This window comes from Kitasatospora sp. NPDC059827, assembly GCF_042731675.1.
Taxonomy (GTDB): Bacteria; Actinomycetota; Actinomycetes; order Streptomycetales; family Streptomycetaceae; genus Kitasatospora.
Window position 1 is genome coordinate 1 of sequence record NZ_JBHWIV010000066.1, and the last position, 45,871, is coordinate 45,871.

The 45,871-nt window shown below is 74.5% G+C and carries 45 protein-coding genes; 19 read left to right on the top strand and 26 right to left on the bottom strand.

What is annotated here, in order from left to right; genetic code table 11:
• Positions 1 to 170 precede the first annotated feature (170 nt).
• Positions 171 to 545 (bottom strand): SHOCT domain-containing protein, encoded by a 375-nt coding sequence (locus ACFV8H_RS30760; protein WP_380406561.1) that lies wholly within the window; start codon positions 543 to 545, stop codon positions 171 to 173.
• A gap of 209 nt (positions 546 to 754) precedes the next feature.
• On the opposite strand from ACFV8H_RS30760, the gene ACFV8H_RS30765 reads away from it, so the two are divergent.
• Positions 755 to 1,126 carry a hypothetical protein gene (locus tag ACFV8H_RS30765; protein ID WP_380406563.1) on the top strand — a complete coding sequence of 124 codons (372 nt, stop codon included), beginning with the start codon at positions 755 to 757 and terminating at the stop codon, positions 1,124 to 1,126.
• Positions 1,127 to 1,231: 105 nt separating this feature from the next.
• Here ACFV8H_RS30765 and ACFV8H_RS30770 read toward each other — a convergent pair whose 3' ends face one another.
• Both ACFV8H_RS30770 and ACFV8H_RS30775 read right to left on the bottom strand, forming a co-directional pair.
• Positions 1,232 to 1,882, bottom strand: a complete 651-nt coding sequence (locus ACFV8H_RS30770; protein ID WP_380406565.1) for a beta-glucanase — start codon at positions 1,880 to 1,882, stop codon at positions 1,232 to 1,234.
• Positions 1,883 to 2,024: 142 nt separating this feature from the next.
• Positions 2,025 to 2,654 (bottom strand): CBS domain-containing protein, encoded by a 630-nt coding sequence (locus ACFV8H_RS30775; RefSeq protein WP_380406567.1) that lies wholly within the window; start codon positions 2,652 to 2,654, stop codon positions 2,025 to 2,027.
• Between the two features lie 363 nt (positions 2,655 to 3,017).
• Here ACFV8H_RS30775 and ACFV8H_RS30780 point away from each other — a divergent pair, with 363 nt between their 5' ends.
• Positions 3,018 to 4,958 (top strand): hypothetical protein, encoded by a 1,941-nt coding sequence (locus ACFV8H_RS30780; protein WP_380406569.1) that lies wholly within the window; start codon positions 3,018 to 3,020, stop codon positions 4,956 to 4,958.
• On the opposite strand, the gene ACFV8H_RS30785 is transcribed toward ACFV8H_RS30780, so the two are convergent.
• A complete protein-coding gene (locus ACFV8H_RS30785) occupies positions 4,942 to 6,153 on the bottom strand; it encodes an FAD-dependent monooxygenase (protein ID WP_380406571.1) in 1,212 nt (403 codons plus the stop codon). The two genes, ACFV8H_RS30780 and ACFV8H_RS30785, sit on opposite strands and share 17 nt — an antisense overlap.
• 112 nt (positions 6,154 to 6,265) lie before the next feature.
• Between ACFV8H_RS30785 and ACFV8H_RS30790 the strand changes: the two genes are divergently transcribed.
• The 3 genes from ACFV8H_RS30790 (at position 6,266) to ACFV8H_RS30800 (ending at position 8,292) form a co-directional block, all read left to right on the top strand.
• Positions 6,266 to 6,973 (top strand): TetR/AcrR family transcriptional regulator, encoded by a 708-nt coding sequence (locus ACFV8H_RS30790; protein ID WP_380406573.1) that lies wholly within the window; start codon positions 6,266 to 6,268, stop codon positions 6,971 to 6,973.
• A gap of 62 nt (positions 6,974 to 7,035) precedes the next feature.
• Positions 7,036 to 7,836, top strand: a complete 801-nt coding sequence (locus ACFV8H_RS30795; RefSeq protein ID WP_380406575.1) for a HEAT repeat domain-containing protein — start codon at positions 7,036 to 7,038, stop codon at positions 7,834 to 7,836.
• A 186-nt stretch (positions 7,837 to 8,022) separates the two neighbouring features.
• Positions 8,023 to 8,292, top strand: a complete 270-nt coding sequence (locus ACFV8H_RS30800; protein ID WP_380406577.1) for a GlsB/YeaQ/YmgE family stress response membrane protein — start codon at positions 8,023 to 8,025, stop codon at positions 8,290 to 8,292.
• A 32-nt stretch (positions 8,293 to 8,324) separates the two neighbouring features.
• Here ACFV8H_RS30800 and ACFV8H_RS30805 read toward each other — a convergent pair whose 3' ends face one another.
• On the bottom strand, positions 8,325 to 10,226 hold the full coding sequence (locus tag ACFV8H_RS30805) for an amino acid transporter (protein WP_380406579.1): 1,902 nt from the start codon (positions 10,224 to 10,226) through the stop codon (positions 8,325 to 8,327).
• A gap of 409 nt (positions 10,227 to 10,635) precedes the next feature.
• Here ACFV8H_RS30805 and ACFV8H_RS30810 point away from each other — a divergent pair, with 409 nt between their 5' ends.
• The 3 genes from ACFV8H_RS30810 to ACFV8H_RS30820 all read left to right on the top strand — a co-directional run bounded on the left by ACFV8H_RS30810 (position 10,636) and on the right by ACFV8H_RS30820 (position 14,449).
• The gene (locus ACFV8H_RS30810) at positions 10,636 to 12,201 is read left to right on the top strand and encodes a N,N-dimethylformamidase beta subunit family domain-containing protein (protein ID WP_380406581.1); all 1,566 of its coding nucleotides are present in this window, start codon (positions 10,636 to 10,638) and stop codon (positions 12,199 to 12,201) included.
• A 194-nt stretch (positions 12,202 to 12,395) separates the two neighbouring features.
• Positions 12,396 to 13,142, top strand: coding sequence for a polyprenol monophosphomannose synthase (locus ACFV8H_RS30815; RefSeq protein WP_380406583.1), 747 nt, complete (start codon positions 12,396 to 12,398; stop codon positions 13,140 to 13,142).
• A gap of 59 nt (positions 13,143 to 13,201) precedes the next feature.
• The gene (locus ACFV8H_RS30820; RefSeq protein ID WP_380406585.1) at positions 13,202 to 14,449 is read left to right on the top strand and encodes an aromatic acid exporter family protein; all 1,248 of its coding nucleotides are present in this window, start codon (positions 13,202 to 13,204) and stop codon (positions 14,447 to 14,449) included.
• Between the two features lie 33 nt (positions 14,450 to 14,482).
• Here the strand turns inward: ACFV8H_RS30820 and ACFV8H_RS30825 are convergent, their stop codons facing one another.
• The 6 genes from ACFV8H_RS30825 to ACFV8H_RS30850 form a co-directional block, all read right to left on the bottom strand.
• Positions 14,483 to 14,932, bottom strand: coding sequence for an SRPBCC domain-containing protein (locus ACFV8H_RS30825; RefSeq protein WP_375887002.1), 450 nt, complete (start codon positions 14,930 to 14,932; stop codon positions 14,483 to 14,485).
• A gap of 4 nt (positions 14,933 to 14,936) precedes the next feature.
• The gene (locus tag ACFV8H_RS30830; protein ID WP_380406587.1) at positions 14,937 to 15,410 is read right to left on the bottom strand and encodes a VOC family protein; all 474 of its coding nucleotides are present in this window, start codon (positions 15,408 to 15,410) and stop codon (positions 14,937 to 14,939) included.
• Between the two features lie 96 nt (positions 15,411 to 15,506).
• Positions 15,507 to 17,507 (bottom strand): phosphocholine-specific phospholipase C, encoded by a 2,001-nt coding sequence (locus ACFV8H_RS30835; protein ID WP_380406589.1) that lies wholly within the window; start codon positions 17,505 to 17,507, stop codon positions 15,507 to 15,509.
• 14 nt (positions 17,508 to 17,521) lie between these two features.
• Positions 17,522 to 18,955 (bottom strand): endonuclease/exonuclease/phosphatase family protein, encoded by a 1,434-nt coding sequence (locus ACFV8H_RS30840; protein ID WP_380406591.1) that lies wholly within the window; start codon positions 18,953 to 18,955, stop codon positions 17,522 to 17,524.
• Positions 18,956 to 19,257: 302 nt separating this feature from the next.
• The gene (locus tag ACFV8H_RS30845) at positions 19,258 to 19,524 is read right to left on the bottom strand and encodes a metal-sensitive transcriptional regulator (RefSeq protein WP_030553044.1); all 267 of its coding nucleotides are present in this window, start codon (positions 19,522 to 19,524) and stop codon (positions 19,258 to 19,260) included.
• Between the two features lie 140 nt (positions 19,525 to 19,664).
• The gene (locus tag ACFV8H_RS30850; protein ID WP_380406594.1) at positions 19,665 to 20,012 is read right to left on the bottom strand and encodes a PRC-barrel domain-containing protein; all 348 of its coding nucleotides are present in this window, start codon (positions 20,010 to 20,012) and stop codon (positions 19,665 to 19,667) included.
• A 244-nt stretch (positions 20,013 to 20,256) separates the two neighbouring features.
• Here ACFV8H_RS30850 and ACFV8H_RS30855 point away from each other — a divergent pair, with 244 nt between their 5' ends.
• Positions 20,257 to 21,087 carry an SAM-dependent methyltransferase gene (locus tag ACFV8H_RS30855; protein WP_380406596.1) on the top strand — a complete coding sequence of 277 codons (831 nt, stop codon included), beginning with the start codon at positions 20,257 to 20,259 and terminating at the stop codon, positions 21,085 to 21,087.
• A gap of 177 nt (positions 21,088 to 21,264) precedes the next feature.
• Complete coding sequence (locus ACFV8H_RS30860; RefSeq protein ID WP_380406598.1) at positions 21,265 to 22,014, top strand: DUF4097 family beta strand repeat-containing protein; 750 nt, start codon at positions 21,265 to 21,267, stop codon at positions 22,012 to 22,014.
• Between the two features lie 86 nt (positions 22,015 to 22,100).
• On the opposite strand, the gene ACFV8H_RS30865 is transcribed toward ACFV8H_RS30860, so the two are convergent.
• The 4 genes from ACFV8H_RS30865 to ACFV8H_RS30880 form a co-directional block, all read right to left on the bottom strand.
• The gene (locus tag ACFV8H_RS30865; RefSeq protein ID WP_380406600.1) at positions 22,101 to 22,754 is read right to left on the bottom strand and encodes a hypothetical protein; all 654 of its coding nucleotides are present in this window, start codon (positions 22,752 to 22,754) and stop codon (positions 22,101 to 22,103) included.
• Positions 22,755 to 22,865: 111 nt separating this feature from the next.
• Positions 22,866 to 23,540 (bottom strand): response regulator, encoded by a 675-nt coding sequence (locus ACFV8H_RS30870; protein ID WP_375886984.1) that lies wholly within the window; start codon positions 23,538 to 23,540, stop codon positions 22,866 to 22,868.
• Positions 23,537 to 25,000, bottom strand: coding sequence for a sensor histidine kinase (locus tag ACFV8H_RS30875; RefSeq protein WP_380406602.1), 1,464 nt, complete (start codon positions 24,998 to 25,000; stop codon positions 23,537 to 23,539). Before ACFV8H_RS30875 ends, ACFV8H_RS30870 begins: the two co-directional genes overlap by 4 nt.
• A 236-nt stretch (positions 25,001 to 25,236) precedes the next feature.
• Complete coding sequence (locus tag ACFV8H_RS30880; protein WP_380406604.1) at positions 25,237 to 27,453, bottom strand: MMPL family transporter; 2,217 nt, start codon at positions 27,451 to 27,453, stop codon at positions 25,237 to 25,239.
• A gap of 391 nt (positions 27,454 to 27,844) precedes the next feature.
• Between ACFV8H_RS30880 and ACFV8H_RS30885 the strand changes: the two genes are divergently transcribed.
• From ACFV8H_RS30885 to ACFV8H_RS30895, 3 genes are all read left to right on the top strand, one after another.
• A complete protein-coding gene (locus ACFV8H_RS30885) occupies positions 27,845 to 28,969 on the top strand; it encodes a DegT/DnrJ/EryC1/StrS family aminotransferase (RefSeq protein WP_380406606.1) in 1,125 nt (374 codons plus the stop codon).
• A 63-nt stretch (positions 28,970 to 29,032) separates the two neighbouring features.
• The gene (locus tag ACFV8H_RS30890; protein ID WP_380406608.1) at positions 29,033 to 29,977 is read left to right on the top strand and encodes an NAD-dependent epimerase/dehydratase family protein; all 945 of its coding nucleotides are present in this window, start codon (positions 29,033 to 29,035) and stop codon (positions 29,975 to 29,977) included.
• 13 nt (positions 29,978 to 29,990) lie between these two features.
• Positions 29,991 to 31,070 (top strand): hypothetical protein, encoded by a 1,080-nt coding sequence (locus ACFV8H_RS30895; protein ID WP_380406610.1) that lies wholly within the window; start codon positions 29,991 to 29,993, stop codon positions 31,068 to 31,070.
• Positions 31,071 to 31,077: 7 nt separating this feature from the next.
• Here the strand turns inward: ACFV8H_RS30895 and ACFV8H_RS30900 are convergent, their stop codons facing one another.
• The 6 genes from ACFV8H_RS30900 to ACFV8H_RS30925 form a co-directional block, all read right to left on the bottom strand.
• Entirely contained in the window at positions 31,078 to 31,641 is a 564-nt protein-coding gene (locus tag ACFV8H_RS30900) for a hypothetical protein (RefSeq protein ID WP_380406612.1), read from the bottom strand.
• Positions 31,642 to 31,771: 130 nt separating this feature from the next.
• On the bottom strand, positions 31,772 to 31,987 hold the full coding sequence (locus ACFV8H_RS30905) for a hypothetical protein (RefSeq protein WP_380406614.1): 216 nt from the start codon (positions 31,985 to 31,987) through the stop codon (positions 31,772 to 31,774).
• 64 nt (positions 31,988 to 32,051) lie between these two features.
• Entirely contained in the window at positions 32,052 to 32,822 is a 771-nt protein-coding gene (locus ACFV8H_RS30910) for a polysaccharide deacetylase family protein (RefSeq protein ID WP_380406616.1), read from the bottom strand.
• Positions 32,819 to 33,610, bottom strand: a complete 792-nt coding sequence (locus ACFV8H_RS30915; protein ID WP_380406617.1) for an SDR family NAD(P)-dependent oxidoreductase — start codon at positions 33,608 to 33,610, stop codon at positions 32,819 to 32,821. Before ACFV8H_RS30915 ends, ACFV8H_RS30910 begins: the two co-directional genes overlap by 4 nt.
• 94 nt (positions 33,611 to 33,704) lie before the next feature.
• The gene (locus ACFV8H_RS30920; RefSeq protein WP_380406619.1) at positions 33,705 to 34,592 is read right to left on the bottom strand and encodes a hypothetical protein; all 888 of its coding nucleotides are present in this window, start codon (positions 34,590 to 34,592) and stop codon (positions 33,705 to 33,707) included.
• A gap of 126 nt (positions 34,593 to 34,718) precedes the next feature.
• Positions 34,719 to 35,522 (bottom strand): SAM-dependent methyltransferase, encoded by an 804-nt coding sequence (locus tag ACFV8H_RS30925; protein ID WP_380406621.1) that lies wholly within the window; start codon positions 35,520 to 35,522, stop codon positions 34,719 to 34,721.
• Positions 35,523 to 35,745: 223 nt separating this feature from the next.
• Between ACFV8H_RS30925 and ACFV8H_RS30930 the strand changes: the two genes are divergently transcribed.
• Positions 35,746 to 36,378: an RNA polymerase sigma factor gene (locus tag ACFV8H_RS30930; RefSeq protein ID WP_380406623.1), complete on the top strand. Its 633-nt coding sequence runs from the start codon at positions 35,746 to 35,748 to the stop codon at positions 36,376 to 36,378.
• Between the two features lie 131 nt (positions 36,379 to 36,509).
• Positions 36,510 to 37,178 carry a hypothetical protein gene (locus ACFV8H_RS30935; protein ID WP_380406625.1) on the top strand — a complete coding sequence of 223 codons (669 nt, stop codon included), beginning with the start codon at positions 36,510 to 36,512 and terminating at the stop codon, positions 37,176 to 37,178.
• 29 nt (positions 37,179 to 37,207) lie between these two features.
• Here the strand turns inward: ACFV8H_RS30935 and ACFV8H_RS30940 are convergent, their stop codons facing one another.
• The 5 genes from ACFV8H_RS30940 to ACFV8H_RS30960 all read right to left on the bottom strand — a co-directional run bounded on the left by ACFV8H_RS30940 (position 37,208) and on the right by ACFV8H_RS30960 (position 42,093).
• Positions 37,208 to 39,166 (bottom strand): condensation domain-containing protein, encoded by a 1,959-nt coding sequence (locus tag ACFV8H_RS30940; RefSeq protein WP_380406627.1) that lies wholly within the window; start codon positions 39,164 to 39,166, stop codon positions 37,208 to 37,210.
• Between the two features lie 100 nt (positions 39,167 to 39,266).
• A complete protein-coding gene (locus tag ACFV8H_RS30945) occupies positions 39,267 to 39,944 on the bottom strand; it encodes a 4'-phosphopantetheinyl transferase family protein (protein ID WP_380406629.1) in 678 nt (225 codons plus the stop codon).
• On the bottom strand, positions 39,941 to 40,771 hold the full coding sequence (locus ACFV8H_RS30950) for a hypothetical protein (RefSeq protein WP_380406631.1): 831 nt from the start codon (positions 40,769 to 40,771) through the stop codon (positions 39,941 to 39,943). Before ACFV8H_RS30950 ends, ACFV8H_RS30945 begins: the two co-directional genes overlap by 4 nt.
• 4 nt (positions 40,772 to 40,775) lie before the next feature.
• Positions 40,776 to 41,066 (bottom strand): phosphopantetheine-binding protein, encoded by a 291-nt coding sequence (locus ACFV8H_RS30955; RefSeq protein WP_375886946.1) that lies wholly within the window; start codon positions 41,064 to 41,066, stop codon positions 40,776 to 40,778.
• 94 nt (positions 41,067 to 41,160) lie between these two features.
• The gene (locus tag ACFV8H_RS30960) at positions 41,161 to 42,093 is read right to left on the bottom strand and encodes a 3-oxoacyl-[acyl-carrier-protein] synthase III C-terminal domain-containing protein (RefSeq protein WP_375886944.1); all 933 of its coding nucleotides are present in this window, start codon (positions 42,091 to 42,093) and stop codon (positions 41,161 to 41,163) included.
• A 233-nt stretch (positions 42,094 to 42,326) separates the two neighbouring features.
• On the opposite strand from ACFV8H_RS30960, the gene ACFV8H_RS30965 reads away from it, so the two are divergent.
• The 4 genes from ACFV8H_RS30965 (at position 42,327) to ACFV8H_RS30980 (ending at position 45,743) form a co-directional block, all read left to right on the top strand.
• Positions 42,327 to 42,626, top strand: a complete 300-nt coding sequence (locus ACFV8H_RS30965) for a hypothetical protein (RefSeq protein ID WP_380406633.1) — start codon at positions 42,327 to 42,329, stop codon at positions 42,624 to 42,626.
• Complete coding sequence (locus tag ACFV8H_RS30970; protein WP_380406635.1) at positions 42,623 to 43,819, top strand: glycosyltransferase; 1,197 nt, start codon at positions 42,623 to 42,625, stop codon at positions 43,817 to 43,819. The genes ACFV8H_RS30965 and ACFV8H_RS30970 overlap by 4 nt, the downstream gene beginning before the upstream one ends.
• 150 nt (positions 43,820 to 43,969) lie before the next feature.
• The gene (locus ACFV8H_RS30975; RefSeq protein WP_380406637.1) at positions 43,970 to 44,941 is read left to right on the top strand and encodes an ATP-binding cassette domain-containing protein; all 972 of its coding nucleotides are present in this window, start codon (positions 43,970 to 43,972) and stop codon (positions 44,939 to 44,941) included.
• Between the two features lie 37 nt (positions 44,942 to 44,978).
• Entirely contained in the window at positions 44,979 to 45,743 is a 765-nt protein-coding gene (locus tag ACFV8H_RS30980) for an ABC transporter permease (RefSeq protein WP_380406639.1), read from the top strand.
• Positions 45,744 to 45,871 lie beyond the last annotated feature (128 nt).

Sequence of the window (45,871 nt, forward strand, 5' to 3'; positions counted from 1 at the left end):
CGGAACTGCAACGGGGCTGGCCCGGGGGGGGGCCAACCTACCCGCCGGGCGCCTGCCCACCCCCGCTCGGCGACGAGGCCCGCCGCACCTCACGTGCGGCGGGCCCCAGCCGCTCCCCCCGCCCCCTGCCCCCGGAAACCCCCGGTCCAGTGCCCCGATCTCGCACCCGGTCAGCTGCTGGGAGGCCCGACCGGGCCGTTCGTGCCGCCCGGCCCACCGGGGCCGCCCGGCGAACGCAGCGTCTCCAATCGGTGCCGGTACTCCTCCGCGTCGATCTCGCCCCGCGCGAACCGGTCCGCGAGCACCTGCTCCGGGGTCGGGCCGTGCCCCCAGCCATGCGGTCCACCGGGACCGGCACCCGTGACCCCCGTGCCGCCCGGTCCGTGCGGGACCGGCTGCCGCGAGCGCGAGACGTAGCGGAACAGGGCGACGGCCAGGAGCACCAGCACCGCCAGGACGAGCAGCGAGACGATCGCCATCAAGGCGATGCCCCAACCGCCCGGACCGTGGCCGGGCCCGTAGCCGTGCCAATGCCAGTGCCTCATCAGGTCCTCCTCCTCCGACCCTGCGGGCCCGCCGAGGTGATCGACGCCGTGACCACCGGGGCGTCGTACGGCCTGAGCTGCCGCGCTGCCCGGGATGACCAGCGCCTTACCACCATCGTGCGCCCGCGACGGGTCAAAGCGTCGTGAAGAAAGCCTGAGAAAACGTTCCTGCGGAACCGGCCCCGCGCACCGGGGTAGCGTTTCCGTCCATGAACCACCATCCGCCCGACGACCGCCGCTCCCCCGAGCAACTGGTCGCGGCCGGGGAGCTCCGCCGCACCACCGACGGGCATCCCCACCCGGCGCTCAACCACTCGCCGATCTCCTACGTCGCCACCGCGCTCTGGACCGAGCTCGCCGCCCTGGCGATCGCCCCCACCGCGGCCGAGGCCACCGCCGCCGCCCTGCTCCGCGCGCTCGCCGACCGAGCCGTGGACGCCGCCCTGGCCCCCGGCAACGAACGCGCCCCGCGTGACGACCTCTACGTCACCGACCCGGCGCACATCGGCACCCACCGCCGCGCAGTCTGGTTCCACCGCTTCGGACCGGGCGGCCCGATCACCGCCACCTTCGCACCGTAGCGGCGGTGCGGCGGTGCGGCGGACGGCACCGGCGCACCGGACAGCGCGAGCGCCCCCGACAGTTCGAGCACTCCCGACGGCGACGGCCCGGGCCCGCCGGGCCGCTCAGCGTTCCACCGTCAGGCTCTCGCAGGCCCAGCTCAGCCGGTCCGGCCCGTCGAACGGGGGCCGGGCGTGGTACGTCCCGTCCGCCACCGACATGTTGACGATCAGGTAGGCGTGCCAGCCGGACCCGACCCCGTGCAGGTCCGCGTAGACCAGTTCGTCCTCGACGTACCAGTCCACCGAGTGTGCGCCGAGCACCACCCGCAGGCCGATGCTCGCCCCCGGGCCGACCCCGACGCCGCCGCCGTGCCAGTAACGGAAGCCGCCCCGCACGTGGTTGGAGATCTCCAGCAGGTCCGGGTTGTCCGGGTGGTACTCGAAGAGGTCGACCTCGTTGCCGCCGTCCCGCCAGGTCCAGATCGCCGGCCAGGCGCCCAGCTGGACGGGCAGCGTCACCTGCGCCGACAGGACGTCCCCGGTGCGGACCTGGAAGCCCTCCGGACTGCCCTCGGTGGTCAGCAGGTTGCACGTCCACAGCCCGCCGGTGCGCCGCCGCACGGCGGTGAACTCCCCACCGGGGCAGTAGTCGTGACTCAGGTAGTCGAGCTTGTGGTCGCTCCGGTTGGTCGGCCCCATCCGGGGGTATGCGCTGCTGCGCCCGGCGACCCACTGCCCGGTCGAAGTGAAGTCCGCGTCGAACACGACCGCCACGGCCGCCTCCCCAGTACTCCGTCGCCCCGGCAGTCCGAACCGCCGGGCACACAGAGTGAGTTACCCGATACGCTCCGCAGTATGCGAAGCAAATCGCCGGGAGTCCGACCGGGGCACCACCCCGGGGCGGGTGCCCCGCCGATCAGCCGACCGACGCGGTGGCACCCCCGGCCCGGAGCCGGTCGGTCACCGAGACCACCCCGTCCACCGAGCGGCAGAGGTTCAGCACGATCGGCACCAGGTGCGCCTCGGGCACGCTGCCGCTGAGCACCACCCGCCCCTGGTCGACCTCCACCCCGATCTCCGCCGGGCTCACCCCGTCGATCCGCCCGAGCACCTCCTCGACGATCTCCCGCCGGATCACCCGGTCCTCGCGCAGGAACACCCGCAGCAGGTCGCCGCGGCTCACCATGCCGATGACCCGCCCCTCCTCGTCCAGCACCGGCAGCCGCTTGAGCCCGTGCCGGCTCATCTGCCGGGCCGCCGCGACCACGCTGGTGCCGGGCGTGGTGCAGACGGGCTGCGCCGTCATCAGCTCCGCCGCCGTGACCTCGCCGCCCGGCCCGGCCTTCGCCGACTCGGGCGCGGGGAGCAGGCTGCCCGGGTCCTCCTGCGCCGCCAGCGTGCGCAGCAGATCCGCCTCCGACACCACGCCCAGCGGCCGCCCGTCCGGGTCCACCACCGGCACCCCGGTGATGTCGTACTCGGTCAGCAGCGCGACGATCTCCCGGAAGCCGGTCTCGGGCGCGATCCGGACCACGGGGCTGGTCATCACAGATTCGACGGTGGCATGCCGCACGCCGGTTCACCTCGTCCAACGATGCTGGTCCGATCGGGCACGGATCGTCCCGGCCGGTACCGGCAGCATGGCCCCCGGCCGGGCGGAGCGCCAGGGGCCAAGGGGCCGAACGGGTGGGACCAAGGGCCCTGACCTGCGAACACACCTCCGACACGGGACACTGCCGGGCTGCCGCGGGGCACCGGAGCCCGCCGACGGGCCCGGTCCGAGGATCCGACGGGTCGGACGCCTCGGACGGCGCGCGGCGGCCCGCCGCACACCCCGAACGGCGCAACCATCACATGATCGACTCGTTGGACCGTCCACCACGACAGCGATCGGCACCGGGAGGGCCCGTTGGCAGCACGGACGGTGGGCGCGGAACCGGCACCCCGGGGCGTCCCGGCGCGCCCGGTGGCGGAGGCCGAGGCCGCGCTGGTGCACCACTACCGCAGGCTGGTCCGGCTCGCCTACCTGGCCCTGCCCGCCGACCGGGACCGGCACAGCCGGGTGCTCGCCGCGCACGCGGCCGTCCAGCGCGCCCTGCCGTTCCGCTGGACCCGCCGCACCGCCCCTGCCCCTGCCTCCACACCTCCCCCTCCCCCGATTCCCGCCTCCGCCGAGCCGGCCGGCAGCGCGCCGACGACCGCCGGCACCGACCCCGACCCGGTGTACGCAGCGCTGCGCCTACGGGTGCTGCGCACCGCCCTGCGCCCGCGCCCGGCCGCGCGGCTGCTGGCGCCCCGGGTCTGGGGCCTGCGGCTGTTCACCCCGCACGGCGGCGAGCGGGACGCGGCACTGGACCACGCGCTCGCCGCCCTGGACGCCCCGGCCCGGGCCGCCTTCGCCCTGCACGCGGTCGAGGGGCTGGACGGCCCGGAGGCGCTGGAGGTGCTGCGCTCCGCCGGGGTGGAGCGGCCCACCGAGGCGCTCGCGGCGGCCGCCGAAGTCCCAGCCGGGCCCGAGGACGAGCCGCTCGCCTTCGACCCGTGCGCCGTCCGGGTCCAGCCCACCGACCTGCTGCGCCGCCGCCGTACGCTCACCGCCGCGCTGGCGGTCGGGGTGCTCGGGCTGACCACGACGGCCGCGGTGCTGGGCGGCGGCTCCGCCCCGGCGAGCAGCGCCCCGCGGTCGGCCCAGCGGCCCCCGGGCGCCGTCACCGACCCGGCCCGGCTGGTCCGGGTCGCGCCGGACGCCTGGCAGCACACCGCGCGGATCGACTTCACCGCCTGGCCCGCCCGCGGCGACCGGCGCGCGGACGCGGCCCTGCTCGGCCGGGCCCTGGCCGCCTGGGCCCAGCCGGGCCCGCAGACCCGGGCCGAGCCGGGTACGGACACCGCCCCGCCCGACACTCCGCCGCAGCTGCTGTACGCCGGGACGGTCGACGGCACCGGCGTGGCCGTGCTGTACGACGGCCGCCGGATCGCCCGCTGGACCGACGGGCACGACGGCGGGCTCGACCTGGCACGGGCCGACGACTCCGACGTGACCACGGCGGGCGCGGTGGTGCTGAGCCGCCGGGGCACCGCCCTGCGCTACCTGCTGGCGCCCTGGGTGGACACCGCCGAGACCCGCCGGATCGACCAGCCCGACAGCGCCGCCCGCCCGCTGGACCACCCCGACGGGGTCACCCCGGCCGCGCCGGGCGGCGGGCTCGCGGACTGCCGGGGCGCCACCGTGCTCCAGCTGCGCTCCTCCTCGGTGATCGCCGAGAAGCACGCCTTCCTGCTGGCCGACCTCGGCGGCCTCGTCCCGGCCCACCTCACCTACACCCCGCCGCCGGACCGCACCCAGCCCGCCCGCTCGCCGCGCGAGTCCACCGGCCAGGACGCCCTGGTGGCCTGGGCGCGGGCCGGGTGCGCCGTGCCGGACGGCACACCGGGCGTCAAGCAGCTCAACCTGTGGGCCTTCGCGGTGCAGCCGCTGCCGCAGAACGCCGGCGCGGCCGCCTGGTACTGCCTGCGCGCCGACCGCTGGACGGGCGAGGGCAGCGCCGCCACCGCCGTGCTGCTGCCGGCCGCCCGGGGCCCGCAGCGCACCGGCGGCGGGCCGGGCCGCGGGTGCAGCCGGTTCGAGCAGGACACCGTCGCCTGGGCCTGGTGGCACTCCCCGCAGGGCGCGGACTACCTGCTCGCGGCGGGCAGCCGGCGGGTCACCCGGCTGACCGTCAAGGGCCCGGACTGGTCGGCCGACCGGCCGACCCCGGACCACACCCTCGCCGTCGAACGGCCCGCCCGGGGCACCGTCCAGGTCGAGGCACTGCTCGACAACGGCAACCGGATCACCCCGCCGCACTGAACCGCCCCGCCAACAGCGCCCCGTAGTCCGGCAGTTCGACGCTCGACACCTGCTTGCCCAACTCCAGCATCCGGTTCAGCACCCACCGCCGGTTGAGCAGCCCGTTGCGCAGCCGCAGCCCGGCCGCGGTGCGCGGCGCCAGGAACGGGCCGGTCCGGTCCCCACCCTTCTGGCAGCCCCGGGCGTAGTCGCGCAGCAGCCCCTCGTACCGGGCGAAGGCGGCCCGGTGGTCGCCGCGGGCCAGCGCCAGCTCGCCCGCCAGGACGTACGCGGCCACCACCGCCGTGCCGGTGCCCATCCCGCCGATGGTGGCCCCGCAGGCGGCGTCGCCGAGCAGAGCGATCCGGCCGGTGGACCAGGCGGGGACGTCGGCGCGGCTGATCGAGTCGAAGTACGGCTCGGGCGCCTCGTCCAGGCTCCGCAGCAGTTCCGGAACCTTCCAGCCGAGGCCGGCGAAGGCGGTGCGGACCAGTTCCTTTTGCTGTCGGGTGTCGTGGCGGTCGTAGCGCAGTTCGGGCGAGGCGAACAGGCAGAAGGCGCCCGCCCGGTCCGGGTCGCGCGGGTCGGCGCCGACGGACATCAGCCGGCCGGGGACGTTCAGGGCCGTCCCGCCCGCCGGCAGCGCGCCACCGGCGGGCAGCTGCCAGGTCGCCGCGTAGTAACCGAGGTGACGGACGAACCGCTGCTCGGGCCCGAAGGCGAGCCGCCGGACGGTGGAGTGCAGCCCGTCGGCACCGATCACCAGGTCGAACTCGCGCGGCGCGGCCCGCCGGAAGGCGACCCGCACCCCGGCCGCCGTCTGCTCCAGGGCCTCGACGGAGTCGCCGAAGACGTACTCGGCGCGGGCTCCGCTGTGCCGGTGCAGCACCTGGGCCAGTTCTCCGCGCGGTATCTCCAGCTCGCCGCCCGCGAAGTCGGCGGGCAGGTGCAGCAGTCGGCGCCCGTCCTGGTCGACGAAGGTGATCGGGCTGCCGCCGGTGTCCAGGGCGCGCAGTTCCTCCAGCACGCCCATGCGCTCCAGCACGCCGAGGTGGGTGTGCCCGCGGAAGTCGACATTCTGCCCGCCGCCGCGCAGCGCCGGGGCGAGTTCGACCACGGTGACGTCGAAACCGTACCGGCCCAACCAGTGGGCCAGGGCGGGGCCGGCGATGCTCGCGCCCGAGATCAGCACGCTGGTGCGCGCGGAAGCACTCACGGGAACCACTCCGTTCGAGGATCCGACAACTGTGTCCTTGGGACACAGTTCATTGCTGTGTACGGTAGACACAGTTGGCGCGGACGGGCAACCCCCGGGACGGGAGCAGGCGATGGGCGAGGCGGCGAACGACACGGTGCGGCTGCTCTGGGAACAGCCCGCACGGCCGACCCGCGGGCCGAAGCCGGCCCTCAGCCTGGAGCGGATCGCCACCGCGGGCGTCGAGGTCGCGGACGCCGAAGGACTGGGCGCCGTCTCCATGCAGAAGGTGGCCGGACTGTTGGACTTCACCAAGATGTCGCTCTACCGGTACGTCCCCGGCAAGGCCGAACTCGTCGCGCTGATGGTCGAGTCGGCCTTCGGCGAGCCGCCCGGGGTCGTCGGCGCACCGGACTGGCGCGAGCAACTCACCGCCTGGGCACGCCACTTGTCCGAGGCCATCGCCCGGCACCCGTGGCTGTTGGACGCCACCCTCGGCCCCCGCGTCCCCGGCCCGCGGGAACTCGCCTGGCTGGAAAGGGTGGTGGCCGCCCTCGACGGCCACGGGCTGACCGGCGCCGAGCGGATGGACGCCGCCGTCCTGCTCGCCGGACACGTGCGCACCATCGCCGAACAGGCCCGCGCGGTGGGACCGGACGGCTCCCCCGAGGCCGAACTCCTCGCCGCCCTCGGCACGGTGGTCCACCGGCACGCCGACCGCTACCCCGCCGTGGCCGCCGCGATGGCCGACCCGGACGGCCGCGACCAGGCCCTGGACTTCGGCCTGGCCCGCATCCTGGACGGTCTGGCCGCCCTGATCGACCGGCGCACCGGCCCGTAACCCACCACGTCGGCCGAAAACCCGTCGAACCCGGGCCGCGCAGGCGGCTAGCATCCGCTCCCATGGCGATGTTCGTGCACCTGACGGCCGCGGCGAACACGCCGCGCATCCGCCGCGCCGGGATCCGGGCCGACAGCCGGGGCCAGGGCGGGGTGCGCGGGGTGTACTGCTTCCCCGTGCTGCCCTCCTACACCCTGACCCACCAGTGGCTGCGCGAACTCGCCCGGTTCGGGCCGAAGGGTGCGCTGTCCGCGGTGCACGTCCGGCTGGACGACGCGCAGGAGGTGCTGGTCGGGCACTACCGCGACCGCGCCAAGGGCGCCCAGCAGTGGCTGACCGCCGCCGAGGCGGTCGCCCGGGTCGCCGCCCAGCCCGACCCGCGCGGCTGGGAGGTGGTGGTGCCGCGGGCGATCAGCACGCGCGAGGTGCACCGGATCCGCGCCGTGCCGCAGGTGGCCGGCTGGCGCTACGTCCCCGACGCCCACGGCACCCGCCCCTGCACCTGCTTCGGCTGCCGGATCCGCGGCGAGTACGGCGGCCGACGTCTGCGCGAACGCCACCCGCACCCGCTGGACGGGCCGCCACCGCCCGTCCCCGTCCTGCTCGCCCGGATCGAGGCCGCGGGCGACCCCGGCGATCCGGCCGCCCTGCGGGACGCCCTGCACTGGTTCGGCCTGCGCCGCCGCGGCCCGGTGGACCACCTCACCCGGCTGGCCGCCCACCCCGACCCGACCGTCCGCCGCGACCTGGTCTGGGCGGTCCAGGGCTGGTCGACGCCCGGCGTCGCCGAACTGCTGGACCTCCTCGCCGAGGACCCGCACCCGGACGTCCGCGAGGCCGTCGCGGACGTCCGGGAGCCCTGAGGCCCCTGGCCGCCTACCTGTCGGCCCGGGGCACCCGCCCGTGAGTCCGGGTCGGTCCGCGCCAGGAGCTGCGAGGTTCCCCGCCGACGTGCCCGTTCGGCGGAACCGGGTGATCATGGGACGAACCGCGTCTTCGACGACACGGCGCGCCGGTCCACTCCGGCGGCGCCCGGAAGGTGGACCGCGATGTTCCAGCTCCTGTGGATTCTGCTCATCGGCTTCGTGCTCGGTGTACTCGCCAAGCTGATCCTGCGCGGGCCGCAGTCGATCCCCTGGTGGCTGACCATGCTCCTCGGCGCCGCCGGGGCCTGGCTCGGCAACGCCGTCTCCGGCTGGATCGGCGTGCGCCACACCTCCGGCATCGACTGGATCCGTCACATCCTCCAACTCGGCTTCGCCGTGGCCCTGGTGGCCATCGTCGCCCCGGCCTGGTCCAAGAACCGCACCTCCCGCTGACCACCCGCCGCGCCCGGCACGCGCCCGCCCGCTCAGCCCACGTGCACGGCGGGGCGGCGGGTGCGGTCGGGTTCGGCCTCGCGGAGGACTTCGCGGGTGACCGGGGCGATCTCGCCCTGGCCGAACAGGAAGAACCTCAGGAACTGGGCGAAGGGGTTGCCCTCGGTCCACTCGAAGTAGATGTGCGGCTGCTGCCCGGTCAGGTCGCGCACCTGGAGCAGCAGGGCGGCCAGCGCGTTGGGGACGCTGGAGCTCTGCAGCGAGAGCACCCGGTAGCGGTCGTGCAGCACTTCGCCGCGGACGGTCAGTTCGGCCTCGAAGTCGGACGGGTCGAGCACGGTGACCTCGACGAAGACCAGGTCGTCCTCCGGCGGGATGTCGTTGTCCCGGCGGATCTGGTGGACCTTGTCGCGGTACTCGGCGAGGTCCCGGCTGTTCGGCTCGTTGGCGATCAGGCGCAGCGGGCGGTACGTGTAGTCCCGGACGAACCGCTCGGCGACGTCGTCCAGGACCACGTCGGTGACGCGCAGTTCGAAGGCGCGCTTGAGCCGGGAGAGGAAGGACACCAGCATGATGCCGGCGATGAAGCAGGCGCCGATCTTGACGCCGTCCGGGCGCTCGGCGATGTTCACGGCCGTGGTGTAGAGGAACACGGCGGCGATCACCGCGAAGGTGACGGTCCAGTGCCGCTCCCCGGCCTTGCGGGCGGCGATGGTGACGGCGACTGCGGCGGAGCTGATCAGCACCAGGACGCCGGTCGCGTAGGCGCCGCCCTGGGAGTCGACGTTGGCGTCGAAGATCCAGGTGACCAGGAAGGCGATCAGGGTCAGCACGATGACCGTCGGCCGCACCGCCCGGGCCCAGTGCGGGGCCATGCCGTAGCGGGGCAGGTAGCGGGGCATCAGGTTGAGCAGTCCGGCCATGGCGGAGGCGCCGGCGAACCAGAGGATGGCGATGGTGGACAGGTCGTAGACGCTGCCGAAGGTGCTGCCCAGGTTCTCGTGGGCGAGGTAGGCGAGGGCCCGGCCGTTGGCCGGGCCGCCGGTCTTGAAGGCGTCCTTGGGGATGAGCAGCGTGGTGATGATGCTGGTGGAGATCAGGAAGGCGCTCATGATCACGGCGGCGGTGGTGAGCAGGTGCCGGGCGCCGCGGATGCGGCCGGTGGGCTTCTCCTCGGTGTCGTCCGGGTCGCCCTCGATGAGCGGCATCACGGCGACGCCGGTCTCGAAGCCGGACAGGCCGAGGGCCAGTTTGGGGAAGACGATGAGGGCGACGCCGATCATCGCGAAGGCGTTGCCGTGCTCGGCGGTGAGGGCGTCGGTCCAGTCGCCGAACAGGTGCGGTTCCTTGAACACGTGCCAGAGGCCGTTGGCCACCACGACGACGTTGAGCGCGAGGTAGACGACGACCAGGACGACGGCCAGGCCGATGGCCTCGCTGAACCCCTTGAGGAAGACCGCGCCGAGCAGGGCCACCAGGATCAGGGTGAGCATCACCTGCTTGCCGGACAGGGCGCTGTGCAGGTGCGGGTTCTCGATCAGGTGGGCGGTCGCGTCGGCGGCCGACAGGGTGATGGTGATCATGAAGTCGGTGGCGGCGAAGCCGAGCAGGGTGAGCACGAAGAGCTTGCCCTGCCAGAACGACAGCAGCCGTTCCAGCATCGCGATCGAGCCCTGGCCGTGCGGGCTCTCCTGGGCGACCCGCCGGTAGACCGGCAGGGCGCCGAACAGGGTGACCAGCACCAGGACGACGGTGGCGATCGGTGACAGCAGGCCGGCCGCGAGGGCGGCGATGCCGGGTTGGTAGCCGAGGGTGGAGAAGTAGTCCAGGCCGGTCAGGCACATCACCCGCCACCAGCGCGTGCCCTTCTCGGCGGGCGCCTCCACGTGCGGGCCGGGGTGCTGCTTGGCCATGTCCGAGAGGCCTTCGAGCATCCACGCCCGGAACCTCGTGCCCGGCGTCGAAGGCGCCGTTCCCGGTTCGGCCGAACCCGAGGAGACCACGTACACCCCTGTCCACGACTTCGGCCGGCCGCCGCACGGTTCCGGACCCCCAAAGGCCGCCGGACGGCGGGCCCGGGCCAGGCTAGGGGACCGGGCCGGAGCGGCCGGGCAGCCTCGCGGCCCAACACGCCGGGGTGCGCCCGGACGGCCCTGCCGGCCTACGGCCGGCCCCCGGCCGTGCCCGGCGCCAGCGGCGCGGCGGTGCCCGGTGTCTCCTCGAACGGGGTAGACATGTCCGCGCGCGTTGACTCAGTGGATTGACCCATCGGGTTGACCCACCGGATCGACCCACGGAGTTGACGCGCCCAGGGGTACGGCGACGGACGGCAGGGAGACAGCGGTGACGGAACCGACTCGGCGGAGGATCCTCGGCCTGGGCCTGATGGCGGCCGCCGTCACCTCCTGCGGCGCCCAGCGCTCCGACGCCGCCGCCCACCCCACACCCGACGCCCCGGGCACCCCCGGCCCGGCGGACCCCTCCGGCGCCCGGCACGCCGGGCCCGCGGACGCCGCCCCGGACGAGCAGTCGCTGCCCGGCGACGCCGACTGGCAGATCACCGACCCCGGCGCGCCCGGCGCCGTCGAGGGCTTCGCCGACCGGGTCAGCGTGCTGCCCGGCGAGAGCTTCGGCCTGCACGTCTCCACCGCGGCCGCCGCCTTCACCGTCTCCGCGTACCGGATGGGCTGGTACGGCGGTGCCCGGGGCCGGCTGGTCTGGCGCCGCGCGCACGTCCCCGGCGGCAAGCAGGCCGCCCCGCACGTCGACCCGGCCACCCGCACCGTGCTGACCGGCTGGCAGCGCACCCTCGCCGTGGACACCGCCGGCTGGCCCGAGGGCGCCTACCTGCTGCGGCTGGACGCCGAGGACGGCTCCGGCCGCAGCTACGTCCCGCTCACCGTCCGCTCCGCGAGCACCGCCGGAAGAACCGTGGTGATGGGCGCCCCGGCCACCTGGCAGGCCTACAACGAGTGGGGCGGCTACAGCCTCTACAACGGCCCGACCGGCACCCTGGCCACCCGCTCGCTGCGGGTCGTCCTCGACCGGCCGCACGACTACGACCACGGCGCCGGGCGCTTCCTGGTCTACGAGGCGCCGCTGATCGCCCTGGCCGAGCGGCTCGGGCTGCCGCTGGCGTACACCACCGGGATCGACGTGGCCCGCGAGCCGGGCCTGCTGCACGGTGCGAGCGCCCTGCTCTCGCTGGGCCACGACGAGTACTGGTCCCCCGAGCAGCGCGCCCACGTGACGGCGGCCCGCGACGCCGGGACGAACCTGGTGATCCTGGGCGCGAACTGCTGCTTCCGCCGGGTCCGCTTCGAGCCCGGCGAGCTCGGGCCGGACCGCACCGTGGTCTGCTACAAGGACGCCTGGGCGCAGGACCCGGGCCACCAGGCGGGCGCCCCGGCGACCACCGACTTCCGCACCGGCCCGGGCGCCGACCCGGAGAGCTCCCTGCTCGGCGTGATCTACGACGGCTACCCGGTGGACGCCCCGTACGTGGTCACCTCGCCGGAGCACTGGGCCTTCGAGGGGACGGGCGTGACGGCCGGGTCGTCCTTCCCGCACCTGGTCGGCGTCGAGTACGACCGGGTCGACACCGCCTTCCCCACCCCGCGCCCGATCGAGGTGATCGCCCACTCCCCCGTGGTCTGCGAGGGCCGGCGCTCCCACTCCGACACCGCCTACTACACCGTGCCCGGCGGCGCGGGCGTCTTCGCCACCGGCACGATGCGCTGGGTGGAGGCCCTGGACGCCCACGGCAGCGGCGTGCACGGCATCGACGCCCACGCCGGGGACGTGGTCCGCAAGGTCACCGAGAACGTCCTGCGCCTCTTCGCCGCCGGCCCGGCGGGCCGCACCCACCCCGCCCGCGACAACCTCGCCACCGTCTACGGCACGGCGTAGGACGTGCCCCGCGGTCCATCGTGATCGAACCGGCCCACGACCCCGGCCCGCAGGCTCCGCCCTGCCGCCCCCGGGCGGGAAGGGGCCGTCGCCCCGGCTACACTCGCACGATCTGACAGCAGCGAAGGTCGTCCAGGACAACCGACCGGTGCGGCACGGGGTGCCGGCCGGCGAGGGCACGAGGGAAACAGAACATGGTCGAGGCCTCCCCGAAGGTCGTTGTCGTCGTCCCCACGTACAACGAGCGGGAGAACCTTCCGGTCCTCGCCGGGCTCCTCACGGACCTCGCGGTGCCGAACCTGCACCTGCTGGTGGTCGACGACAACTCCCCCGACGGCACCGGCGAGATCGCCGACAAGCTCGCCGCCGACTCCGCGGGCACCGTCGGCGTGCTGCACCGCACCGAGAAGGACGGCCTCGGCCGCGCCTACCTGGCCGGGATGGCCCGGGCGCTGGACGAGGGCGCCGACGTCGTGGTCCAGATGGACGCCGACCTCTCGCACCCGGCCTCCGCGATACCCGCGATGGTGAGCACCCTGCTCGCCGACGAGGGCACCGCCGTGGTGCTCGGCTCCCGCTACGTACCCGGCGGTTCGACCGCCGCGGAGTGGCCCTGGCACCGCAAGGCGCTCTCCGCCTGGGCCAACTTCTACGTCAACGCGATCCTCGGCCTGGGCGTCCGGGACGCCACCGCGGGCTTCAAGGCCTGGCGGGCGAGCGCCCTGCGGGCCATCGACCTGCCGACCGTGCAGAGCAACGGGTACTCGTTCCAGGTCGAGATGAACTACCGGGCGGTCCAGCACGGGCTGGCCATCCGCGAGGTGCCGATCCGCTTCGAGGAGCGGATCGAGGGTGCCTCCAAGATGAGCATCGGGGTGCAGGTGGAGTCCGCGCTCGCGCCCTGGAAGCTGCGCTTCAACCGCGAGGGCCAGGGGGCCTGAACGAGTAGTCCCGGCCGCGGCGGGCGATGCGGACGGCTGGTGCGGGGAACAAGGCCGTCATGGCCCTTCTCCCGGAGTCCCTGACGACCCTGGTCCGCCGCGCCGCCCGGGACCCGTTCGCCGTCCAGACGCTGCGGGCCACCGTGGCCGCCACCCTGTCGTACGCGGTGGCCACCCGGCTCAGCAGCGAGCCCGCGCCGCTGACGGCACCGCTCACCGCGCTGCTGGTGGTCCAGGTCACCGTCTACTCGACGCTCAAGACCAGCGTCCGCCGGGTGGTCTCGGTGGTGGTCGGGGTGCTGATCGCGATCGGGTTCAGTGCCGTGGTCGGGCTCTCCTGGTGGAGCCTCGGGCTGATCATCCTGGCCTCCCTGGTGATCGGGCGCTACGTCCGGGTCGAGGAGTTCGTCCAGGAGGTCGCGATCAGCGCGATGCTGATCCTCGGCGTCACCAAACTGACCTCCCAGGCCTGGGACCGGGTGCTGGAGACGCTGATCGGCGCGGCCGTCGGCCTGCTGTTCAACCTGCTGTTCGCCCCGCCGGTCTGGGTGGACACCGCCGGCGAGTCGATCGAGGACCTGGCCCGGCGGGCCCGTCAGCTGCTGGTCGACATCTCCGAGCAGCTGGGCCGCCCCACCCCGGTGGCCCGGGCCGCCGAGCGGCTGCACGAGGCCCGGCGGCTCGACCAGGCGATCGCGGACGTGGACGCGGCGCTGCGCCAGGCCGAGGACAGCCTGCGCCTCAATCCCCGGATCAGCGAGGGCCTGCTCTCCCGGCTGGTGCTGCGCACCGGGCTGGACACCCTGGAGATCTGCGTGGTGGTGATCCGGGTGCTGGCCCGCTCGGTGACCGACCTGGCCAAGCGGCGCGGGCCGTCGGAGCGGCTGTTCCCGCCGGAGGTCGCGGTCGGGCTGGAGGAGCTGCTGGCGCACGTCGGCGGGGCGATGGTCAGCTTCGCGGTGCTGGTCACCACCCAGGTGAGCCGCAACGCCGAGGAGGCGGAGGAGCGGCTGACCGCCGAGCTGGCGGCGGCCTGGACATGCCGGGAGAACGTCGCCCAGGTCCTGCTGCGCAAGGTCCAGCAGCACCCGGAGGCCTGGCAGTTGCACGGCGCGATGCTGGCCGAGGTCGACCGGATCCTGGACGAACTGGACCTGGAGCACCGCAGTCGGCGGCTGATGGAGGAGCTGGACCGGGCCTCGCTGGCCGGCCGGGAGCGGTTCTCCCGCCTCACCGGGCTGCGCCGCGCCCGCCGCGGCCGGCGGCGGGAGGAACGGGAGCGCCCGGCGGCGAGGGCCGGGCGCTGATGGGGGGCGGGGGCGGCGGGGAGGCAGCTGCGGTCAGGGCATCAGCCAGGGCTGCTGCGGCAGCGGGTGACCGGTCTCCAGGTAGGTCTTGAGGTTGGACAGCACCGCCGACCAGCCCCGTTCGGCGTCGGCGCGCTCGGGCTCGTCGGCGAGGTCCTCGTGGGTGACGGTGAGCCGGGTGAGGTCCTGCCAGTGCCGCAGCTCGAAGGTGACCCGGGAGGGCCCGCCGGGGCGTTCGCCCTCCGGTCCGCCCCAGGTGGTGACCAGCCGGTGCGGGCGGTCTGCCACCTCGACGGTGCCGATCACGTCGGCGATCCCGGAGTCGTCGGTGCGCCGGTGCTCCCAGGGTTCGCCCGGCAGCCAGGTGGAAACGTTGCGGTGGCCCCAGTAGAGGCCCGACTCGTCGGCGTTGGTGAGCGCGTGCCAGACCCGTTCCGGGGTGGCGCGGAGGTAGACGGTGCTGCGGTGGCGGAACGCGGTCACGGCCTCAGCCCCCGGCCGCGTCGAGCAGCTGCTGGATCTCGATCTTCCCCATCCGCATCATGGCCGCCGTCACCCGGTCGGCCTTGGCCCGGTCCTCACCGCCGACCAGGTCGAGCAGGATGCGCGGGGTGATCTGCCAGGAGAGGCCGTAGCGGTCCTTGAGCCAGCCGCACGGGCCCGGCTCGCCACCGTCGGCGGTGAGCTTCGTCCAGAGGTCGTCGACCTCCTGCTGGTCCTCGCACTCGACCTGGAGCGAGATCGCCTCGGTGAAACGGAACATCGGGCCGCCGTTCAGCGCCGTGTAGGGCCGGCCGGCGAGTTCGAACTCGACGGTCATCACCGTGCCGGCCGGCACGGGGGCGCCCTCGCCGTAACGGGTGACCTTGGTGATGGCGGAGCCCGGGAACAGCGAGGTGTAGAGGGCGGCAGCCGCTTCGGCCTGGTCGTCGTACCAGAGGAAGGTGGTGATTTTCTGCATGGGCCCGACGGTAGCGGCGGGCTCTGACAGTGCGGCCGAGCCACGGCCGGGGGTCACCGGTTCGGCGCCCCCGGCCGGTCTCGGCACGCCCCTGGGTCAGTGCACCCAGCCCGCGTAGCGCTGGACGAAGCGCTGGCCGGTGTGGGCGGTGACCACGACGTCGTAACGGCCCTGCTTGTCCAGCGGCCAGTCCAGGTCGACCTGCTTGCCGGGCTTGACCCAGACGGTCTGCGGGCTGCCCGCGAAGTCGTTGGGCGCGGCGCTGAACGCCACGTCCGTCAGACCGTCGTTGGCCACCTGGAGGGTGAGCTTGAGGCTGCCGTGCAGGTCGGCGGTGACGATCGGCACGCCGATGTCGTTCTGGCCGTCCTGCCCGTCCCGGACGACCGTCCCGGCGAAGCGGCGCACGAAGCCGTCCGGGCCGTGCACGGTGAAGTCGTAACGGCCGTCGGTGGCGGCCGCGTCCCAGACGTAGGTGGCGTTGGCGCCGGGGGCGACGGTGTACGGGGTGCCCGCGAACGGGAGCAGGATGTTCGGGTAGACGGTGTACGGGAAGGCCACCGAACCGTCGTTGCTCATGGTGCAGGTGACCTTGCCGGTCCTGCGGTCCACCGCGACGTCGGCCCAGGGCTGGTAGGGCAGCGGGCGGTGCGGGCGCTCGCCGCGCTCCTGGACGGGCATCGCCTGGGCGCCGGTGGCGGGGAGGGCGACGCCGGGCAGCTTGGTGCCCGCGTCGGCCTTGGCCATCAGGGCGTTGGTGTCGGGCAGCTTCGGGATCGAGGTGTCCGGGGCGGCGAAGTCGAAGCAGCTGGTGAGGTCGCCGCAGACGGTCCGGCGCCAGGCGGAGATGTTGGGCTCGGCCACGCCGGTCACCACCTCCATGAAGCGCAGCACCGACGTGTGGTCGAACACCTGGGAGTTGACCCAGCCGCCGCGCGACCAGGGGGACGCCACCCAGAGCGGGACGCGGTTGCCGAGGCCGATGGCGCGCCCCTGGGTGAACTCCTCGGGGGTGCCGGGCTCGGGGGTGGGCGGGACGACGTGGTCGAAGTAGCCGTCGTTCTCGTCGTACATGACCAGGAAGACGGTGTGCTGCCAGACCTCGGGGTTGGACATCAGCGACTGCAGCGCCTGGTTGACCCAGTGCGCGCCGTAGGCCGGGCCGGCCTCCGGGTGCTCGGAGAACAGGTAGGGCGCGACCAGCCAGGAGATGGTCGGCAGGGTGCCGTCCTTGCAGTGGCGGTCGAAGTCGGTGGGGTCGAACCTGGTCATCGCGTTGACGTAACGCGGGTCGTCCTGCGGGAAGTTGTGGAACTGCTTGAAGTAGGAGAGCGCGTTGTCGTCGTAGTCGCCGGTACGGTCGTCCTTGCTGGGGTTGTGGTAGACCCGCCAGCTGACGCCGGCCGTCTGGAGGCGCTCCGCGTAGGTGGTCCAGTCGGCGACGGGGTTGTCGGTGACCGGGGTGTTGTCGATCCAGGGGCCGGTGGTGCCGTCGCGGCCGGGGCCGGAGGTGCCGGTCCACAGGTAGAGCCGGTTGGGGTCGGTGGGGCCGGCCAGCGAGGTGAAGTAGGCGTCGCAGAGGGTGAAAGCGTCGGCCAGGGCGTACTGGAAGGGGATGTCCTCCCGGGTGAAGTAGCCCATGGTGCGCTCGCCCTTGGCGGCGATCCACTTGTTCATCGCGCCGTTGTTGATGGCCTGGTGGCCGGTCGCCCAGTCGTGGGCGAGGCCGCCGGCGTTCTGCGCGTTGTACTTCGAGGTGTCCATCCGGTACGGCAGCATCGCCCCGCCGTCGCTGCGGCGGGCGTCGGGCTGGCGGAACACGTCGGTGCCGTCCGGGAACTGGAGCGCCTGCTTGTCGCCGAAGCCGCGGACACCGCTCAGGGTGCCGAAGTAGTGGTCGAAGCTGCGGTTCTCCTGCATCAGGACGACGACGTGCTTGACGTCCTTCACGGTGCCGGTCAGGGCGGTGGCGGGCACGGCGGCCGGGGCGGGGGCCGCCGCAGCGGCGTCGGCCCGGGTGGCGGCCAGGCCGGTCAGGGCGGTGGCGCCGACGGCCGCGGAGGCGCCGACGAAGGTGCGACGGGAGAGCTCGGACATCACGAACTGGCCTCTCAGAGCTGGAAGGTGGCGACGGCGGCGGCGGTGTCGGAGGGCCACTCGTTGGCGGCGGTGTTCGGCTCCGGCTGGGGCCAGTCGGCGACCAGGGTGTGCGCCTCGACCAGTTTCAGCGCTCCGGTGTACTGGACGACGTCGATCCGGTCCTGCGGCTCGGGGCGGTCGCCGCGGCGCTTGCGGGTGGGCGACCAGGTCGCGCCCGGGGCCTTGGCCGGGTCGCGGTTCTCCTCGCGGAAGGTGTCGGTCAGCCCGGCGGCCTGGAGTTCCTTGGTGACCGGCCAGGCGAGCGCGCCGACGCCCTGGTGGGCGGCGGCGGTGGCGGCCGTCCAGTCCAGGTGGGAGGGCGAGGACAGCGCGCCGGCCAGCACCACCGGGAGGCGCCGGGCGGCGTCCGCGCGCACGGCGGCGGCCAGCGCCTTGGCCTGCTTGAGCCGCAGCGAGGCGTTCTCGGCGGCCAGCACCTGGGCGGCGGTGGCGCCGTCCTGCACGGCGTACGGGCCGTAGCCCGCCTCGTCCAGGTGCGCGGCCCAGAACCGGACGCCGCGCCCGCCGGGCAGCTGGACGGTGGCCGCGACGGCGGGCAACTCGGCGGTGGCCGCGGTCGGTTCGGTGAGCGGGTAGCGGCTGAGGATGCCGACGCTGCCCGGGCTCTGGAGGGCGTACCAGCCGAGGGCGTCGGCCAGGGTCTTCGCCCGCTCGCCGGCCGTCTCCTGGAGGGCGAGCACGTCCAGCCCTTGGGCGAGGACGACCCGCAGCTGCTTCTCCAGCGCGTCGGTGCAGCCGTTGCCGGCGTCGTGCAGGTTCCAGCTGGCGGCCTTGAGCCGGGGCGGGGCGGCCTGGTCCACGACGGGGACGAGCACGGTGACGGTGTCGGTGGCGCCGGTGCTGTCCTTGACGCCGACCACGACCAGCTCGGGGTTGCGGGCGGCGGCGGGCGCCGTGCCGGTGATCGTGCCGTCGGCGGCGACCGAGGCCCAGGCCGCGCCGCCGAGCTTGCGGTAGGCGGCCGAGCCGGGGGCGTTGCCCGCCGGGCGGGACCAGAGGCCGCCGAGCCGGATCCTCACGGCCGCGCCGGGGGCGACCGGAGTGGCGGTGAAGGAGTCGACGACGGCGTGCGGGCGGACCACCGGGGGCTTGGGGCGGAAGCTGAACGGGGCGGTCCGGGCCAGGATGCCGTAACCGTCCTTGGCCAGCAGGTAGGCGGTGTACGGGCCGCCGGTCAGCGCGGAGGTGTCGAGCTGGACGTCGCCGGAGGTGCCGGGGGTGTACTTCCAGAGCAGCGAGGAGCCAGTGCCGGGCTGGCGGCTGCCGTCGTAGATGCCGACCCAGTTCTTGGCGTCGGGGGCATCGGTGGTCCAGTGGAAGGTGAGCCGGTCGCCTTCGGCGGGGCTGCCGGATGAGGTCGGGGTCAGGGCGCTGCCTGCGGCCACGGTTGTCCTGTCCGCCGCCGACGGGCCCGGTCCGCCGGGGGACGGCGCCGGGGCCGCACGCGGCTGGTCACGGAGGCTGGGAGGGAGGATGCCCGCAGTTGGCTGTACAACTAGGGGCGGGCTCATTCATCCGAAGGCCAGCGACCGGGACGTGAACGGCGCGTGACGGGGCATCGGGCGGTTCGGGAACTCCGTGGCGCGACCGGCTCCGGGCATGCGCGGAGGGCCGCGACGGGCGATCCGTCGCGGCCCTCCGGGGGCGGCGCTGCTCGGGTACGGGCCTGGGAGCCAGGACCAGGCGGTCAGGCCAGGGCGAGGAAGAGCTTCTCCAGTTCGGCCTCGCTCATCGGCGCGCCGTCCTCGTCGGCGGCGGCCATGCACTGGCGCATCCCGCTCGCCACGATCTTGAACCCGGCCCGGTCCAGGGCGCGCGAGACGGCGGCGAGCTGGGTGACCACGTCCTTGCAGTCCCGCCCCGCCTCGATCATCGCGATCACCCCGGCCAACTGGCCCTGGGCCCGACGCAGTCGGTTCAGGACCGCGCCGACCGCCTCCTCGTCCACCTGCATGTCCGGGCCGCCTTTCACCTCGACTGTCGATGGACAAGTGTACCCGGTGGGGTATTCATTCCCGACCGGACGAAGGTCGTCACGAGGCGGCCGACGGCGGCCGACGGCGTCGGCCGGTGCCGGCCGGTGTCGGGCCGGGATCAGCGCCGGGCCAGCCGCCGCTCGCCCGCGGCGCCCGTCGCGTACGGCAGCTCGTAGTACGCGAACACCTCGGGCTCGTCGGTGGCGGGCAGGATGTCGTCGGTGCCGATCGCCGGGGCGTCCTTGACCTTGCTCCGCGGGTGCGCCACCCGCAGGTAGGCCGGACCGGCCACCGCCCCCTCCAGCGGGACGAAGGCCAGGCGGCGCTTGGCCATCACGCCGATCGTGACGGTGGCGAAGAACGGCTCGTCGGTGGTCGTCTCGACGTAGACCGACTCCAGCGTGCCGATCCGCTTGCCGTTCTCGTCGACCACGTCCTGACCCCGCCACTCGCGGATGTCTGCCATAGCGATTCCCATGGACCCGGACCTCCCGTGTCACGCGCTGCCACTGCCGTCGGCCCCTGCCGTCGGCCCCCGGAGTTCCCATCCTCCGCCGGGACGGCCGCCGGGGCACCACGAAAGGGACATACGGGGGCGAGCCGGCCAACCGCCACCAGGGCACTGACCTGGGCTTTAGGCTGTCCGCCGACGTTCGGGAACAGCCCGCCCGGGGAGCGCCCCGGCCGGGACGGCCAGAGGGGCGGCAGGCATGGGGTACAAGAGCATGTGGGAGTCCGGCGACCCACGGATCGCGGCCGACCTGCGGCCCGACACGCCCCACCCGGCCCGGATGTACGACTACTACCTGGGCGGCAAGGACAACTTCCCCGCCGACCGCGCCGCCGCCGAGAAGGCGCTCGCCGCCAACCCGGAGTTCCGCACCACCGCCCGGGCCAACCGGGGCTTCCTCACCCGGGCGGTGCGCTGCGTCGCCGGGCTGGGCGTCGACCAGTTCCTCGACGTCGGCACCGGCATCCCCACCGCCGGCAACACCCACCAGATCGCCCAGGCCGTGGACCCGGCCGCCCGGGTCGTCTACGTCGACAACGACCCGATCGTGCTCAGCCACGCCCGCGCGCTGATGGCGGGCTCCGGGCCCGGACGCACCACCGTGCTGCGGGCCGACCTGCGGGAGCCGGCGGCGGTGCTGGAGGCCGTCCGGGCCGAGGGGCTGCTCGACTTCTCCCGGCCGGTCGGGCTGGTGCTCGCCGCCGTGCTGCACTTCCTGCGCGACGAGGACGAGCCGTACCGGGCGGTGGCCACGCTGCTCGCCGCCCTGCCGCCCGGCAGCCACCTGGTGCTCTCGCACGGCACGGCCGACTTCATCCCCGCCGCGGTGCGGGACCGGGTCACCGGCGTGTACGACAAAGCGACCGCGCCGCTGGTCGGGCGGAGCCGGGAGCAGGTGCGGGAGTTCTTCGACGGGCTGGAGCTGCTGGAGCCCGGGGTGGTCACCGTCCCGCTCTGGCGGCCGGAGGGGGAACCCGCCCCGGGCGCGGAGCGGGTGAGCATGTACGGCGCGGTGGCGCGCAAGATCTGACCTGACGTCACGTGCGGTGCGGTGGAACGGGGTGGTGCTGGCCGGAGTGCGGATTGGGGGGTTTTTACCACCGCCCCGGCCCCGGGGCCCCGGCTACTGTCGTCGGGACGGCTCCGGAGCGGGGCGGTCGCACGGGGTCAGCACGCCACGCACGCGCATGACTTGGGGGGAACCACCATGGTCCGCTACCGCCGCCACGTCCACCGCCACACCTACCGCTACGCCGGGGTCGTCCTGGCCGCCGGGCTCGCCACCGCGGTGCTCACCGCCTGCGATCCGGTCGGCACCTCGTTCAGCGACGACGCGACCGTGTCCGACAAGGTCACCGCGGTCAAGCTCGACAACTCCTCCGGGGACGTCACCGTCCACGGCAGGACCGGCACCGGGGGCGTCTCCGTCCACCGGAAGATCACCTACCACAGCGGGAAGCCCGGCACGAGCACCCGGGTCGACGGCGGGGTGCTGGTCCTCGGCGGCTGCGGGCACAACTGCTCGGTGGACTACACCGTCGAGCTGCCCGCCGGACTGCCGGTCAGCGGCGGCACCTCCGCCGGCGGGATCCACCTCTCCCAGATCGGCGAGGTCTCCGTCCACACCGACGCCGGGGACATCTCCGTCGACCAGGCCGCCGGCTCGGTCGACGTGCGCACCAACAACGGTGAGATCAAGGGCACTTCGCTCAAGGGCGACCGGATCCAGGCCAAGACCGACAACGGCGGGATCAACCTCACCCCCGGCAAGGCCCAGGACATCAAGGCCAGCACCTCCAACGGCGAGATCCACGTCACCGTCCCCGCCGGCTCCTACCACGTGAGCGCCGGGACGGACATCGGCGAGAAGCACATCGGCGTCCAGAACGACCCCAACGGCAAGTACAAGCTCGACCTGGGCACGGACATCGGCGACATCACCGTCAAGACCGGCTGACCGGCCCCGGGCCGGGGGCGCCGACGCTCCGGGGGCGCGTGTCGGTCCGCGCGCACCCGGAGCGGGCGGGGCAGAGGGCCAGAGGGTCAGAGAGCGGTCTGGACCTCGGCGCGGTGGCGGATGTACTCGTCGGGGTGGGAGCGGGCGATGGTGACCGCCGCCTCCACCAGGGCGTGCAGGTCGGCCGGGTAGGCGCGCGGCACCAGGGGCAGGCCGGGCAGGATGCAGCGGCGGACATCCAGGTCCTCGTTGCCGACGAACTCCCGCAGTGCGGCCCGGTTCCAGCTGTCGCGGACCGTGGCGCCCTCGTCGGCCGTCGCGTGCCGGCCACCGCGGACCGTCAGCGCCGTCCAGTACCAGGCCCGGGCGGCGCCCGCCCGCTCCGGGTTGGTGCCGGTCCGCAGGTAGTCGAGCAGGGCCAGCCGGACCCGGCGCTGGCCGAAGGCGATCAGGGCGGGCTCGACGAAGCGGCGGTTGAAGCTCGGGTTGGGGTCGTGGACCGCCGCCTCCAACAGCGGCTCGAAATACTCCTCGGGCAGCTCGGACCGGCCGGTGAGCGCCTTGTGGACCTCCCATCGGGCCGCACCGGCATAGTCCGCCCCCGTCGCGACCTCGGCCCCGAGCACGCGGAGCAGACGCGCGAGCCGCAGCTCGAACGCCTGCGACCCGCCCCCCGTGCGCTCGGGCAACGGCTGGAGAATCCGCACCTCGCCGGCCGTGTCCTTGGTTTCCACGAACATCCTCCTCATTCTGAGTCATCGGAAGACTACTCGCTGATACACCAGTTCGGAGTCGGTTTTCGGCCAGGACCGGATCTTGAACGGCTTCCGGGACGGAGGATTGACGTCGCGTCAGGCCGGGCGGCCGGGCGGGACCAGCCCGGACTGGTAGGCGATCGCGACGAGCTGGGCGCGGTCCCGGGCGTCCAGCTTGGACATCGCCCGGTGCACATGGGTCCGGACGGTGAACGGGCTGACGAACATCCGCTCGGCGATCTCCTCGTTGGTGAGCCCGGTGGCGGCCATCGACATCACCTCGCGCTCACGGGCGGTGAGCACGGCCAGCCGCTCGGCGGACGCGGCGGCGGCCGGGTCGGGCTGGGCGAGGAACTGCTCGATCACGGCGCGGGTGGCGGCGGGCGAGAGCAGGGCCTCGCCGGCCGCGACGGTGCGCACGGCGGCGAGCAGTTCCTTCGGGTCGGCGCCCTTGCCGAGGAAGCCCCCGGCGCCCGCGCGCAGCGCCTGGGCCACGTACTCGTCTATCTCGAAGGTGGTGAGGATGAGCACCCGGGTACCGGAGAGTTCCTCGTCGGCGCAGATCTCGGCGGTGGCGCCGAGGCCGTCGGCGCCGGGCATCCGGATGTCCATCAGCACGAGGTCGGGCTTGGTGGCCCGGGCGAGTTCCACCGCCTCCCGGCCGTCGGCGGCCTCGCCGACCACCTCCATGTCCTCCTCGGCGTCGATCAGCATCCGGAAGGCGCCGCGCAGCAGGGCCTGGTCGTCGGCGAGCAGCACGCGGATGGTCATGCGCGGTCCTTGTCCTTCCGGATGGCGTGATCGGGTCGGGTCGGGTCGGCGGGGGCGGCCCGGTCGGGAGAGCCGACGGGGCCGGTGGGGCGATCGGAGTCCGTGGGGTGGCCGGAGCCGGTGGGGCGGACGGGCCGGACGGTGCAGTCGCGCCAGAAGGCGTGGGCGGGCCGGTCCCTGGCGGCGGGCCCGGCCGGGTGGCCCGGTCCGGGCGTGCTCACGGCCCGGGCGGTGTCCACCGCCGGGGGCGCGACGTCCTCCCGGGCACCGGTGCGCAGCGGGAGTTCGGCGGTGACCAGGTAGCCGCCGTCCGACTGCCGGTCGGCGGTGAGGCGGCCGCCCACGGCACCGGCCCGTTCGCGCATGCCGATCAGGCCGAAGCCGCTCTCGCCCGGGGCGGGCGGCGGCAGCAGGGCGGTGCGGGGACGCCCGGGGCTGGTCGGGCGGCTGTTGGCGACGCTGACGGCGACCCGGCTGCCGCTGTAGGAGAGGGTGACCTCGGCGTCGGCACCGTGGGCGTGCTTGGCGACGTTGGTCAGCGACTCCTGGACGATCCGGAAGGCGGTGAGGTCGACGCCGGGCGACAGCGGCCTGGCCTCCCCCTCGACGGCGAGCCGCACCGGCAGGCCGGCCCGTTCGAAGGCGTTGATCAGCTCGGGCAGCCGGTCCAGGCCGGGGGCGGGTTCGAGCGGGGCGGGTTCCTCCGCGCGGCGCAGCAGGCCGACGGTGGCGCGCAGCTCCTGGAGGGCGGAGCCGGTGGCGTCGGTGATGTGGCTGAGCACCTCGCGGGCCTGCACCGGGTGGCTGTCCATGAGGTGGACGGCGATGCCGGCCTGGGCGTTGGCGAGGGCGATGTGGTGGGCGACGACGTCGTGGAGGTCGCGGGCGATCCGGATCCGCTCGTCGGCGACCCGGCGGCGGGCCTCCTCCTCGCGGGTGCGTTCGGCTCGCTCGGCGCGTTCCTCGATGGCGGCGAGGTGGGCGCGGCGGTTTCGGATGGAATCGCCGAGGGCGCCGGGCAGCAGGGCCCAGGCGAGGACGCCGAGCCGCTCGCCGAGCGGGCCGCCGGGGCCGAGGAACAGCGATATCCCGCTGAGCAGGACGGCGGTGACGATGGAGGCGCGCAGCGCGGTGGCACGGTCGGTGCGGGTGGCGAGGGAGTAGAGCGCGAGCAGCAGCGGGGTCGCCAGCGTCGGGGTGAGCCGGGGGCTGACCACAGCGAGCAGCATCGTGCAGAGCAGCGTGACGGCGACCACGGCGCGCGGGTGGCGGCGGTGGAAGAACACGACCACCGCGGCGATCAGGGCGAGCAGGCCGGTGGGCAGGTCGACCGGAGCGAAGCGCCCGCTGTTCTGGTCGATCGTGGCGCCGAGGGCGGTGACCCCGATCAGGGCCGTGCCGCCGGCGATGTCGAACGCCCGGGGGTGCTCACGGCGCAGGCGCTGCCAGGTGTCGCTCATCGTCCTGCTCTCCGGGTCGGGGTGCCCTGGCGGCACCCTCGCCGGGGTCTGCCAGTCGGTGTCGCGCCGCGCCCCGGTGCGGGGGTGCGGAACGCCGAGTCGGGGCCTGCGCGCGGACGGCGGCCCCGACAGCAACGGTAACGGGTGGGGCTCGAACCGTTGTCCGAGCCGGGTGGCGCCGGGCCCGGCCCGAGGGGTGCTCGGGCCGGGCCCGGTGTCACCGGGTGGGGCCGGACCTAGACGGTGACCGGCTCCTTGGCCGGTGCCGGTTCGGGGGCGGCGGTGTGCAGCTTGCTGCCCTCGACGTCGACGTCGGGTATCAGGCGGTCGAGCCAGCTCGGCAGCCACCAGGCGCGGCGGCCGAGCAGGGCGAGGACGGCCGGGACGATCGTCATCCGGACCACGAAGGCGTCGAAGGCGACGGCCGCGGCGAGGCCCAGGCCCATCATCTTGATCATCGGTTCGCTCATCCCGATGAAGCCCGCGAAGACGGCGATCATGATGAAGGCGGCCGCGGTGACCACCCGGGCGTTGTGCCGGAATCCGGTGACGATGGCCTCGCCCGGCTCCTCGCCGTGGACGAAGGCCTCACGGATCCGGGTGACCAGGAACACCTCGTAGTCCATGGCGAGGCCGAAGACCACGCCGATCATGAAGATCGGCATCATGCTCATCACCGGACCGGTCTGCTCCACGCCGATCAGGTCGGCCAGCCAGCCCCACTGGAAGACCGCGACGACCGCGCCGAGCGCGGCGGCCACCGAGAGCAGGAAGCCGACCGCCGCCTTGAGCGGGACGAGGACGGAGCGGAAGACCACCAGCAGCAGCAGGACGGCCAGGCCGACGACCACGGCGAGGTAGGGCAGCATCGCGTCGCTGAGCTTCTGCGAGACGTCGATGTTCATCGCCGTCGTACCGCTGACCAGCACGGTCGCGCCGGTGGAGGCCTTGAGGCCGGCCGCCTGACCGCGGATGGTGTGGACCAGGTCCTTGGTCGCGCTCTCGGCCGGGCCGGTGGCCGGGACGGCGTTGAGCAGGGCGGTGTCGCCCGCCTTGTTGAACATCGGCGGCGTGACCGTGACCACGCCCGGCACGGCCGAGACGCTCTTGGCGACCTCGGCGGCGGCGGCCTTCGGGTCCGCGGTGCCCTTGACGTCCACCAGGACGGTCAGCGGCCCGTTGAAGCCGGGGCCGAAGCCCTCGGACAGCAGGTCGTAGGCGCGGCGCTGGGTGGTGGAGGTGGGCTTGGCCTCGTCCCCGGGCAGGCCGAGGCGCAGGTCGAGCGCGGGAGCGGCGAGCACGCCGAGGCCGACCACGCCGAGCAGCAGCACCGCGAGCGGGCGGCGCACGATGAACCGGGCCCAGCGGGAGCCGCCGTTCTCCTTGGCGCCGACCGGCCGGGCCGCGCCGTCGCCCTCGGCCTGGGCCTTGCGGGTCTTGCGGGGCAGCGCCCGGCGGCCGATGAAGCCCAGCAGCGCGGGCACCAGGGTGAGCGCGACCAGCACGGCGATGACGACCGTCCCGGCGGCGGCCATGCCCATCTTGGCGAGCATCGGGATGCCGACCACGGAGAGCCCGGCGAGGGCGATCACCACGGTCAGGCCGGCGAAGACCACCGCGGAGCCGGCGGTGCCGATGGCCCGGCCGGCCGCCTCCTGCTGGGTGCGGCCCTCGGCGAGCTCGGCGCGGTAGCGGGACACGATGAACAGGGCGTAGTCGATGCCGACCGCGAGGCCGAGCATCATGGCGAGCGTGCCGGTGGTCGAGGAGAGGCCGAGCACGCTGCCGAACGCGGTGATCAGCGACATGCCGAGGCCGACGCCGATCACGGCGGTGAGCAGCGGCAGGCCGGCGGCGACCAGCGAACCGAAGGTGATCACCAGGACGACGGCGGACAGCGCCATGCCGATCGCCTCGCTGCTGCCGCCCGCGTCGGGCTTGGCCATCAGCGCGTTGCCGCCGATCTCGACCTTGAGCCCGGCGTCCCGGCCGTGCTGGGCGGCCTGCTGGAGCGCGTCGGTGGCGCCCTTGGAGACCTCGCCCGCCTTGGCGGAGTAGCTGACCGTCGCGTAGGCCGTCGAGCCGTCCTTGGAGACCGCGCCCGGCATCTTGAACGGGTCCACCGCGGCCGTGACCTGCTCGCCGTGGGCGAGCTCGGCGACCGTCTTCTCGACGGCCTGCTGGTTCGGCCCGGCGGTGATCTTCTGCCCGGAGGGCGCGACGAACACCAGGCGGGCCGAGGCGCCGTCGGCGTGGCCGCCGGGGAAGCGCTCGTTCATCAGGTCGAAGGCCTTCTGCGCCTCCGTGCCGGGCATCGAGAATCCGTCGTCGGGTGCGGCGGGCGCCTTGGCCGCCAGGACCCCGGCGAGCGCCAGCACGGCGACCCAGAGCAGGGTCACCAGCCGGCGCCGGACGAAGGCCCATCGGCCAAGGCGGTACAGGATCGTTGCCACGGGGGAACGGGCTCCTTCGGATTCGGAAGCAGGTGCGCGGACGGGGACGGGTGCGGGAACGGACCCCCGGAGGCGGTCCGCTCGCAGCATGACCAATCCTTGATCGCCGACCCCTACTCCGTCGTCGTCCCTGCGCAGGCCGTTTGCGTACTGCGGACGCAGTACGGCCCTCCCCCGTACGGAGGAGCGCACGCCCCGCACCGGGAGCAGCCGGGAGCAGCCCGTTGGCCTGCGGCGGGAGCAGCCCCGGGTCACCCGGCCGGCCGGTGACGACGGGCCGCGACCGCCCCGGCCCAGTAGCGTGATGGGCCACTGGCCCGACCGTTCTGTCCTGGTCCGGGCCGACCCGTCCCGATCGGTGCTGACCCCAGCCCGCCGCCGGAGGTGCCCCATGGGCGTGCCAGCCGCCCGCATCGTGTTCGACGAGAACGACCGTGCCGCCGTCGCCGACGCCGTGACCGAGATGCTCACCACCGGTGCCCTCACCCTCGGCCCGTGGACCGAGCGGTTCGAGCAGGCCTTCGCCGCCGAGCACGGCGCCTCGCACGCCGTCGCGGTGAGCAGCGGCACGGCGGCCCTGGAGATCGTCCTGCGCGGCGTCGACGTGCGCGGCCGCGACGTGGTCGTCCCCGCCGTCACCTTCTACGCCACGGCCGGCGCCGTGGTGCACGCGGGCGGCCGCCCGGTGTTCGCGGACGTCGACCCGGCCACCCTGGCGCTCTCCCCCGAGACCCTGGCCGCCGCCCTCACCCCGGATACCGCAGCAGTCGTACTCGTCCACATCGGCGGGCTCGTCACGCCGGACGTGGACGCCCTGCGCGAGCTCTGCGACCAGCGCGGCATCCCGCTGGTCGAGGACGCCGCGCACGCCCACGGCAGCAGCCTGGGCGGCCGCGCCGCCGGGACCTTCGGCCTGGCCGGGGCCTTCTCCTTCTACCCGACCAAGGTCACCACCAGCGGCGAGGGCGGCATGATCCTCACCGAGTCGCCCGAACTGCGCGACGACGCCCGGATCCACCGCGACCAGGGCAAGGGCTCCTTCGGCACCAACCACCACGTCCGGCTCGGGTACTCCTGGCGGATGAGCGAGCTGCACGCCGCCGTCGGCGCCGTGCACCTGCGCCGGCTCAAGGAGTTCATCGAGACCCGCCGGGCCGTCGCCCGCCGCTACGACTCGGCGCTGGCGGGTGTCGACGGCCTGCGGCCGGTGCTCGAACCGCCCGGCAGCCGCGGCAACTACTACAAGTACGTGGCGCTGCTGGCGCCCGGCGTCGACCGCGCCGCCTTCAAGAAGGCGGTGGCCGAGGAGTACGGGGTGCGGATGTCCGGCGAGGTCTACGACCTGCCGCTGCACCTCCAGCCCGTCCTCGCCCCCTACCGGGGCGGTCCGCTGCCGGTGGCCGAGGACGTCTGCGCCCGGCAGGTCTGCCTGCCGGTGCACTCCGACATGACCGAGGACGAGACGGAGCTGGTCGTCGAGGCCGTCTCCACCGTGCACCGGCGGATGGCCGGCTAGCCGGCCTGCCGCGTAGCCGGACAACCGGACAGACCGGACAGCCGGACCGAAAGGAGCAAGACCGTGCGGATAGCCGTCACCGGGGGCTGCGGGTTCATCGGCTCACACGTCGTGGACCACCTGATCGCGGCCGGCCACGAGGTGCTCGCCGTGGACACCACCGACAAGTACCTCAACCCCGACGCCGAACACGCCCGCCTCGACATCCTCGACCTGCCCGCGCTGACCTCGGCGCTGGCCGGCAGCGAGGTGGTCTACCACCTGGCCGCGATGGCCGACGTCGAGCAGGTGTCCGCCGACCCCGTCCGGGCGGTGCGGACCAACATCGACGGCACCGAGGCCGTCCTGGAGGCCGCCCGGCGCAGCGGACTGAGCCGCACCGTCCTGGCGAGCACCGTCTGGGTCTACGGAGCCGCCCTCACCGACGACCAACTCGACGGCGGGGAGCAGGAGTTGGACGAGCACGTGCCGATCGAGCTGGAACACAGCGGGCACCTGTACGTGGCCACCAAGCTCGCCGCCGAGATGCTGGTGCACAGCTACCGCGAGCTCTACGGCCAGCACTTCACCATCCTGCGCTACGGCATCCCGTACGGTCCGCGGATGCGCGACGAACTGGTCGTCGCCCGGTTCGTCCAGGCCGCGCTGGAGGGGCGGCCGATCACCATCGCCGGGGACGGCCGGCAGAGCCGCAACTTCGTCTACGTCGAGGACCTCGCCGACGCCCACGTCCGCGCCCTCTCCCCCGCCGCCGAGGACCAGACCTTCGCCCTGGAGGGCTCCACGGCCGTCTCGGTGCGCGACATCGCCGACACCGTCGACCGGCTGCTCGGACCGGTCACCATCGAGCACATCGACGGGCGCAAGGCCGACTACACCGGGCGGCGGATCTCCTCCGCCCAGGCCAAACGGCTGCTCGGCTGGTCCCCGAGGACCCACTTCGCCGACGGCGTGCACCGCTACGCCGACTGGTACCGGGCCGGCGCCGCCGCCCCCGCCGCCGGCTGACCCGGAACACCCGATGCCGCACGCCCTGCTGGTCTCCGGCTCGCTCGGCCAGGGCCACGACGTGATGGCCCAGGCCTGCGCCGACACCCTGCGGGAACGCGGCTGGAGCACCAGCACCGTGGACGCGATGGCGCTGCTCGGGCAGCGGTCGGGCGCCGCCGGGGAAGCCGTCTTCCGGCGGCTGCTCGACCTGCCCGGGGTCTACGACGCGTTCCACTTCTCGGCGCTGCGCCCGGGCGCCCGGCTCGCCCTGCTCGCGGACGCGGCCGCGCGCAGCCGACTCGTCCCGGCGCTCGGCGCGCTCGTCGAGGCGCAGCGGCCGCAGCTGGTGGTCTCCGTGTTCGCCACCGCCACCTCGGCGGTCAACCGGCTGCCGGGGCGGGAGTTCCGGCACTTCGTGTTCTGCACCGACGTCACCCCGCACCGGCTCTGGGTGCAGGACGGCACCGACCTGTTCCTGGTCACCTCCGAGGTCGCCGCCTGCGCCGTGCGCCGCTACCGGCCCGACGCCGACGTCGCCGTGCTGCCCGCGCCGCTGCGGCAGCCGTTCTACCGGCCGCCCGACCGGGCCGAGGCGCGGGCCGGCCTCGGCGTGCCGGCGGACGCCGGGTGCGTGCTGCTGATGTCCGGCTCCTGGGGGCTCGGGCCGATCGCCCGCACCGCCGCCTCGCTGGCCGCCGCCGGGCCGCACGTGCTCGCCGTGGCCGGGCGCAACCGGGAGCTCGAACTGCGGCTGCGGGCGGCCGCCCGCCGGGAACCGCGGCTGCACGCCTTCGGCTACACCGACCGGATCCCGGCCCTGATGGCCGCCGCCGACCTGGTCGTCACCAGCTCCGGCGACACCTGCAGCGAGGCCCGGGCCCTCGGGCGCCGACTGCTGCTGCTCGACGTCGTCCAGGGCCACGGGCGGGACAACCTCCAGCACGAACTGGAGCTCGGCCACGCCGACGTGGCCACCGCGCGCCCCGCCGAGGTGGTCCGCAACGCGCTGGCCGCGCTGGGCCGACCCGAGCCCGACCCCTCGCCCGGCGCCACCCCGGACGCCTGGAGCAAGGGTTTCGGGGCGGCCCTGGAGCGGGTGGGACTGGGGTGAGCGGCTCTCAGCCGCCGTGGGCCTCGGGGTTCACCGTGCAGAAGAAGACCCGGCTGCGCTCCCGGTCGAAGTAGAACGACCCCGTGTACCGGCCGTGGGTGACCGAGCGGTCGTAGTCCTCGCTGTGCAGCCAGGTCGCCTGCCGGCCGTCGCCCAACTCCCGTGCCAGCACGTCCGGGAGGCCCGGGCAGCCGAGCGGCCCAGGCTGCCAGCTCCCGCTGCCGCTCCCGGTGATCGAGGCGAGCGTGGCGGGCTCGATCCCGGCGAAGCCGTCCACGCGCACATCGGTCGGGCCCGGTACCGCCGCCCGGGCATCACCGGCCCCGCCGCCCAGCACCGCACCGACCCACGTCGCCCCGGACAGCGGGCCCAGCTCCGGGAAACGGCGCTGCAACGGCTCGGCGTCCGAGCGCAGTCGGGCCGGGGTCGGGGCCGCCGCGGCCGGACCGTCCCCGCCGGCCGACGAGCAGCCCGCGACGAGCGCCCCCGCAACGAACACCCCCGCGACCGCCACCGGCAGCACGGACGTCAGGGCCGCCGGCCCGACACGGATACCGACCTGCTTCGACAACTCTCCGACCCCCACCTGGACTTGCCGACCGCATCGGGTGCGGTCGGACGACTCCAAGGGAGGGTAAAGCGTCGGCAAGGCCCTGGTCCAGGCGCTTCCCGGCGCTTCCCGGCGCTTCCCGGCGCGGATCCTAGGCCGGGATGTAGGTCGGGCCCTGGGTGTCCTGGATGTCCTGGGCGCCCTGGGCGGGGGCGGTGGCGGTGGCGGTGACAGAGGCGGTGCCGTAGCGGTCCGGGCCGCTCTGGGCCTGGGCGTCGGCGCCCGGTGCGGCGGCTCCGCTCAGGGCCGCCGTGACGATGCCGGCCGCCGCGATCGCGTGCGCAAGTCCGCCTGACCAGTCGGGCATGGCTGTCTCCCCCGTTGTCGGCGCGTCCGCCCCCGTGGTGGACGCGACCCGCCGATCGTCCCAACTACCGTGCGCCGTGGGCAAGGGGTGGGACGGCGTGGTCCCGCAGCGGGCCGAGGGTGAGGGCGCGGGCGCGGCAGTGGGCGGCGATCAGCGGGAGGGCGGCCAGGGTGGCGCGCCAGGAGTCCGGGGCGGAGGTGCAGTCGGAGTCGTGCAGCAGGAGGGTGGCGCCCGCGGTGAGGCCGGGGCGGGCGGTGGCGTAGACGGACTCGCCGGTGGCCTCGGCCGTCCAGTCCCGCCCCCAGGCCGTCCACAGCACGGTGCGCAGGCCCAGCCGGCGGGCGGCCAGCGCCGGACCGGCCGTCAGTACGCCGTACGGCGGGCGGTACCAGTGCGGGCGGACGCCGCACAGGTCGGTCACCGCCTCGGCGGCGCGGCGCAGTTCGCGCAGGTCGCGGGCCGGGGCCGGGTACCACTGCTGCCGGTGGTGCCAGCCGTGCACGGCCACCTCGTGGCCGCGCAGCACCAGGTCCCGGCCGAGGTCCGGGGCCCGTTCCAGCATCCCGCCGAGCAGGAAGAAGGTGGCGCGGGCGCCGAGGGCGTCCAGGGCGTCCAGGACGTACGGGGTGCTGCGCGGGTCGGGGCCGTCGTCGAAGGTGAGGGCGAGGTGGCCCGGGGCGGTGCCGTACCCGGCGGTGCGGCGGGCCAGGGTGCGGCGCAGCGGCGGGAGGCGGACCGCCGCCGGGGCGAGGTGCAGCAACTCCAGGCCGGCCGCGAAGGCGAGGCCGGTGCCCGCCCGACGGGCCAGGGGGGCCGGCGGAGCCAGGGGTCTCACCCGAAGCGGGCGGCCATCCGGCGGAACACGCCGGGCGCGACCCCGTGGATCCGGGCCGGGAAGCCGAGCCAGTGCGGGACGTAGAGGCGGTCCCGCTCGGTGGTGATGGTCGCGACCACGGTGTCCGCGACCCGCTCCGCCGAGACCGGGCGCGGGCGTTCGCGCTGGTACGGGGTGCCGCGGCGGTCGAAGAACGGGGTGTCCACCGCGCCGGGCAGGACGAGGCGGACGCCGACCCCGGTGCCGCGCAGTTCGTACCAGAGGCTCTCGGCGAACATCGTCAGTCCGCCCTTGGTGGCCGAGTAGCCGGACTCGTCGCGCACGCCGACCTGGCCCGCCATCGAGCCGAGCAGCACGATCCGGCCGTGCCGGCGCTCCAGCATCCCGGGCAGCAGCAGCCGGATCAGCCGCAGCGGGGCGGCCAGGTTGACCTCGATCATCCGGTCGAGGGTGTCGGACGGGGTGTCGGCGAACGGGCCGCGCCAGCCGAGGCCGGCGCTGGCGACCAGGACGTCCACCCGCCCGGCGGCGGCGAGCGCGGCCTCGGCGAGGCGGGCGGCGCCGTCCGGCTTGTTCAGGTCCTCAGGGAGGGCAACGCCGCCGGTGCGCTCGGCGAGGGCGTCGAGGCGGGTGCGGTCGGTGCCGGAGAGCAGGGTCCGCCAGTTGGCGTCGGCCAGTCGGGTGGCGGTGGCCAGGCCGATGCCCGAGGAGGCGCCGGTGATCAGGGCGACGGGGCGGTCGGTCGACCCCGAGCGCCGGGGCCGGGCCTGGGCGTCCTCCGACGTCACGGCTTCCTCCGTCATCGCGCACCTGCCGGGTCCGTGGGCGTGCTGCCGTCCGTTTTGTCCGGCACGTCACCTTCGCACGGAGGAGCCGTCCGGGCTACCGGGGCGGTACGGCCGGCTGGGCCTCGGCGTCCGGGTGCGGGGCCGACAGTTCGGCCGGGCCGCCCTCCAGTTCGCCGAAGCGGGACAGCAGGAAGGTGCCGCCCACCGCGACCGCGAAGCCCGTCAGCGCGCACCAGGCGAAGCCGGGGCGCGCGGAGTCCCCCAGCGACACCACCCCGACCAGTGCCGGGCCGAAGGTCTCGGCCACCGTCCCGGCCGCCGTCGCCGCCGTCACCGTGCCGCGCTGCAGCGCCAGCGCGTACGCCAGGTAGCCGCCCAGCCCGCCGACCGCCAGGGCGTACGCGGCCGGATCGGTGAGCACGGCGGTGAGCGTGGAGGCGTCCAGGACCCGCACCGCGAGGCTGGTGACCCCGAAGCCGACGCCCGCCAGCAGGCCGAGGCCGGCCGCGGCCGGGGTGCCCTCCCGGCGGACCAGGACCAGGGTGGCGAGCAGCATCACGGCGGTGGTCGCCAGCAGCGCCCAGTGGAAGGCCGCCGGGGCGTACTCCCGGCCCTCCTTGCCGGAGCCCAGGGCCAGCAGGCCCAGGCCCACCACGACGGCGGCGATGCCCGCCGCGTCACCGCGGCGCAGCCGCGCGCCCAGCAGCCAGACGGCGGCCAGGGCGGTGACGGCGAGGCTCGCGTTGGTGACGGCCTGCACCAGGAACAGCGGGAGACTGCGCAGGGCGACGATGCTCAGCACGAAGCCGAGGATGTCCAGGAGCGTCCCGAGGATGAACTGCCAGGACCGCAGCAGCGCGGCCAGCAGCCCCGCCCGCACCCGGTCCGCGCGCGGCGCCGACCGCGCCCCGCGCGCCTGGAACACCGCCCCGAAGCCGAAGCAGACGGTGGCGACCAGCGCGGTGGTGAGTCCCAGCAGCATGCGTCTCCCTCGCGGGGCGGCAGCGGTTCACCACTCAGTCTGGGCCCGGCGCGGCGGGGGTGCACGGGTGGGCGGCGTCCCGACCGTCCCGGTTCGCCCTGGTTCGGCCCGGGGAGAACCGTGGGATCAGGGCCGCAGCGCCACGCCCGCGTAGCCGGCGACGTCGGCGGCGGGGACGGGGGCCTCGCCGGGGTCGGGCCGCCAGTGCTGGAGCGGGACGACACCCGGGTCGAGCAGGGTCCAGCCGTCGAAGAAGCGGGCGACCTGGGCCCGGGTGCGGGCCTGGAGGGCGGTGCCGGCGGCCTGGTAGACCCCGACGATGCGCGCCGTCTCCTCGGGGGCGAAGTCGGGTGTCAGGTGGGTCATCACCAGCGCGCTGCCGGGGGCGAGCACCGACGTGAGGCGCTCGACCAGCTCGTACGCGCCGCGGGCGTCGGGGACGAAGTGCAGCAGCGCGTTCAGCGAGAGCGCGAGCGGGCGGGTGAGGTCGATGGTCTCGCGCAGGCCGGGCGCCGCGAGCAGCCCGGCGACGTCGGTGACGTCGGCCTCGACGTACGCGGTGCGGCCTTCGGCGGTGCCGGTGAGCAGGGCCTGGGCGTGGGTGAGCACGATCGGGTCGTTGTCGGCGTAGACGACCCGGGCGTGGGGGTGGATGCCCTGGGCCACCTCGTGGAGGTTGGGCGAGGTGGGAATGCCGGTGCCGATGTCGAGGAACTGGTCGATGCCCGCCCGGGCGAGGGCTCGGGTCGAGCGGTGCATGAAGCCGCGGTTGGCCCGGGCGGCGTCGCGCACCCAGGGGGCGATGGCGAGGACGTGGCCGGCGGCCTCGCGGTCGGCGGCGAAGTTGGTGAAGCCGCCCAGGTAGTAGTCGTACATCCGGGCCGAGTGCGGCACGTTCAGCCGCAGGTCGACCCCGTCGTAGAGGCTCATGGCCCTCCCCCTCGGCTCCGTGGACACCGTCCGATTGCTGCCCACCGCATCCGGGGGCCAATCGTCCCCCGGCCGGCCCGAATTCGCACGGAATCAGATGGGATGACAATCTGTATTCGCTTTGCAGCCTGGAGTGACGAGCCTGATGGAATGAGGATGGGCGCGGACAGCCCGATCCTCGGGTGGCCCGGTGCGCAGCCGACGGCCACGGAAAGCAGGCTCGATGACGATCGACAGGGGTGCCCCCGCGCGCGGGTACCGGGGCGGGACGGCAGTGGAGCACGCCGGTGCCGCAGGGGTGGAGCGGATGGCGGTGATGGAGCCGGGCCTGCGACTGGACCTCACCTACGCCGCCTTCTGCGAGACCCACGAACCCGCTTGGCACGCCCTCGCGTTGACCAGGATAGGCAGCCAGGCCGACGCCGTACTGGTGGTCGAGGCGGTCAAGGCCGACCTGGCCCGCTGCTGGCCCCAGGTGCTGCGGTTCGAGGAACCGGCCGCGTACGCCTGGCGGCTGGCGAACCGGCACGTCGGGGACTGGGTGTCGGCCGAGGAGCCGGTCGAGGTGGAGGCGGTCACCTTCGCCGCGGTGATCGGGGCGTTCAAGCAGGTCGCCGACGGGCTGCTGCACAGCGAGGCGGACGAGGTGCGGCTGTACGCGGCGATCCTCGAACTGCCGGACCGGCAGCGGGACGTGGTGATCCTGCGCTACCTGCTGGGCCTGCACGCCAAGGTGATCGCGGCGTACCTCGGACGGCCGGTGGCCACGGTGCACTCCAACCTCCGGCACGCCCGGGAGCGGTTGGCCCGCCGACTCGGGGTGGGTGAACTGCCGGACCGCGGTGGCGAAGCGTGAACGCCCACGGGGTGGAACGACCTGGCGACGGGGCGGGTGCGGCGGAAGGGGCGGGCGCTGTGGACGGGGTGAGCTCCGTGGACGGGGTGAGCGGGGAGCGCGCGGCAGGAGGGGGGCGCGCGGTGTTCCACGTGCCCCGGTCCGAACGTGCCCACGCCGAGCGGATCGCGGCCCTGCGGCAGGCCCGGATCACCGCCGCCCCGGCCCACCTGCCCACCGAACATGAGCAGGCCGCCTTCGAACTCGGCCTGGTGGTCGCCCTGGTACTGGGCGCGCCCTGCGCCTCCCGTGGGCTGGACCTGCTGGTCAACGCCCGCCGGATCCAGCCCGAGGGGGCCGAGGTGTTCGGCGCCCTGCTGTACGCCACCGGCAAGGAGGAGGGCGCCGAGTTCTGGTGGCGCTTCGCGGCCGGCTCGGGCAGCGGGACGGCCGCCTACTGCCTCCACCTGCACCACTTGATGCTCGGCGAGACCGACGACGCCGACTACTGGCGGGCCTGGTCCGAACAGCTGTCGACGGCCGAACGCCCGCCCGGGCCGCGGCCGTTGCGGATGAGCCGGCCGCTGCTGCCGGAGGACGCGCGGCGGGACATCCTCGCCCGGGTGCACCGGGGGCTGGCCCCGCAACTGCCGCCCGCGCTGGTCGCGGTGATCGACCGGCTGCCGTTGCAGGGCGGGGACGAGGAGGAGGTGCCGAACCCGTGGGGGCTCACCTCCGGCGCGACCTCGGCGTGCTCCTGGGACCTCTCCCGGGCGTTCGGCGAGGAGGAACCGCAGGACCGGCGGGACCCGTTGGGGTGACGACCCCCGTCGGCCCCGCGGTCCCACGTTCAGGTGAGTGCCGAGAACCGGTCGACGACCTCCGGGTCACGGCCGCTGCCCGCGGCGAGCCGCTCGCCGTCCGGGCCGAGGTGGCGGATCCGGTAGTGCTGCGGCGCCATCGCGGTGTCCCGGCCGGGGAGCGCGGCGACCACCGCGCGGTGCACGTCGGCGGGGGTCAGGTGGGGGTCGGCGGTGGTCAGGTCGAGGGTCAACCTGCCGTCCTCGACGGTGACTCGACAGTCGGGGCGGAAGTCCGGAGCAAGGCGGGGGCCGGGGCCGCCGCCGGATCCGGAGCCGTCACCGGGTCCGGTCTCCAGACCGGTGTCCAGACCGGTGTCCAGGGCGGTGTCCAGGGCGGTGTCGAGTGCGGCACCGACCAGGCCGCGGACGGCCGCCAGGTCGATCCGGGCCCCGTCGACGAGTTGCCAGTCACCGCCGCTCGCGTCGCCGCCGGCAGCAGCGGGCGGGCCGGGGGCCGCGTGCAGGTCGGCGAGCGGGACGGGCCCCACGGCGGCCTTCGCGAGCAGGTCGAGCAGGGCCCGGGCGAAGCGCTCGGTCTCCTCGGGGTCGAGCACCTGGGGGCAGGAGATCAGGGCGAAGTCGAGGCTCCCGGCGATCCGCAGGATGGTGAACATCAGCCGGACGGGCAGCGGCGGGGCCGGCAGCGGGGTGAGTTCGGGGTCGGCGGTGGCGGCCGGCTGGGCGTCGGCGACGGCGGCCGGGATGGTGAGGCTCAGGTCGTTGACGACCACCTGGCGGGCGAACCGTGAGCCGCGTACGTGTGCGGCGTCCTCCACCAGCTGCCAGACCTGCTCGGCGTCCAGCACGCTGTGCCAGTAGGCGCTCAGCGAGGCCGACTTGGTGCGCCCGATCAGCTGGTCGAGGTCGGCGGTGCCGGTGTCGAGCAGGATCAGGGCGTCCTGGGCGAGGGTGCCGACGTGGTCGAGCAGCGCGGCGCGCTGGCGGTTGGCGGAGAGCGCCGAGACGGCCAGCTCCGCACGCCCGGCCCGCTGGGCGACCAGGGCGGAGAAGGCGGCGAGTAGGACGACGGAGGGGCTCGCGCCGGTGCGGCGGCAGACCGCGGCGAGGTCGGCGGCCGCGGTGCGGGAGCGCACCATCAGGGCGGCGGGGCCGCTCGGCGGGCCGGTGATCCGGGAGTCGGCGAACACCACCTGCGGGCCGCTGCCCAGCACCCGGGCCCAGTGCCGCAACGCACCGGCCGCCCGGCGGCGGCCCTGCGGACTCTGTTCGGCGGCGGCGATCTGGATCGGCGTCGGGGCGGTGACGGGCGGGAGCTCCTTCCCTGCCGCGAGGGCGTACCAGTCCTGGATCAGCAGCGCGGTGGCGGCGCCGTCGGCACCGGCGTGGCAGACCACGGCGATCAGCCGGAGCAGCCGCTGCCCGTCGACGAGCAGGGTGAAACGGATCCTCGGCACGATGTCCAGGGGGACCGGCACCGCGACGTCGGCCTGACCCAACTCGGCTGCCAGTGCGTCGAGTTCGCGGATCTCCAGACCACCCGCCTCGACCGCGGTGACGGCGAACCGGCCGTCCCCGCGCACCACCTGGCTCACCGGGAAGGCGTCCGGACCGGGGCCGGGCGGGAAGGAGGTGCGCAGCGACTCGTGCCGCTCGACCAGCAGCCGTAGCGCGTCCAGACCGGCGGCGAGCGAGGCGCCGGGCGGCACGGGCCAGACCGACTCCTTGTTGATCGCCTCGGGGGCGTCGCGCCGGATGCACCGGATCATGTTGTCCTGGCCCCGGGTGAGCGGCCCCGAGCCGCCGCTCGTCGCGGCGAAGCGGACGGTGATCCGCCGGTGCGCCCGGGCCGGGCCGTGCGGTGCCGCCTCGTGCGGGTCGGTGTCGTGCGGGTCGGTGTCGTGGAGATCGGCGTCGTGCAGATCGGTCTCGTGCGGGTCGGTGTCGTGCGGGTCGGCAGCTCGCGGTGCAGCGTGGTGCGCAGTCACGTCGTACGTGCCCTTCGGCTCGCCGGGAAGGTCTCAGCGGGGAGTACGGGCGGACGCTACCAGCGGCCGCCGGTGATCGTCCAGGCGAGCCGACGGTCAATCAACTCGCCGACCAGACAAGGGAGTTGACCTGATCAGGACAGTCTCCGAGCAGAGCGACGGCAGCCCGGTACGGCTCCGGGACGGACACGTCGCGCAGCCCCACCGGACCGGCCCCGAGCGGGCCGGGATCGGCCACCGACAGCGGGGAGGGACCCGCCACGGACACCCCGAGCGCCTGGACCAGCCGCCCGCCGTACGCCTTCACGCAAGCCTCCCGGCGACACCAGAGCACGGTGAACCGGGCCGCCCGCTCGGCGGGTTCAGTCGCCTCCGCGACGAAGCGCGCCTCCTCGAAGGGGAACCAGCGGGCCGCCATCCGCTCGGCGAGTCGGGCCTCCCGCAGCCGCTCCACGTCGACGCCGACCGCCCGGCCCTCGGCCAGGGCCAGCACCCCCAGCGACTCCGCGGCCGACCAGTTCACCCGTAACCCGCCCGCGCCCACCGGCTCCGGCTTGCCGTGCCGGCCCCGCCGCCAGACCACCTCGGCCGGGCGGATGCCGAGCCGCTCGGCGACCAGCTCCCGGACGGCGCCGCGCACCACGGTGAACCGGCTCCGCCGCACGGCGTCCGCCCGCACCGCGCGGGCCCGTTCCTCCGCGTCCAGCGTCCGCCACAGCCGGGCGACCACCTCGGCCGGCTGATCGGCGTCGATCAGCCGCAGGTCGACGGCGGTCACGACTGGGTCAGGGTGCTCAGCACCCCGAGCCGGCGGTCCAGCCCGGCGACCAGCAGCGGGCGCCGCTGCGCCCGCCACTCGGGCAGCCGCTCGGCGAGCTCCGCCCACGGGCCGGTGAACGGCTGCGCGGCGGGCCCGTCGTCGGCGCCGGTCGCATCCAGCACCGCCGCCCCGGGGCCCAGCTCCGCCGTCCGGGCCCGGACGGCGGACGCCGGGCGGTCGGCCGGGTGGTGCTGCTGCCGCACGGCCAGTCCCGCGCCCGGTTCCTCCTCGCAGACCAGCACCACCACGGCGTGCCGCCGGGGCAGCGCCACCGGCTCGGCCGGCTCGTAGTGCAGCGCGGTCTGTTCGGCGAGCACCACCACCGCCCGGCGGCAGGCCCTGGTGCGGTGGTACTCGGCGGCCAGCCGCAGGGCGGTGAAGGCCGCGGCGCTGCCCTGGTCGCAGACCGCGAAGGCCAGCGGCCCGCCGGGGACGGACCGGCTGAGCGCGAGCGAGGACGGTGCGCCGGGGCGCACGTCCGGGGTGTCGAAGGCGAGGATCAGCAGGTCCACCGGCTCGTCCTCGCCCACCGCCTCGCGCAGCAGCCCGGCGGCCAGCTCCTCGTAGGAGTGGCCGACGCCCTCTCGCAGCAGGTCCTCGCGCAGCGGCAGGCCGTACGGGCGGACCAGGTCGGAGACGAAGACCCGCAGGTCGGGGTCGAGCGAGGCCTCCGAACGGCCGTCGGAGCACCGGGCGAGGGCCCGGGTGATCCGCAGTCCGGCCGGGGCGGGCGCACCGGCCGGAGCGGGCGCGCCGGCAGGGGAACCGGGGGGACCGACGGGCACCCGGTCAGTCCTCGGCGATGAGGTGCCCGGCGACGTAGTCGGCCAGCTTGGTGACCGACCGCAGGTCGTCCTCGGTGATCTGCTCCACGTCCACCTGGATGTCGAGCGACTCCTCCAGCTCCAGGATGAGCTCGATGGTGCCGGCCGAGGTGAGGCCGAGGTCGTCGAACAGGCAGGCGTCCGCGGGGATCTCGGGCAGCTCGCGCTTGAGCACGCGTGGCAGGAGTTCGCCGATGCCGTGCAGGATCCGCTCGCGCAGCTCGGGGTCAGTGGTCTGGACCAGTGATTCTGACATGGGTGTCCCGTCCCGTCGTGCGTGTGGGAAGTGTGCTCTGGATTGACAACGTGGGAAACGCGCCCGGTGGTTCGAGCGGTCGACTGACGGAGCGTCAGTACTGCATCACCATCGCGGAGAAGGTGGCCCCGATACCGGCGGCGGCGATCAGGTAGTGGTCGCCGCGGCGGATCAGCCCCCGCGTGGTGGCGGTGTGAAGATTGATGAGGCTGTCCGCAGCGAAACTGTGCCCGACCGACAGCACGTTGTCCAGCACCACCTGGTCGAGCGGATAGCCGATCCGCCGCGCTATCATCCGCCACGACGCCTGGTTGACGTTGTGCGGAAGCACCGCGGCCAGGTCGGAGAGGTCCAGACCGGCCTGCTGGAGGGCGGCCTCGATCGCCTCCACCATGACGTTCGGGTACTCCCGCTGGTAGCGGGCGAGCAGCTCCGCGTCCTCGGCCAGCCGGCCGTCGAACTCCGGGCGCTGGCGCACCGCGAAGGAGCGCACCCGGTGCTGCGGCCCGTCCGCGCTGACCAGGCAGGCGGCCGCGCCCTCGGCGAAGATACCGGTCTCCGGCACCACCTGGGCGTCCTTGGTGAAGGTCTTCTCCCCCGCCAGCACCAGGGCGAGGGCCTGCGGGTCGGGATCGCCGGCCAGCAGCCGGCCCGCCAGGTCGATGGCCAACAGGCCCACCGCGCAGGCGTGGTGGGTCACGGTGAAGGCGCTCGCGTGCGCCAGCCCACGGCCGGCGAGCACCTCGTGCAGGGGGTTGAGCGGGTAGGGCACGGCCACCGGCATGCTGCGGGCGTGGATCACGAAGCGGACGTGCTGTTCACGTCCGCGCAGCTCCGGCAGGTCGTCGAGGGTTGCGTCGAGCAGGTCGGGCAGCGTCCCGCCCGGATCCAGCCGCAGCTGGTCCAGGCCGTGGAAGCGGCGGAAGAGACGGAGTTGACGTGGGGTCAGGCCGATGCGCTCGCCCACCGCCTCGATGGGCACGGCGTGTGGGGGGAGGTGAACGGCCACTGCCTCCAGTGCGGTCACCCGGGCTAGTATTCCGACGCCCGCCTGGTCGCACAAGTGATCTCGGGCGCTTCTCCTGCGCGACCGCCTCCTCGGGCGCCCTCGGAGCCGCCCTCCCCGGGCCGCCGGCGCCACGCGCGGGCCGCTCCACCGGGGCCGCCGCGCAACCCCGCTCCGCACCGCCACTGCGCACGTCACCCCACACGTCACCCCGCACGCCACTCCGCACCGTCGACCGGACGGGAGAACCTCCCATGTCAGACCGTGAACCAGCCCTCCCCGCGCAGCCGTTGAACCGGGTGTTGGCCGCCCTGCTGGCCGAGGTGGCCGGCGCGCCGCCCGCCTGGGTGGACAGACTGGCCCCGGACGCCCGCCTGGACGGCGACCTGCTGCTGGACGAGTGCGAACTCGCCGAGCTGGCCGTCCGGCTGCCCGAACGCTTCGGCCCCGCCGCCGACCTGGCCGCCCTGCGGGCCGGACTGGACCTGGCCGCCCTGGAGGCGCTGACCGTCGCCGACCTCCAGGCCCTGCTCCCCGAGGAGGACCGCCGATGACCCGGTTCCTGCTGGTGATGCCGCCGCTCACCGGACACGTCAACCCGGCCGCGGGCATCGCCGCCGAACTGACCGCACGCGGTCACGAAGTCGCCTGGACCGGCACGGAGTCGGTGCTGCGCCCGCTGCTCGGCCCGGACGCGCGGGTGCTCGGCACCGGCACCCGGGCCTTCCGGGCCCAGGGCGGGCACGGCCTGGCGGCGCTGCGCTCGCTCTGGGAGGGCTTCATCGTCCCGTACGCCCGGTTCACCGCGAAGCCGCTGGACACCCTCGTGCGGGAGTACCGGCCGGACGTGCTGCTGGTCGACCAGCACACCCCGGCGGGCGCCCTGGTCGCGCACCGGCACGGCCTGCCCTGGGCGTCCTTCGCGCCCGGGGCGATGGAACTGGGCCACCCCTACCGGGCGTTGCCGCAGGTCGAGGCCTGGATGACCGGGCTGCTGAGCGGCCTGTGGGAGCGGGCCGGGCTGCCCGCCGGGGAGTACCTGGACCCGCGCTTCTCCCCCGCCCTGGTGCTGGCCACCACCGGGCCGGCGCTGACCGGCAGCGCCGCGCCGCCGCACCACGCGCAGGTCGGGCCGGTGCTCGCGCCGCGCCCGCACGATCCGGACTTCCCCTGGCAGCGGCTGCTGCCCGGGCGGCGGCGGGTGCTGGTCACCATGGGCACGCTGGCGGGAGAGCTGGGCGCCGACTTCCTCGCCCGGGCCGTCCGGGCGCTGGAGCTGTGCGGCCCGCAGGTGCAGCCGGTGTTCGCGGCGCCGCGCGAGCTGCTGCCCGCGCCGTCCGAACTCCCCCCGCACGCGGTGGCGGTGGACCGGGCGCCGGTGCTGGAGCTGCTGGCACGCGGCGAGCTGGACGCGGTGCTCTGCCACGGCGGGATGAACACCGTGGGCGAGGCGCTGGCGCACGGGGTGCCACTGGTGACCGCGCCGATCCGGCACGACCAGCCCTTCGTCGCCGCGCAGGTGGCGGCGGCCGGGGCGGGCCTGCGGGTGCCGTTCGCCCGGGTCACGCCCGAGCGGCTGGCGGCGGCGCTCACCGCCGTACTCGACTCCACGGAGCACCGGGACCGCGCGGTTCAGGTCGGCCGAGGCCTACTGGCGGGCGGCGGCGCGGTGGCGGCCGCGGACCGACTGGAGGCGCTGGGCCCTCGACCACAGCCCCCGGTGACCGTCCCGGTGACCACCCCTTAGCAGAACAGGTGATCACACGTCCATTGGTCTAGGCCATTGTCTCCGGCCCTGGTCCGCCTCTAGGGTGGCGCAGCAACACCGCCTTTCCCAGGCGCCGAGCCCGCCCTTTCCCGGGTGCCGTGGCAGCCCATCCCCGTACGGGAGTTCCGGTTGATCGAGACCGCGGGACTGCGCAAGTCCTACCGCAAGAAGACCTCCCGCCGAAGCGGCGAGGACTCCACCGTCGACGCCGTGCGCGGCATCGACCTGTCCGTCGCCGCCGGCGAGATCTACGGCTTCCTCGGCCCCAACGGCGCCGGGAAGACCACCACCCTGCGCATGCTGGCCACCCTGATCCGCCCCGACGGCGGACGGGCCAGCATCGCCGGGGCCGACCTGTTCACCGACCCCGCCGGGGTCCGCCGCCGGATCGGCTACGTCGCCCAGGGCGGCGGCACCACCGACACCGTCAGCGCCCGCGAGGAACTGGTGCTCCAGTCCCGGCTGTACGGCGCGGGCAAGGCCCGGGCCGCGCAGGCCGCCGAGGACGCCCTCAAGGCCTTCGACCTGGGCGACTTCGGCGACCGGCCGTGCGCCACCTACTCCGGCGGCCAGCGCCGCCGGGTCGACATCGCCCTCGGGGTCATCCACCAGCCGCAGGTGCTGTTCCTGGACGAGCCGACGGTCGGGCTGGACCCGGCCAGCCGGGCGTACGTCTGGGAGGAGATCCGCCGACTGCGCACCGAGGGCATGACCGTGGTCGTCACCACCCACTACCTGGACGAGGCCGACGCGCTCTGCGACCGGGTCGCCATCGTCGACCACGGCCAGGTGGTGGTCGAGGGCACGCCCGAGGCGCTCAAGCGGGAGATCTCCGGCGACGTCGTGCTGCTGGGGCTCCTCCCGGGCGAGGACGTCACCGAGCGCGCCGCGGCGGTGCTCCGCCCGCAGCCGTACCTGCACCGGCTGGAGGCCGACGACGAGGGACTGCGGCTCTACCTGGAGGACGGCGCGGCCGCCATCCCGCGGCTGCTGCGCGCCCTGGAGGCGGCGGGCGTGACCCCCAGCACCGTGCAGCTCCAACGGCCCAGCCTGGACGACGTGTTCCTGGCCCGCACCGGCCGCTCGCTGCAGCAGTCCTGACCCCACCGCCCTGCCTGCCCGACCCCCTGGGGAGACCGTGAAGCTCGCCCGCGACACCTGGCTGATCCTCCAGCGCCAGCTGCTGCTCATGATCCGCACCCCGATCTGGATCGCCGTCGGCATCATCCAGCCGTTGTTCTACCTGCTGCTGTTCGCCCCGCTGTTGAAGAAGGTGCTCGCCCCGAACGGCTCCGGCAGCTACGCCGACGCCTACCAGGTGTACGTACCGGGCCTGTTGGCCGTGCTGTGCATCTTCGGCGGGCTGTTCACCGGTTTCAGCCTGCTGGGCGAGCTGCGGGCCGGGATCATCGAGCGCTCCCGGGTCACCCCGGTCAGCCGACTGGCGCTGCTGCTCGGCCGGGCCCTGCGCGAGATGGTGGCGCTGCTGGTGCAGGCCGTGCTGATCACCCTGATCGCGCTGCCGTTCGGCCTGCGGGTCAGCCCGCTGAACCTGCTGCTCGCCTACGTCCTGCTGGCCCTGCTGGCCCTGATGACCTCCGCGATCTCCTACGGGATCGCGCTGATGGTGCCCACCGACGCCGCCATGTCGCCGGTGGTGAACACCATCGCCCAGCCGATCGCGCTGCTCTCCGGGGTGCTGCTGCCGCTCACCCTGGCGCCGGCCTGGCTCCAGCAGCTCGCCCGCTGGAACCCCTTCTACTGGGCGGTGGAGGGCATGCGCGCACTGTTCTCCGGGCACGCCGGGGACGCCGCGGTCTGGCAGGGGCTGCTGGTGGTCGTACTGATGACCGTCCTGGCGGTGTACTGGTCGGCCCGGCTGTTCTCCACCCGGGTGCGCTGACGCGGGTCCGCCGACGCGGAGATACGGAAGGGGCCCGGCTCGCACCCCCGAGCCGGGCCCCCCGGCTGCCGCCCCACCCCACAGGAGCGGGTTAACACCCCCAACATTTAGACAACCTCGAATATATG

Excerpts from the sequence above, each read along its gene's own strand:
- ACFV8H_RS30760 (WP_380406561.1), bottom strand. The coding sequence starts at position 545 with ATGAGGCACTGGCATTGGCACGGCTACGGGCCCGGCCACGGTCCGGGC.
- ACFV8H_RS30765 (WP_380406563.1), top strand. The coding sequence starts at position 755 with ATGAACCACCATCCGCCCGACGACCGCCGCTCCCCCGAGCAACTGGTC.
- ACFV8H_RS30775 (WP_380406567.1), bottom strand. The coding sequence starts at position 2,654 with ATGACCAGCCCCGTGGTCCGGATCGCGCCCGAGACCGGCTTCCGGGAG.
- ACFV8H_RS30790 (WP_380406573.1), top strand. The coding sequence starts at position 6,266 with ATGGGCGAGGCGGCGAACGACACGGTGCGGCTGCTCTGGGAACAGCCC.
- ACFV8H_RS30795 (WP_380406575.1), top strand. The coding sequence starts at position 7,036 with ATGGCGATGTTCGTGCACCTGACGGCCGCGGCGAACACGCCGCGCATC.
- ACFV8H_RS30800 (WP_380406577.1), top strand. The coding sequence starts at position 8,023 with ATGTTCCAGCTCCTGTGGATTCTGCTCATCGGCTTCGTGCTCGGTGTA.
- ACFV8H_RS30805 (WP_380406579.1), bottom strand. The coding sequence starts at position 10,226 with ATGCTCGAAGGCCTCTCGGACATGGCCAAGCAGCACCCCGGCCCGCAC.
- ACFV8H_RS30815 (WP_380406583.1), top strand. The coding sequence starts at position 12,396 with ATGGTCGAGGCCTCCCCGAAGGTCGTTGTCGTCGTCCCCACGTACAAC.
- ACFV8H_RS30820 (WP_380406585.1), top strand. The coding sequence starts at position 13,202 with ATGGCCCTTCTCCCGGAGTCCCTGACGACCCTGGTCCGCCGCGCCGCC.
- ACFV8H_RS30830 (WP_380406587.1), bottom strand. The coding sequence starts at position 15,410 with ATGCAGAAAATCACCACCTTCCTCTGGTACGACGACCAGGCCGAAGCG.
- ACFV8H_RS30835 (WP_380406589.1), bottom strand. The coding sequence starts at position 17,507 with ATGTCCGAGCTCTCCCGTCGCACCTTCGTCGGCGCCTCCGCGGCCGTC.
- ACFV8H_RS30845 (WP_030553044.1), bottom strand. The coding sequence starts at position 19,524 with ATGCAGGTGGACGAGGAGGCGGTCGGCGCGGTCCTGAACCGACTGCGT.
- ACFV8H_RS30850 (WP_380406594.1), bottom strand. The coding sequence starts at position 20,012 with ATGGCAGACATCCGCGAGTGGCGGGGTCAGGACGTGGTCGACGAGAAC.
- ACFV8H_RS30855 (WP_380406596.1), top strand. The coding sequence starts at position 20,257 with ATGGGGTACAAGAGCATGTGGGAGTCCGGCGACCCACGGATCGCGGCC.
- ACFV8H_RS30860 (WP_380406598.1), top strand. The coding sequence starts at position 21,265 with ATGGTCCGCTACCGCCGCCACGTCCACCGCCACACCTACCGCTACGCC.
- ACFV8H_RS30865 (WP_380406600.1), bottom strand. The coding sequence starts at position 22,754 with ATGTTCGTGGAAACCAAGGACACGGCCGGCGAGGTGCGGATTCTCCAG.
- ACFV8H_RS30870 (WP_375886984.1), bottom strand. The coding sequence starts at position 23,540 with ATGACCATCCGCGTGCTGCTCGCCGACGACCAGGCCCTGCTGCGCGGC.
- ACFV8H_RS30875 (WP_380406602.1), bottom strand. The coding sequence starts at position 25,000 with ATGAGCGACACCTGGCAGCGCCTGCGCCGTGAGCACCCCCGGGCGTTC.
- ACFV8H_RS30885 (WP_380406606.1), top strand. The coding sequence starts at position 27,845 with ATGGGCGTGCCAGCCGCCCGCATCGTGTTCGACGAGAACGACCGTGCC.
- ACFV8H_RS30895 (WP_380406610.1), top strand. The coding sequence starts at position 29,991 with ATGCCGCACGCCCTGCTGGTCTCCGGCTCGCTCGGCCAGGGCCACGAC.
- ACFV8H_RS30905 (WP_380406614.1), bottom strand. The coding sequence starts at position 31,987 with ATGCCCGACTGGTCAGGCGGACTTGCGCACGCGATCGCGGCGGCCGGC.
- ACFV8H_RS30920 (WP_380406619.1), bottom strand. The coding sequence starts at position 34,592 with ATGCTGCTGGGACTCACCACCGCGCTGGTCGCCACCGTCTGCTTCGGC.
- ACFV8H_RS30925 (WP_380406621.1), bottom strand. The coding sequence starts at position 35,522 with ATGAGCCTCTACGACGGGGTCGACCTGCGGCTGAACGTGCCGCACTCG.
- ACFV8H_RS30930 (WP_380406623.1), top strand. The coding sequence starts at position 35,746 with ATGACGATCGACAGGGGTGCCCCCGCGCGCGGGTACCGGGGCGGGACG.
- ACFV8H_RS30955 (WP_375886946.1), bottom strand. The coding sequence starts at position 41,066 with ATGTCAGAATCACTGGTCCAGACCACTGACCCCGAGCTGCGCGAGCGG.
- ACFV8H_RS30965 (WP_380406633.1), top strand. The coding sequence starts at position 42,327 with ATGTCAGACCGTGAACCAGCCCTCCCCGCGCAGCCGTTGAACCGGGTG.
- ACFV8H_RS30970 (WP_380406635.1), top strand. The coding sequence starts at position 42,623 with ATGACCCGGTTCCTGCTGGTGATGCCGCCGCTCACCGGACACGTCAAC.